The 57671-nt window shown below is 63.2% G+C and carries 49 protein-coding genes and 1 tRNA gene (2 of these 50 only partly in view); 20 read left to right on the top strand and 30 right to left on the bottom strand.

What is annotated here, in order from left to right; all coding sequences use genetic code 11:
• Together lolD and ACYU03_RS08950 are read right to left on the bottom strand one after the other, a co-directional pair.
• Positions 1–462, bottom strand: partial view of a lipoprotein-releasing ABC transporter ATP-binding protein LolD gene (lolD, locus tag ACYU03_RS08955; protein WP_461889872.1) — the 5' portion only. It extends 222 nt beyond the left edge of the window; only the first 462 of its 684 coding nucleotides appear in the window; its start codon is at positions 460–462; the stop codon falls past the left edge of the window.
• Positions 463–469: 7 nt separating this feature from the next.
• On the bottom strand, positions 470–1720 hold the full coding sequence (locus tag ACYU03_RS08950; RefSeq protein ID WP_461889870.1) for a lipoprotein-releasing ABC transporter permease subunit: 1251 nt from the start codon (positions 1718–1720) through the stop codon (positions 470–472).
• Positions 1721–1813: 93 nt separating this feature from the next.
• On the opposite strand from ACYU03_RS08950, the gene ACYU03_RS08945 reads away from it, so the two are divergent.
• Positions 1814–2398, top strand: coding sequence for a PilZ domain-containing protein (locus ACYU03_RS08945; RefSeq protein ID WP_461889868.1), 585 nt, complete (start codon positions 1814–1816; stop codon positions 2396–2398).
• Between the two features lie 30 nt (positions 2399–2428).
• Complete coding sequence (locus ACYU03_RS08940; protein WP_461889866.1) at positions 2429–3151, top strand: glycerophosphodiester phosphodiesterase; 723 nt, start codon at positions 2429–2431, stop codon at positions 3149–3151.
• Positions 3152–3193: 42 nt separating this feature from the next.
• Here ACYU03_RS08940 and sthA read toward each other — a convergent pair whose 3' ends face one another.
• The 3 genes from sthA to ACYU03_RS08925 form a co-directional block, all read right to left on the bottom strand.
• A complete protein-coding gene (gene sthA / locus ACYU03_RS08935) occupies positions 3194–4588 on the bottom strand; it encodes a Si-specific NAD(P)(+) transhydrogenase (RefSeq protein ID WP_461889864.1) in 1395 nt (464 codons plus the stop codon).
• 204 nt (positions 4589–4792) lie between these two features.
• Complete coding sequence (locus ACYU03_RS08930) at positions 4793–5767, bottom strand: FAD:protein FMN transferase (RefSeq protein WP_461891428.1); 975 nt, start codon at positions 5765–5767, stop codon at positions 4793–4795.
• A gap of 105 nt (positions 5768–5872) precedes the next feature.
• A complete protein-coding gene (locus tag ACYU03_RS08925; RefSeq protein ID WP_461889862.1) occupies positions 5873–7336 on the bottom strand; it encodes a glyceraldehyde-3-phosphate dehydrogenase in 1464 nt (487 codons plus the stop codon).
• 169 nt (positions 7337–7505) lie between these two features.
• Here ACYU03_RS08925 and mfd point away from each other — a divergent pair, with 169 nt between their 5' ends.
• Genes mfd through ACYU03_RS08910 form a run of 3 tightly spaced genes read left to right on the top strand, consistent with a single transcriptional unit; the run spans position 7506 to position 14878 of the window.
• Positions 7506–10955, top strand: a complete 3450-nt coding sequence (gene mfd, locus ACYU03_RS08920; protein WP_461889860.1) for a transcription-repair coupling factor — start codon at positions 7506–7508, stop codon at positions 10953–10955.
• A gap of 10 nt (positions 10956–10965) precedes the next feature.
• The gene (locus ACYU03_RS08915; RefSeq protein ID WP_461889859.1) at positions 10966–11538 is read left to right on the top strand and encodes a peptidoglycan binding protein CsiV; all 573 of its coding nucleotides are present in this window, start codon (positions 10966–10968) and stop codon (positions 11536–11538) included.
• A gap of 4 nt (positions 11539–11542) precedes the next feature.
• Entirely contained in the window at positions 11543–14878 is a 3336-nt protein-coding gene (locus ACYU03_RS08910; RefSeq protein WP_461891427.1) for a DEAD/DEAH box helicase, read from the top strand.
• Between the two features lie 129 nt (positions 14879–15007).
• Here the strand turns inward: ACYU03_RS08910 and nagZ are convergent, their stop codons facing one another.
• Genes nagZ through ACYU03_RS08895 form a run of 3 tightly spaced genes read right to left on the bottom strand, consistent with a single transcriptional unit; the run spans position 15008 to position 17307 of the window.
• Entirely contained in the window at positions 15008–16006 is a 999-nt protein-coding gene (nagZ, locus tag ACYU03_RS08905; RefSeq protein ID WP_461891426.1) for a beta-N-acetylhexosaminidase, read from the bottom strand.
• 22 nt (positions 16007–16028) lie between these two features.
• Complete coding sequence (locus ACYU03_RS08900; protein WP_461889857.1) at positions 16029–16553, bottom strand: L,D-transpeptidase family protein; 525 nt, start codon at positions 16551–16553, stop codon at positions 16029–16031.
• 40 nt (positions 16554–16593) lie between these two features.
• Positions 16594–17307: a TetR/AcrR family transcriptional regulator gene (locus ACYU03_RS08895; RefSeq protein ID WP_461889855.1), complete on the bottom strand. Its 714-nt coding sequence runs from the start codon at positions 17305–17307 to the stop codon at positions 16594–16596.
• A gap of 278 nt (positions 17308–17585) precedes the next feature.
• Between ACYU03_RS08895 and lexA the strand changes: the two genes are divergently transcribed.
• Together lexA and sulA are read left to right on the top strand one after the other, a co-directional pair.
• Entirely contained in the window at positions 17586–18194 is a 609-nt protein-coding gene (lexA, locus tag ACYU03_RS08890; RefSeq protein ID WP_461889853.1) for a transcriptional repressor LexA, read from the top strand.
• Positions 18195–18206: 12 nt separating this feature from the next.
• A complete protein-coding gene (gene sulA / locus ACYU03_RS08885) occupies positions 18207–18680 on the top strand; it encodes an SOS-induced cell division inhibitor SulA (RefSeq protein WP_461889851.1) in 474 nt (157 codons plus the stop codon).
• Positions 18681–18739: 59 nt separating this feature from the next.
• On the opposite strand, the gene ACYU03_RS08880 is transcribed toward sulA, so the two are convergent.
• The 8 genes from ACYU03_RS08880 to ACYU03_RS08845 all read right to left on the bottom strand — a co-directional run bounded on the left by ACYU03_RS08880 (position 18740) and on the right by ACYU03_RS08845 (position 27023).
• Positions 18740–18973 carry a hypothetical protein gene (locus ACYU03_RS08880; RefSeq protein ID WP_054883489.1) on the bottom strand — a complete coding sequence of 78 codons (234 nt, stop codon included), beginning with the start codon at positions 18971–18973 and terminating at the stop codon, positions 18740–18742.
• A 50-nt stretch (positions 18974–19023) separates the two neighbouring features.
• On the bottom strand, positions 19024–19545 hold the full coding sequence (locus ACYU03_RS08875; RefSeq protein WP_461889849.1) for a DUF6586 family protein: 522 nt from the start codon (positions 19543–19545) through the stop codon (positions 19024–19026).
• A gap of 118 nt (positions 19546–19663) precedes the next feature.
• Complete coding sequence (topA, locus tag ACYU03_RS08870; protein WP_461889847.1) at positions 19664–22273, bottom strand: type I DNA topoisomerase; 2610 nt, start codon at positions 22271–22273, stop codon at positions 19664–19666.
• A gap of 100 nt (positions 22274–22373) precedes the next feature.
• Positions 22374–22625, bottom strand: coding sequence for a DUF1653 domain-containing protein (locus ACYU03_RS08865; RefSeq protein WP_461889845.1), 252 nt, complete (start codon positions 22623–22625; stop codon positions 22374–22376).
• A gap of 82 nt (positions 22626–22707) precedes the next feature.
• Positions 22708–23883 carry an acetyl-CoA C-acyltransferase FadA gene (fadA, locus tag ACYU03_RS08860; protein ID WP_461889843.1) on the bottom strand — a complete coding sequence of 392 codons (1176 nt, stop codon included), beginning with the start codon at positions 23881–23883 and terminating at the stop codon, positions 22708–22710.
• Positions 23884–23914: 31 nt separating this feature from the next.
• Complete coding sequence (gene fadB, locus ACYU03_RS08855) at positions 23915–26062, bottom strand: fatty acid oxidation complex subunit alpha FadB (RefSeq protein ID WP_461889841.1); 2148 nt, start codon at positions 26060–26062, stop codon at positions 23915–23917.
• Positions 26062–26361 (bottom strand): hypothetical protein, encoded by a 300-nt coding sequence (locus ACYU03_RS08850; protein WP_461889839.1) that lies wholly within the window; start codon positions 26359–26361, stop codon positions 26062–26064. The genes fadB and ACYU03_RS08850 overlap by 1 nt, the downstream gene beginning before the upstream one ends.
• A 224-nt stretch (positions 26362–26585) precedes the next feature.
• Positions 26586–27023 carry a hypothetical protein gene (locus ACYU03_RS08845; protein WP_461889837.1) on the bottom strand — a complete coding sequence of 146 codons (438 nt, stop codon included), beginning with the start codon at positions 27021–27023 and terminating at the stop codon, positions 26586–26588.
• Positions 27024–27132: 109 nt separating this feature from the next.
• Between ACYU03_RS08845 and ACYU03_RS08840 the strand changes: the two genes are divergently transcribed.
• Complete coding sequence (locus tag ACYU03_RS08840) at positions 27133–27573, top strand: universal stress protein (protein WP_461889835.1); 441 nt, start codon at positions 27133–27135, stop codon at positions 27571–27573.
• A gap of 42 nt (positions 27574–27615) precedes the next feature.
• On the opposite strand, the gene ACYU03_RS08835 is transcribed toward ACYU03_RS08840, so the two are convergent.
• Positions 27616–29538, bottom strand: coding sequence for an ATP-binding cassette domain-containing protein (locus tag ACYU03_RS08835; RefSeq protein WP_461889833.1), 1923 nt, complete (start codon positions 29536–29538; stop codon positions 27616–27618).
• Between the two features lie 269 nt (positions 29539–29807).
• On the opposite strand from ACYU03_RS08835, the gene ACYU03_RS08830 reads away from it, so the two are divergent.
• The gene (locus ACYU03_RS08830; protein WP_461889831.1) at positions 29808–31733 is read left to right on the top strand and encodes a transglycosylase SLT domain-containing protein; all 1926 of its coding nucleotides are present in this window, start codon (positions 29808–29810) and stop codon (positions 31731–31733) included.
• 61 nt (positions 31734–31794) lie between these two features.
• Here ACYU03_RS08830 and ACYU03_RS08825 read toward each other — a convergent pair whose 3' ends face one another.
• Both ACYU03_RS08825 and ACYU03_RS08820 read right to left on the bottom strand, forming a co-directional pair.
• Positions 31795–32598: an MOSC domain-containing protein gene (locus ACYU03_RS08825; RefSeq protein ID WP_461889828.1), complete on the bottom strand. Its 804-nt coding sequence runs from the start codon at positions 32596–32598 to the stop codon at positions 31795–31797.
• A gap of 119 nt (positions 32599–32717) precedes the next feature.
• Complete coding sequence (locus tag ACYU03_RS08820) at positions 32718–33653, bottom strand: chemotaxis protein (protein WP_461889826.1); 936 nt, start codon at positions 33651–33653, stop codon at positions 32718–32720.
• Positions 33654–34006: 353 nt separating this feature from the next.
• Between ACYU03_RS08820 and ACYU03_RS08815 the strand changes: the two genes are divergently transcribed.
• The 3 genes from ACYU03_RS08815 (at position 34007) to ACYU03_RS08805 (ending at position 36510) form a co-directional block, all read left to right on the top strand.
• Positions 34007–34534 carry a histidine kinase gene (locus tag ACYU03_RS08815; RefSeq protein WP_461891425.1) on the top strand — a complete coding sequence of 176 codons (528 nt, stop codon included), beginning with the start codon at positions 34007–34009 and terminating at the stop codon, positions 34532–34534.
• Between the two features lie 433 nt (positions 34535–34967).
• Positions 34968–35864, top strand: coding sequence for a sensor histidine kinase (locus tag ACYU03_RS08810; protein ID WP_461889824.1), 897 nt, complete (start codon positions 34968–34970; stop codon positions 35862–35864).
• Positions 35854–36510, top strand: coding sequence for a response regulator (locus ACYU03_RS08805; RefSeq protein ID WP_461889822.1), 657 nt, complete (start codon positions 35854–35856; stop codon positions 36508–36510). Before ACYU03_RS08810 ends, ACYU03_RS08805 begins: the two co-directional genes overlap by 11 nt.
• On the opposite strand, the gene yegS is transcribed toward ACYU03_RS08805, so the two are convergent.
• The gene (gene yegS, locus ACYU03_RS08800; protein ID WP_461889820.1) at positions 36494–37381 is read right to left on the bottom strand and encodes a lipid kinase YegS; all 888 of its coding nucleotides are present in this window, start codon (positions 37379–37381) and stop codon (positions 36494–36496) included. The two genes, ACYU03_RS08805 and yegS, sit on opposite strands and share 17 nt — an antisense overlap.
• Positions 37382–37616: 235 nt before the next feature.
• On the opposite strand from yegS, the gene ACYU03_RS08795 reads away from it, so the two are divergent.
• Both ACYU03_RS08795 and ACYU03_RS08790 read left to right on the top strand, forming a co-directional pair.
• Entirely contained in the window at positions 37617–39071 is a 1455-nt protein-coding gene (locus ACYU03_RS08795) for a mannose-1-phosphate guanylyltransferase/mannose-6-phosphate isomerase (RefSeq protein WP_461889818.1), read from the top strand.
• Between the two features lie 63 nt (positions 39072–39134).
• A complete protein-coding gene (locus ACYU03_RS08790) occupies positions 39135–40388 on the top strand; it encodes a glycosyltransferase family 4 protein (protein ID WP_461889816.1) in 1254 nt (417 codons plus the stop codon).
• Here the strand turns inward: ACYU03_RS08790 and ACYU03_RS08785 are convergent.
• Positions 40377–41564, bottom strand: coding sequence for a molybdopterin molybdotransferase MoeA (locus tag ACYU03_RS08785; protein WP_461891424.1), 1188 nt, complete (start codon positions 41562–41564; stop codon positions 40377–40379). The two genes, ACYU03_RS08790 and ACYU03_RS08785, sit on opposite strands and share 12 nt — an antisense overlap.
• 22 nt (positions 41565–41586) lie before the next feature.
• A complete protein-coding gene (gene moaB / locus ACYU03_RS08780) occupies positions 41587–42126 on the bottom strand; it encodes a molybdenum cofactor biosynthesis protein B (RefSeq protein ID WP_461889814.1) in 540 nt (179 codons plus the stop codon).
• Positions 42127–42323: 197 nt separating this feature from the next.
• On the opposite strand from moaB, the gene ACYU03_RS08775 reads away from it, so the two are divergent.
• Entirely contained in the window at positions 42324–42545 is a 222-nt protein-coding gene (locus ACYU03_RS08775; protein ID WP_461889812.1) for a YgdI/YgdR family lipoprotein, read from the top strand.
• A gap of 68 nt (positions 42546–42613) precedes the next feature.
• Positions 42614–42690, top strand: a tRNA-Pro gene (locus ACYU03_RS08770).
• Between the two features lie 233 nt (positions 42691–42923).
• On the opposite strand, the gene mqo is transcribed toward ACYU03_RS08770, so the two are convergent.
• Positions 42924–44516 (bottom strand): malate dehydrogenase (quinone), encoded by a 1593-nt coding sequence (gene mqo / locus ACYU03_RS08765; RefSeq protein WP_461889810.1) that lies wholly within the window; start codon positions 44514–44516, stop codon positions 42924–42926.
• Positions 44517–44879: 363 nt separating this feature from the next.
• The gene (locus ACYU03_RS08760) at positions 44880–46652 is read right to left on the bottom strand and encodes an ABC transporter transmembrane domain-containing protein (protein ID WP_461889808.1); all 1773 of its coding nucleotides are present in this window, start codon (positions 46650–46652) and stop codon (positions 44880–44882) included.
• A 287-nt stretch (positions 46653–46939) separates the two neighbouring features.
• Here ACYU03_RS08760 and ACYU03_RS08755 point away from each other — a divergent pair, with 287 nt between their 5' ends.
• Positions 46940–47113 carry a PA1571 family protein gene (locus ACYU03_RS08755; RefSeq protein WP_461889806.1) on the top strand — a complete coding sequence of 58 codons (174 nt, stop codon included), beginning with the start codon at positions 46940–46942 and terminating at the stop codon, positions 47111–47113.
• Positions 47114–47207: 94 nt separating this feature from the next.
• Here the strand turns inward: ACYU03_RS08755 and pdxB are convergent, their stop codons facing one another.
• The 3 genes from pdxB to pvdP all read right to left on the bottom strand — a co-directional run bounded on the left by pdxB (position 47208) and on the right by pvdP (position 50436).
• Positions 47208–48350: a 4-phosphoerythronate dehydrogenase PdxB gene (gene pdxB / locus ACYU03_RS08750; protein ID WP_461889804.1), complete on the bottom strand. Its 1143-nt coding sequence runs from the start codon at positions 48348–48350 to the stop codon at positions 47208–47210.
• Between the two features lie 134 nt (positions 48351–48484).
• A complete protein-coding gene (gene tusA, locus ACYU03_RS08745) occupies positions 48485–48727 on the bottom strand; it encodes a sulfurtransferase TusA (protein WP_461889802.1) in 243 nt (80 codons plus the stop codon).
• 86 nt (positions 48728–48813) lie between these two features.
• On the bottom strand, positions 48814–50436 hold the full coding sequence (pvdP, locus tag ACYU03_RS08740; protein ID WP_461889800.1) for a pyoverdine maturation tyrosinase PvdP: 1623 nt from the start codon (positions 50434–50436) through the stop codon (positions 48814–48816).
• Between the two features lie 151 nt (positions 50437–50587).
• On the opposite strand from pvdP, the gene ACYU03_RS08735 reads away from it, so the two are divergent.
• Positions 50588–51520: a siderophore-interacting protein gene (locus ACYU03_RS08735; RefSeq protein WP_461889798.1), complete on the top strand. Its 933-nt coding sequence runs from the start codon at positions 50588–50590 to the stop codon at positions 51518–51520.
• Positions 51521–51580: 60 nt separating this feature from the next.
• On the opposite strand, the gene ACYU03_RS08730 is transcribed toward ACYU03_RS08735, so the two are convergent.
• From ACYU03_RS08730 to ACYU03_RS08720, 3 genes are all read right to left on the bottom strand, one after another.
• Positions 51581–52981, bottom strand: a complete 1401-nt coding sequence (locus ACYU03_RS08730) for a diaminobutyrate--2-oxoglutarate transaminase (RefSeq protein WP_461889796.1) — start codon at positions 52979–52981, stop codon at positions 51581–51583.
• A 202-nt stretch (positions 52982–53183) separates the two neighbouring features.
• Positions 53184–54512, bottom strand: coding sequence for an ATP-binding protein (locus ACYU03_RS08725; RefSeq protein WP_461889794.1), 1329 nt, complete (start codon positions 54510–54512; stop codon positions 53184–53186).
• On the bottom strand, positions 54509–55192 hold the full coding sequence (locus tag ACYU03_RS08720) for a response regulator (RefSeq protein WP_461889792.1): 684 nt from the start codon (positions 55190–55192) through the stop codon (positions 54509–54511). The genes ACYU03_RS08725 and ACYU03_RS08720 overlap by 4 nt, the downstream gene beginning before the upstream one ends.
• Before the next feature lie 175 nt (positions 55193–55367).
• On the opposite strand from ACYU03_RS08720, the gene dsbD reads away from it, so the two are divergent.
• On the top strand, positions 55368–57089 hold the full coding sequence (dsbD, locus tag ACYU03_RS08715; protein WP_461889790.1) for a protein-disulfide reductase DsbD: 1722 nt from the start codon (positions 55368–55370) through the stop codon (positions 57087–57089).
• Positions 57089–57671, top strand: partial view of a TlpA family protein disulfide reductase gene (locus ACYU03_RS08710; RefSeq protein WP_461889788.1) — the 5' portion only. The gene runs 254 nt beyond the window's last position; 583 of the gene's 837 nt are visible here — the first part of the coding sequence; it begins with the start codon at positions 57089–57091; the stop codon falls past the right edge of the window. Before dsbD ends, ACYU03_RS08710 begins: the two co-directional genes overlap by 1 nt.

The following is a 57671-nucleotide window of genomic DNA, read 5'->3' as shown; positions in this document are numbered from 1 at the left end:
GCGCTGGCGTTCGCCCCCGGACAGTTCGGCGGGTTTGTGGCTGAGACGGTGGCCCAGGCCCACGCGCTTGAGCAGCGCCTCGGCGCGCTCGCGGGCCTCGGGGATACCGGTGCGGCCGATCAGCAGCGGCATGCACACGTTCTCCAGGGCGGTGAACTCCGGCAACAGGTGGTGAAACTGGTAGACGAAACCCAGGGCGCGGTTGCGCAGCAGGCCACGGGCCCGCTCGCCAAGCGCCGACAACTCCTCGCCCGCCAGCCAGACACTGCCGTGGGTCGGGGTGTCGAGGCCGCCGAGCAGGTTGAGCAAGGTGCTCTTGCCAGAGCCGGAGCTGCCCACGATGGCCACCCGCTCGCCGGCATGCAACTCCAACTGCAGGCCCGACAGCACCTGCACCGACTCCGGGCCTTCCTCGTAGGACTTGCCCAGGTTGCGGCAACTCAGTACGGCTTTATCACTCATGCGCGACTCACTCATAACGTAGCGCCTCTGCAGGCTGGGTGCGGGCCGCACGCCAGGCCGGATACAGGGTGGCGAAAAAACTCAGGACCAGCGCCGCACCGCAGACCATCCACACGTCTTCGGCCATGATCTGCGACGGCAGGTAATCGATGAAATACACATCGGCATTGAGGAACTTGTGGCCGATCAGCTTCTCGATGCCGGCGATCACCGCACTGACATTGAGCGCGGCGAAGATACCTACGACAGCGCCGATCAAGGTACCGACCACACCGATCACCGTGCCCTGGACCATGAAGATGGCCATGATCTGCCCGGGAGTCGAACCCAGGGTGCGGAGGATGGCGATATCGCCCTTCTTGTCGTTGACCACCATCACCAGCGTGGAAATGATGTTGAACGCCGCCACTGCGACGATCAGCAGCAACAGCAGGCCGATCATGGCCTTCTCCATGCGGATCGCCTGGTACAGGTTGCCGTGGGTGCGAGTCCAGTCGCGGGCATAGAACTCCTGCTCGCCCAGGTGCTGGGCGATCTCCCAGGCCGCACGCGGGGCCTGGAACAGGTCGTCGAACTTCAGGCGCAGGCCCTGGACCTGGTCGGCCTTCCAGCGGTGCAGGCGGGACAGGTCGGACAGGTTGGTCAGGCCCAAGTAGCCGTCGATCTCGCCAGCACCGACGTGGAAGGTGCCGACCACGGTGAAGCGCTTCATGCGTGGGAACATACCGGCCGGGGTGACACTCACCTCGGGGGCGACGAAAGTCACCTTGTCGCCGATACCCACGCCCAGCTTCGCCGCGGCCTTGTCGCCGATCATGATGCCCCACTCGCCTGGGGCCAACTGGTCGAGCTGGCCTTCGCGGATGAAGTTGTCGATGATCGACACCTTGCGCTCCTGGGCCGGGTCGATGCCATTGAGCAAGACCTTGGAGACCTTGCCGTCATGGGTCAGCAGGCCCTGCATCTGGGTGAACGGGGCCACCGCCTCCACACGCGGATTCTGCTTTACTTGCTGGGCAAGGGCCGACCAGTTGTCGATGGCCTGGCCGGTTTCCAGCGTGGCATGCGGGATCATGCCCAGCACCCGGGTACGCATCTCATGATCGAAGCCGTTCATGACCGACAGTACGACGATCATCACCACCACGCCCAGGGCGAGGCCGATCATCGAGGTCAGGGAAATGAACGAGACGAAATGGTTGCGACGCTTGGCACGGGTGTAGCGCGTACCGATGAATACGAAAAGAGGTCTGAACATGTCGGGGCTTGTTCGGATGAAAGGGAACGTCCTTGTGGCGGGGCTTGAATAGCAGCTTTACACTCAGACCACCGCCGCTACCATGGGTTCGCCATGACGACATTAGATGATGAAGATCGCCGCGAATACTACCGTATCGAGGATAGGATCGCACTGGAAATTAGCCCCTTGGACACGGCCGAAGCACTTGAGGCAGACGTGTTGCAAGATGCTTCCCCGCTCTTCAACCTGCTCAGCGAACTGCACCTGAGCGAGTTCGAATCGCAGCACCTGCTGCGCCAACTCAACGAAAAGGACCGTACCCTGGCAGCCTTCCTCAAGGCCCAGAACAAGCGCATCGACTTGCTCAGCGCCGTGGTGGCCCACACCCTGCTCGGGCAGATCGGCGCGCCCCAGCGGGTGATCCTCTCCGAAGGCGGCATCGAGTTCGCCCAGGCCCAGGCCATCGCCCCTGGAACCCGTGTCGCGCTGAAGATGGTGCTCATGCCCCAGGCCCTGGGCTTGCTGCTGCGCGGCCAGGTCACCCATTGCGACCTTCGCCCCGATGGCGAATACGAGGTCGGCACAGAATTCATCGACATGAGCGATGCCCAACGGCAATTGCTGGCCCGCCACATCCTGCAGCGCCAGCAACAGCAACGACGCCAGGCGCTGGAACAGAACACCCCTGCCTCCTGAACCTCATTCTCCATTCTTGAAGGAACGAACGTGACCCTGATCTACGGCCATCGTGGCGCCAAGGGCGAAGCCCCTGAAAATACCCTGACCAGCTTCCGCCAGTGCCTGCAGCACGGTGTGAATCGTTGCGAGCTGGACCTGCACCTGTCGGCTGACAACGAGCTGATGGTGATCCACGACCCGACTCTCAAACGCACCACCGGCCGACGTGGCAAGGTGGTCGAACACACCGCCGCGGATCTGGTGACCTACGACGCGCGCAAGGGTGGCCCGGGTTGGGTACAGCCCTGCCCCATCCCGCGCCTGGAAGAGTTGTTCGAGAAATGCGATTTCGAGCATTGGCAACTGGAAGTCAAGAGCGCGTCGCGCACCCGCGCGGCAAGCACAGTCCTGGCGATTCGTGAAATGGCCCAGCGCTTTGGCCTGCTGGACAAGGTCACCATCACGTCCAGCTCACGGGAGGTGCTCGGCGCCGCCCTGGAACTGACCCCAGACCTCTCCCGCGGCCTGGTCGCCGAATATGCCTGGCTCGACCCGCTGAAGGTCGCGCAGAACTATGGCTGTGACTTGCTGGCGCTGAACTGGACCCTGTGCACGCCCGAGCGCCTGATCAAGGCGCAGCGCCAGGGCTTGCACGTGTCGGTCTGGACGGTCAACGAACCGGCGCTGATGCGCCGGCTCGCCGACTTCGGCGTAGACAGCCTGATTACAGACTTTCCCGGTTTGGCCAGTACCACCCTCGGGAAGGGCTGAAATCGGTCTCCCCGGCCGGCTCAGGCCACCGGCCGGAGCCGCTCAAAAAAGCCGGTTGAGACCGTCGTAGGCAGCTACCCGATAGGCTTCGGCCATGGTCGGGTAGTTGAAGGTGGTGTTGACGAAGTACTTGAGGGTGTTGCGCTCACCCGGCTGATCCATGATCGCCTGGCCGATGTGGACGATCTCCGAAGCCTGGTAGCCGAAGCAGTGCACGCCCAGGATCTCCAGGGTTTCGCGGTGGAACAGGATCTTCAGCATGCCTTGCGGCTCGCCGGCGATCTGTGCGCGGGCCATGCTCTTGAAGAAGGCCTTGCCCACTTCATAGGGCACCTTGGCCTGGGTCAGTTCCTGCTCGTTCTTGCCGATCGAGCTGATCTCCGGAATGGTGTAGATGCCCGTCGGCACGTCGTTGACGAAGCGCCAGCTGCCATTGTCGACGATACTGCCGGCCGCCGAACGACCCTGGTCGTGGGCGGCACTGGCCAGGCTCGGCCAGCCGATCACGTCACCGGCGCCATAGATGTTCGGCACCACGGTACGGTAGGCCTCGTCGACCTCGATCTGGCCACGGCTATTGACCTTGATGCCAATGTTCTCCAGACCCAGCTTGTCGGTGTTGCCGGTCCGGCCGTTGCACCACAGCAAGGCGTCGGCCTTGATCTTCTTGCCCGACTTCAGGTGCAGGATCACCCCATTGTCCAGGCCTTCGACCCGCTCGTACTCCTCGTTGTGGCGCACGGTGATGTTGTTGTTGCTGAAGTGGTAGCTCAGCGCCTGGGAAATTTCCGAATCCAGGAAGCTCAGCAGTTGGCTGCGGTTGTCCACCAGTTCTACCAGCACACCCAGGCCGCTGAAGATCGAGGCGTATTCGCAACCGATGACCCCGGCACCGTAGACAATCAGCTTGCGCGGCGTGTGGCCCAGGCTGAGGATGGTGTCGCTGTCGTAGATACGCGGATGATGGAAGTCGATGTCGGCCGGGCGGTACGGACGCGAACCCGTGGCAATGATGATGTGCTTGGCGACGAGTTTCTCGACCACACCATTGGCGCAGACCACTTCGACGGTCTGCTCATCGGCGAAGCTGCCGGTGCCGATGAACACGTCGACGCGGTTGCGGGCGTAGTAGCCGGTACGCGAAGCGACCTGTTTGGAGATCACCTTCTCGGCGCTCTTGAGCACGTCCGGGAAGGAGAACCAGCGCGGCTCGCCGATGGCGCGGAACATCGGATTGGTGTTGAACTGCATGATCTGCCGCACCGAGTGACGCAGGGCCTTGGACGGGATGGTGCCCAGGTGGGTGCAGTTGCCGCCGACCTGACGACGGCTGTCGACCATCGCGACCTTGCGTCCTGCTTTGGCGGCATTCATTGCCGCACCTTCTCCGGCCGGGCCGGAACCCAGCACCACTACGTCGTAGTTGTAGACAGCCATGCGTACTCCTTCAGAACTGGCCCGCGGGCCACATTGGCCCGCGGGGCTCGATCATGCCGCCGGAGCGCCATGAAAAAATTCGGGTGCAGTCTAATCAAGCCTGAACGCCGCGCACATTAACCCTTGGTCGCGTCGTAGGCTATTTTTGCCTGCGCTACATGTCTTTTACCCACTCCCTGGAAACGCACCGCTCCTTGCCCACCTTCACTCGTCCGGCGCCAGGCGCTGAAATTCTGGGGTAGTCCGGGAGACGAAGCCCCCCTTGGTCCGAGTCACCAATACCGCGGCAATCCCGTGGCGGATGGCAAAGTCCCAGCCCTGCTCCGGCCCGAGGATCAGCAACAGGGTCGAATAACCGTCAGCCACCAATGCAGAAGGATCGAGCACCGTCACAGCAGCCAGGTCATGCTCGACCGGCCTCCCTTGACGGGCATCGAAGGTGTGCGAATAACGCCGGCCATTGTCCTCGAAATAATGACGATAGTCACCCGAGGTGGACACACCCAGGCCATCCACGCTGATCACCTGGCGGGCAATCTGCCGATCCTCGCTCGGCAACTCCAGGGCAATACGCCAGGGACTGCCATCGGGCTTGCGGCCCACCGCCTTGAGTTCGCCAGTGGCTTCGGCCAAGTAACTATGGATACCCATGGCCTGCAGACGCTGAGCGATCAGGTCGACGGCATGACCGGCAGCGATGCTGTTGAAGTCCAACTGCACCTCCGCGTCCTTGCACAACTGACCGCCTTCGATACGCAGATGCCGGTAGCCCACGCGCTGGCGAACCTGGGCCAGGGCCTGGGTATCGGGCACCTGCTCCTGACGCGCCTGGGGGCCGAACCCCCAGAGGTCGAGCAGCGGCTCCACGGTCAGGTCGAAGGCACCATCGCTCTGCCGGGCCAACCGCTGGCCCAGGCGGACCAGCGCCAGCATATCCTCAGGCACGTCCTGGCAACTGTAGGCCGGCAAGCGGTTGAAGCGGCTGGTGGTGGAGTCGCCACGGTAAGTGGAGTAGTGCCGGTCGATGTCATCCAGGATCGACTCGACAGCCTCCTTCACCTGCTCCGGCGCCGGGCCGGCGGGTTCGCGGACGTATTGGACGGTGTAACTGCTGCCCATAGTCGGGCCGCTGATGCGTTCGAGCGTGGCGCCCTGGTTGCAGGCGCTCAGGCTGATCATGATGAAGGCCAGAATGGCAGGTTTTATCACTCGCTCTTCCCTGATTGAGTCCGAACCAAAAAAAACGGGAACCCGAAGGTCCCCGTTTTTCAGCGCATCACAAGCTTAGCGCGGGAAAGCCGGTGGGTTCACACCCGCCATGTCTTCCATCACACGCACGACCTGGCAGCTGTAACCGAACTCGTTGTCGTACCAGACGTACAGGACAACGCGGTTGTCGTTGCAGATGGTCGCTTCGGCGTCGACCACACCCGCGTGGCGGGAACCCACGAAGTCGCTGGAAACCACTTCCTGGGAGCTCACGTAGTCGATCTGCTTGTGCAGAACCGAGTGCATGGCCATCTGGCGCAGGTACTCGTTGATCTCTTCGCGAGTAGTGGCCTTTTCCAGGTTCAGGTTGAGGATCGCCATGGAGACGTTCGGCGTCGGCACGCGGATGGCGTTGCCGGTCAACTTGCCCTTGAGCACCGGCAGGGCCTTGGCGGCTGCGGTGGCGGCACCGGTTTCGGTGATGACCATGTTCAGCGGAGCGCTGCGACCACGGCGACTGCCCTTGTGGAAGTTGTCGATCAGGTTCTGGTCGTTGGTGTACGAGTGAACGGTCTCGACGTGGCCATTGACGATGCCATACTGGTCATTGACAGCCTTGAGCACCGGCACGATGGCGTTGGTGGTGCAGGAAGCGGCCGAGATGATTTTGTCGTCCGCGCTGATGTCGCCATGGTTGATGCCATGGACGATGTTCTTCAGGGCGCCCTTGCCTGGTGCGGTCAGGATCACGCGGGCAGCGCCCGGGCAGGCCAGGTGCTGGCCCAGGCCCTCGGCATCGCGCCAGACGCCGGTGTTGTCGACTACCAGGGCATTCTCGATGCCGTACTGGGTGTAGTCCACTTCGCTCGGGTTCTTGGCGTAGATCACCTGGATCAGGTTGCCGTTGGCGGTGATGGTGCTGTTTTCTTCATCGACGGTGATGGTGCCGTCGAACGGACCGTGCACCGAGTCGCGACGCAGCAGGCTGGCGCGCTTGATCAGGTCGTTGCTGGCACCCTTGCGCACGACGATCGCACGCAGGCGCAGGCCGTCGCCGCCACCGGTCTTCTCGATCAGGATACGCGCCAGCAGGCGGCCGATGCGGCCAAAGCCATACAGCACGACGTCGGTGCCCTTGCGCGCCGAAGCGTTCTGCTGGCCAACGACTTCAGCCAGTTCCTCGCGTACGAACTGCTCGACGCTGCGGCCGTTGCCTTCCAGCTTGAATTTGTTCGCCAGCTTGCCCAGGTCGACCGAAGCGGCGCCCAGTTTCAGCTCGCTCATGGCCTTGAGCAGGGGGAATGTCTCGTGGACGGACAGTTCGGTCTCGTCGGTTTGACGGTGACGGGCAAAGCGATGGGCTTTGAGGATCGAGATCACCGAACGGTTGATCAGGCTGCGGCCATAGATCGAGCTCACCACATTGTTATTGCGGTAGAGCTGACCGATAAGCGGGATCATCGCTTCAGCAAGCGCTTCACGATCGATCCACTCACCAAGACACTGGTCGGGCTTCTGAGTCACGGGAACCTTCCACATGTAGGGACAGAAAAAAGGGGCTACATTATGACGCCCTGCGACGCATCGGGCAATGAGTGCCTGTCGCCAAGCCGACGCGGGCGCTGTAAAGCCCCGCACGAACCTGACAGCACACCCCCGCCCCGGTACAATTGACCTCTTTGCCGCAACGCTTGGAGTTCGACCTCCCGTGTCTGTTCTGCGCCTACCGAACCTGCCGGCCACTGCCGGCAAACAAACCTGGGGCAACCTGCCTGGCGCCGCCCTGAGCCTGGCCATTGCCGAAGCCGCCAACAGCGCCAAGCGCTTCACTCTGCTGCTGACCGCCGACAGCCAGAGCGCCGACCGCCTCGAGCAGGAGCTGCGCTTCTTTGCCCCCGAGCTTCCGGTGCTGCCCTTCCCCGACTGGGAAACCCTGCCTTACGACCTGTTCTCGCCGCACCAGGACATCATCTCCCAGCGCATCGCCAGCCTGTACCGGCTACCGGAGCTGGACCACGGCATCCTCGTAGTGCCGATCACCACCGCCCTGCACCGCCTGGCGCCGACGCGCTTCCTACTGGGCAGCAGCCTGGTGCTGGACATCGGCCAGAAGATCGACGTCGAACAGATGCGCACGCGCCTGGAAGCCAGCGGCTACCGCTGCGTCGACACGGTATACGAACATGGCGAGTTCGCCGTGCGCGGGGCGTTGATCGACCTGTTCCCCATGGGTAGCAAACTGCCCTACCGTATCGACCTGTTCGACGATGAGATCGAGACCCTGCGCACCTTCGACCCGGAGAACCAGCGTTCGATCGACAAGGTCGACTCGGTACGCCTGCTGCCGGCCCGCGAGTTCCCTCTGCAGAAGGACGCGGTGACCCGCTTCAAGGCACGCTTTCGCGAGCGCTTCGACGTCGACTTCCGCCGTAGCGCGATCTTCCAGGACCTGGCCAGCGGCATCATCCCGGCCGGGATCGAGTATTACCTGCCGCTGTTCTTCGAAGAAACCTCGACCCTGTTCGACTATTTGCCCCACGACACCCAGGTGTTCTCCCTGCCTGGCGTGGAACAGGCCGCCGAACACTTCTGGAACGACGTGCGTGGCCGCTATGAAGAGCGTCGCGTCGACCCGACCCGCCCCTTGCTGCCGCCAGCCGAATTGTTCCTGCCGGTGGAAGACTGCTTCGCCCAGCTCAAACAGTGGCCGCGGGTGGTGGTCAGCGCGGACGAGGTGGACGCCGGCGCTGGCCGCCAGCGCTTTGCGGCCCGCCGCCTGCCCAACCTGGCCATCGAGGCCAAGGCCAACCAGCCGCTGGCAGCGCTGGCCGGCTTCCTTGACCAGTTCCCCGGCCGCGTGCTGTTCACCGCCGAGTCGGCGGGCCGCCGCGAAGTCCTGCTGGAGCTGCTCGAACGCCTGAAGCTGCGTCCACAGACCGTGGATGGCTGGGCCGACTTCATCACGGGCAAAGAGCGCCTGGCGATCACCATCGCCCCGCTCGACGACGGCCTGCTGCTGGACGACCCGGCCCTGGCCCTGATCGCCGAAAGCCCGCTGTTCGGCCAACGCGTGATGCAGCGCCGGCGCCGCGAGAAACGCGGCGACGCCAGCAACGACGCGGTAATCAAGAACCTCACCGAGCTGCGTGAAGGCGCTCCGGTAGTGCACATCGACCACGGTGTCGGCCGCTACCTGGGCCTGGCGACGCTGGAGATTGACAACCAGGCCGCCGAATTCCTCACCCTGGAATACGCCGAGGGCGCCAAGCTCTACGTACCAGTGGCCAACCTGCACCTGATCGCCCGCTACACCGGCAGCGACGATGCCCTGGCCCCACTGCACAGGCTTGGCTCCGAAGCCTGGCAGAAGGCCAAGCGCAAGGCCGCCGAGCAAGTCCGCGACGTCGCCGCCGAACTGCTCGACATCTATGCCCGACGCGCCGCCCGCAAGGGCTACGCCTTCGCCGACCCGGCGGTCGACTACGCCACCTTCAGCGCCGGATTCCCCTTCGAGGAAACGCCGGACCAGCAAAGCGCCATCGAGGCCGTGCGCGAGGACATGCTCGCCGGCAAGCCGATGGACCGCCTGGTCTGCGGCGATGTCGGCTTCGGCAAGACCGAGGTGGCCATGCGCGCGGCTTTCATCGCCGTGCACAGCGGCCGCCAGGTAGCGGTGCTAGTGCCCACCACCCTGCTCGCCCAGCAGCACTACAACAGCTTCCGCGACCGTTTCGCCGACTGGCCGGTGACCGTCGAGGTGATGAGCCGCTTCAAGTCGACCAAGGAGGTCAACGCAGCAGTGGCGGACCTCGCCGACGGCAAGATCGACATCCTCATCGGCACCCACAAGCTGCTGCAGAACGACGTGCGCTTCAAGGACCTGGGCCTGGTCATCATCGACGAGGAACACCGTTTCGGCGTACGCCAGAAGGAACAGCTCAAGGCCCTGCGCAGCGAAGTGGACATCCTCACCCTGACCGCCACGCCAATCCCGCGGACCCTGAACATGGCCGTCGCGGGCATGCGCGACCTGTCGATCATCGCCACCCCGCCGGCACGCCGGCTGTCGGTGCGCACCTTCGTCATGGAGCAGAACAAGAGCACGGTCAAGGAGGCGCTGCTGCGCGAGCTGCTGCGCGGCGGCCAGGTCTACTACCTGCACAATGACGTGAAGAGCATCGAGAAGTGCGCCGCCGACCTCGCCGAGCTGGTCCCCGAGGCCCGTATCGGCATCGGCCACGGGCAGATGCGCGAGCGCGAGCTGGAACAGGTGATGAGCGACTTCTACCACAAGCGCTTCAACGTGCTGATCGCTTCGACCATCATCGAGACCGGCATCGACGTGCCCAGCGCCAACACCATCATCATCGAGCGTGCCGACAAATTCGGCCTGGCCCAACTGCACCAGTTGCGCGGCCGCGTCGGGCGCAGCCACCACCAGGCCTATGCCTACCTGTTGACACCGCCTCGCCAGCAGGTCACCGCCGATGCGGAAAAGCGCCTGGAAGCCATCGCCAATACCCAGGACCTGGGCGCAGGCTTCGTCCTGGCCACCAACGACCTGGAGATCCGCGGCGCGGGCGAGTTGCTCGGCGAAGGCCAGAGCGGCCAAATCCAGGCCGTGGGCTTCACCCTCTACATGGAAATGCTCGAGCGCGCGGTCAAGGCCATTCGCAAGGGCACCCAACCGAATCTCGACCAGCCCCTGGGTGGCGGCCCAGAGATCAACCTGCGCCTGCCAGCACTGATCCCCGAGGACTACCTGCCGGATGTCCACGCCCGCCTGATCCTCTACAAACGCATCGCCTCGGCTGTGGACGAGGAAGGCCTGAAGGACCTGCAAGTAGAGATGATCGACCGCTTCGGCCTGCTGCCCGAGCCAACCAAGAACCTGGTGCGCCTGACGCAACTCAAGCTGCAGGCGGAGAAGCTCGGTATCAAGAAGGTCGATGCAGGTCCCAATGGCGGCAAGATCGAATTCGAGGCAGAGACCCCGGTCGACCCGCTGACCCTGATCAAGCTGATCCAGGGCCAGCCCAAGCGCTACAAGTTCGAAGGCGCTACCCAGTTCCGTTTCATGGTACCGATGGAGCGGCCAGACGAACGTTTCAACACCCTTGAGGCGCTGCTCGAGCGCCTGACCCCACAGCCTGCCTGAAGGAAGATCCATGCGTGCCATCCGTTGCCTGACCTTGTTGCTGACGCTGTTTGCGCCAGCGGCCTTCGCCGAAGGCCTGTATCAGGTGGAGTTGATCCTGGTGCGGCAGAACGCCGTGCCAGCGGTGACCAGTCCGTTCGCCCCCGAAGACTGGAGTGCCGGCGCGCCGCGCTTGACTGAAGACGCCACGCGTCCGACCACGCTGAACGACGAGGTCACCCGCCTGCAGGCCACGCCGAGCTACACCGTACTGCTGCACAAGGCCTGGCAGCAGAACGTGGGCAGCGAACCTCGCCGCATCGCCCTGGGCGAAGGCGAAGAGCAGTTCGGCCACTTCCCCATCGAGGGCAACCTAAGCCTGGTCCAGGGGCGCTTCATCGGCGCCGAAGCCACCTTCTGGGTCAACCAGCTCGATGGCAACGGCAGCGTGCTGCAGAGCGAGCAGTTCAAGCAAAGCAACAGCAACGTCAAGAGCGGCCAGTTGACCTTCCTCGACGGAGGGCACCTGGCAGTGCTGCTGAAGGTGGCACCGCTGGGTGCGCGCACGTTGCCGACGTTTAATCCCGAGATGATGGAGCAGTGATGTGATCGAGAGCGATGCGCAAATGTATGTGCGTCTGCTGGACAACTGGACGTTCTGCTTCGACGGCCAGACCCTCAAGCGCGGCCTGGATTACGCAATCGATGGCCGAGTGGAGATCAGGGCAATCGATGGCTTGGTGATCCAGGCCGTCTGCTCGGGCTCATCGGATCAGCTCTACCGCCAGCGAATCACCCTCGACTTGACCGAAGACGGCCTGGATGCCGAAGGAAGCTGCTCCTGCCCGGTCAGGAAAAACTGCAAGCATTGCGCAGCCGTGCTGTATGAGTTGCAACGGGGCCAGGATTACGCCGAAGGTCCCCAGTCCAAAGATCAGGGTCCCGAAGCACTGCCGCGCAAGTTGCACGACTGGATCACCCAGCTGGAGAAGCCTGTCGAGCCGCCCGCCCACAACGAACCCGAGACCAAGGGACGGGCCCTCTACTACATCGTCGGGATGGATGAGGAGCTTTGCTACCTGAAGGTGAGCAAAGGCACCCGTCAAGCGAATAGCCTCGTTCAATTGAGCAGAATCGGTTCACTCAATGAACTGATCTACTCACCGGCCCGCTACGTTACAGATAGAGATACACGGCTGCTCAGGCAGATGGAGAGCCATCGCCAGGGCATCGGCCTGCCCGACAGGGTCTATCTCCGCGGAGCCGAAAGCGCCGAGCTGCTCGAAGCGGCGCTCGACTCAGGCCGGTTGTTGTTCAATGACATCCAGATTGAGCTGCAAGCCGGCCCGGAGCGCCTCGCCGAGTTCCGCTGGGTGCGCTTGAAGGATGGCAACTATCGCGGCGCCTGGTATGCCGGGGACCAAGCCCTGCCTGTCGTACTGCCCCTGGAACCGCTCTATTACATTGATCTTGAGCATGGGCTCGTCGGCAAGGTACAGCATGCCATGGACCCCTTCATTGCCAAGCAACTGACGCTTGCCCCCACCGTCCCGGAACGCCTGGTGGTTCCCTTGAGCCACCGCCTGAATGCCTTGAATCGCCAAGTCCCCACGCCTGCCAAGGTAGAGGCCGAACAGCTCGATCACGTCCAGCCCAAACCGCACCTGGCCCTGGGCAGCCTCGAATTCAGCGCCTACATGCCCAAGACCGGACGCATGCAGCGCCAACTGCAGCACCGCGCCGCCCTGGCCTTCGACTACGACGGCCTGCGCGCCAGCGGCAATGACGACAAGCCACTGACAAGGCTGCTCGACGCCACCAGCCAGCGCATCGGCCGCCAACCGAAAGCCGAACAGGCCTTGCGCAAGACCCTCCACGACCTGGGTTTCAAACCGGCTACCCGGCAGAGCAAGGCCCTGCCCGACAGCGCCGGCGAGATGCTCCAATTGCCCGACGACGAAGCCTGGCTGCGCTTTGCTCGCCAGGACCTGCCGCGCTTGCGCGAAGCGGGCTGGGAGATCGATATCCAGCGCGACTTCGCCTTCAACCTGCACGAGGTGGACGACTGGTACGCCACCGTAGAGGAAGCGCCGGGCCATGAATGGTTCGACCTGGAGCTGGGCATCGTGGTCAATGGCCAGCGTCACAGCCTGCTACCGATCGTCCTGCACCTGCTGCGCAGCAGCCCCGAGTTGCTGCGTCCCGCCGAACTGGCCAAGCGCAGCGACGACGAACACCTGGTGATCGACCTCAACCGTGCCCGCCATGACAGCACTGCACTGCGTGTGGCGCTGCCCTATGGGCGCATCAAGGCAGTGATGAAGACCCTTGGCGAGCTTTACCTGGGTGAAGACAGCAGCGGCCCTTCCCTGCGCCTGGCCGCGGCCGATGCGCCCAGGCTGAACGACATCGAGCACCTGCCTCTGCAGTGGGAAGGCGGCGCCCAGGTGCGCGACCTTGCCCGCCGCCTGCGCGATGCGCGGGAGCTGCAGGTCAGCCCGCCCCAGGGGCTCAACGCCACCCTGCGCCCCTATCAGCAGCAAGGCTTGAACTGGCTGCAGTCCCTGCGCGAGCTGGGTGTCGGCGGCATACTTGGCGATGACATGGGACTCGGCAAGACGCTGCAGACCCTGGCCCACCTGCTCTTGGAGAAGCAGGCCGGGCGCTTGCAACAGCCAGCCCTGGTGGTGATGCCCACCAGCCTAGTGCCCAACTGGCTCGATGAGGCCGAGCGCTTCGCGCCGCAACTGCGCGTACGGGCCCTGCAGGGCGCCGGGCGCAACAAGCACTTCGCATCGCTGCAGGACTACGACCTGATCCTCACCACCTACGCCCTGCTGCCCCGGGACCTTGTGCATTTCACTGCGCAACCCTGGCACCTGCTGGTCCTCGACGAAGCGCAGAACATCAAGAACGCCAACAGCAAAGCCGCCCTGGCCGTCCGCGAGCTGACAGCCAACCAGCGCCTGTGCCTGACCGGCACACCCATGGAGAACAACCTGGGCGAGCTGTGGTCGATCTTCCACTTCCTGATGCCCGGCTGGCTGGGCGACAGCAAGCGCTTCACCCAGGACTACCGCACCCCGATCGAGCGCCATGGCGACAGCGAGCGCATGAGCCATCTGGCCAGCCGCATCCGCCCCTTCTTGCTGCGCCGCACCAAGGAGCAGGTCGCCCACGAACTGCCACCGAAAACCGAGATGGTGCACTGGGTAGAGCTCAGCGACGCCCAGCGCGACACCTATGAAACCGTACGGGTGGCGATGGACAAGAAGGTCCGCGACGAGATCGCCCGCAACGGCGCGGCGCGCAGTCAGATCGTCATTCTCGATGCCCTCCTGAAACTGCGCCAAGTCTGCTGCGACCTGCGCCTGGTCAAGGGTGTCGAAGTCAAGGCCTCCCAGACCGACAAGGGCAAGCTCGGCAGCCTGCTGGAAATGCTCGAGGAACTGCTCAGCGAAGGACGGCGCGTGCTGCTGTTCTCCCAGTTCACCTCGATGCTGGCCCTGATTGAGCAAGAGCTGCAAAAGCGCCAGGTCCGCTACAGCCTGCTGACCGGCGAGACCCGTGATCGACGCGCCCCCGTGCAAGCGTTCCAGAATGGCGAGAGCAGCGTGTTCCTGATCAGCCTCAAGGCCGGTGGCACCGGCCTGAACCTGACCGCCGCCGACACGGTGATCCACTATGACCCCTGGTGGAACCCCGCCAGCGAGAACCAGGCCACCGACCGCGCCTACCGCATCGGCCAGGACAAGCCGGTGTTCGTCTACAAGCTGATCACCCGCGGAACGGTGGAAGAGAAGATCCAGAAACTGCAGCAGGAGAAGGCGGCACTGGCGGCCGGCTTGCTCGATGGCGGGCAGGCTGGGCAGTGGCGGCTGGCGGACGACGAGATCGAAGCATTATTTGCGCCGCTGCCAGGCAAGCGCTCGACGGCGAAGTAACACCCACTGACACTTGCGGTTAACACCGCCCCTGTAGGAGCAGGCTTGCCCGCGATGCATAGGTCGTCGCAGCACTGTTGCTTGATGGGTAACCCGCTCCTACAGGGGCTGTAAGACAGCCCCGGACACTCAATCAACCAACTGCGCACCCTTGAGCGCACCCAACGCCTCCAGCCAGCGCGGCTGTTGACGGTAATCGGTGCGCGCAAAGCCCTGCCCGCGCATCCTTGCGATACGTGGCGACGGCCGCACCTTCAAGCGCTGCGCCGCACTGAGCGCCAGCTCTGCCGCCGCCCGGTCATTGCACACCAGCCCCATGTCGCACCCGGCGCTCAGCGCGGCCTCGATCCGGCTGGCAGCATCGCCGACCACGTGCGCACCGGCCATGGACAGGTCGTCGCTGAAGATCACACCCTGGAAACCCAGTTCGCCACGCAGGATGTCCTGCAGCCAGCGCCGGGAAAAGCCGGCCGGCTGATTGTCGATCTGCGGGTAGATCACATGGGCCGGCATCACCGCAGCCAACTGTCCGCCCAGGCGCGTGAAGGGCAGCAGGTCGGCCTGGCGCAACTGCTCCAAACTGCGCTCGTCGGTGGGAATGGCCACGTGGGAGTCGGCCTCGGCCCAGCCATGGCCGGGGAAATGCTTGCCGCACGCAGCCATGCCAGCGGCACTCATGCCGCGGATGAACGCCCCGGCCAGCCGGGTGGCGCGCTCGGGGTCACCCTCGAAAGCGCGGCTGCCGACCACTGCGCTGCGCTGGTGGTCCAGGTCCAGCACCGGCGCGAAACTCAGGTCCAGGCCGACAGCCAGCACCTCGGTGGCCATCAGCCAACCGCATTGCTCGGCCAGGTACTCGGCATTGTCATTGTCGGCAATCGCGCGCATGGCCGGCAGGCGAACGAAGCCTTGACGCAAGCGCTGTACGCGCCCTCCCTCTTGGTCGACCGCAAGAATCAGGTCCGGGCGGATGGCACGGATCGAGGCACAGAGCTCACGCACCTGACGCGGGCTTTGGATGTTGCGGGCGAAGATGATCAAGCCGGCCACTTCGGGCTGGCGCAGGAGCTGGCGGTCCTCGGCAGTCAGCCAGGTACCGGCGATATCCACCATCAGGGAGCCTTGCAGGCGGGCAGTCATAAGTGATCCTTCAATTGAGGCTGAGAGAGGCCCACTGGGGGCAGGCGCCTTCGTCGATCTGCACCGGGCAGTGCAGCGGCACGCGATCGTACAACGCCAGCAGGTCGCTGTTGCGCAAGCGTACACAGCCATGGGACAGGGGCACCCCCATGGGTTCGCTGTCGGGGGTGCCGTGCAAATAAATGTAGCGCCGGAAGGTGTCGACCTGGCCCAAGCGGTTGATACCGGGCTGACAACCGCTGAGCCAAAGGATACGGGTCAGGATCCAGTCTCGTCCGGGGAATTGGGCATGCAGGCTCGGCGACCAGACCTCGCCGGTCCAGCGCCGCCCACGCAACACGGCGCCCAAGGGCAAGTCGGCACCGATCTTCGCCCTTACCTGGTGGCGCCCACGGGGCGTGCATCCGGAGCCATTCAGCTCGCCAGCGCCGTTGCGCGCGGTGGACACCGCCAGGCGCAGGCACAACTGCCCACGGGCGAAGCCGTAAAGGCATTGATCGGCAAGGGAAATGTGCAGGAAATCGAGGTCGGGCATGGGCGCTAGCTTAGCCGAAGCGGCCAGCCACGCCCAGCCTTCAGGCCTTGGCCGCGACCGGCGCGCCGCCGGACTTGCTGCGTGGCCGCAGTTGCGCGGCAGCCATGGCCTCGTCGGTGACGCCACTGTCGGCGCGCATGCCGGCCGCCAGGAAAGGCACCATTAGGCGCATGACCTGTTCGATCGAGGTATTGATACCGAAATCGGTCTCGGAGATGGCCCGCAGGGCCTTGATACCGGACATGCTGAACGCCGCGGCGCCGAGCATGAAATGCACGCGCCAGAACAGCTCCAGCGGTGGAATGCGTGGCGCAGCCTCATTGACCAGCAGCATGTAGCGGCGGAACACCTTGCCGTACATGTCTTCCAGGTAACGCCGCAAATGCCCCTGGCTCTGGCTGAAGGCCAGGCCCAGCAGGCGCATGAAGATCGACAGGTCGTTGCCGCTGCGCGGCTGCACCGCCAGGGCCTGCTCGACCAGCATCTCGAGCAGCTCCTCCAGGGTCGGCTTGCGCTCTGGGTGCGCCTGGCGGCGATCCAGCTCGCGCTCGAGGCTGGCGCAGAACGGCCCGAGGAAGCGTGAGAAGACGGCCTGGATCAGGGCTTTCTTGGAGCCGAAATGGTAGTTCACCGCCGCCAGGTTGACCCCGGCCTTGCTGGTGATCAGCCGCAATGAGGTTTCCGCAAAACCTTTTTCCGCGAAGAGCTGCTCGGCAGCATCGAGAATGCGTTCAACGGTTTCGGATTGGGCCATGACTACTCCGCCTGACAAACAGTTGTTTGAAACATACGTTTCAAGGTGGCGATTTGTCAAGGCTTCGTGACTGTGCGGTCGCCATTAAAACACAGCACGAAGCACCAAGCTGCAGGCTACGGCCCACGCCTACCGAGCACACTCGAAACGAACCCGGGACGGTACGCGATCCAGCCATTTTTTGCGGCCAGCCGGACTTTTCTTACCGCAGGATGCTTGCAGCTTGCCTTCTACTGTATATAATCCCAGTCACTGTATAAAAAAACAGAGCGCCCGCCATGCTGAAACTGACGCCACGCCAAGCCGAAATCCTGGCCTTCATCAAACGCTGCCTGGAAGACAACGGCTTCCCGCCAACCCGGGCGGAGATTGCTCAGGAGCTGGGCTTCAAATCACCGAACGCCGCCGAGGAACACCTCAAGGCGCTGGCCCGCAAGGGGGCGATCGAGATGACGCCAGGCGCCTCGCGCGGCATCCGCATCCCCGGGCTCGAGACCAAGAGCGAAGACAGCGGCCTGCCGATCATCGGCCGGGTTGCCGCCGGTGCGCCGATCCTTGCCCAGCAGCACATCGAGGAATCCTGCAACATCAACCCGGCTTTCTTCCATCCCCGCGCCGACTACCTGTTGCGCGTGCACGGCATGAGCATGAAGGACGTCGGTATCATCGACGGCGACCTGCTGGCGGTACACACCTGCCGCGAAGCTCGCAATGGCCAGATCGTGGTCGCCCGCCTGGACGACGAAGTCACTGTCAAGCGCTTCAAGCGTGAAGGCAGCAAGGTCTGGCTGATCGCCGAGAACCCAGAATTCGCCCCTATCGAAGTCAACCTGAAAGAACAGGAACTGGTGATCGAGGGCTTGAGTGTCGGCGTCATTCGCCGGTAATTAGGAGGCGTCATGCAGTTCACCCATGCACCCCAGCAAACCCAGCTCCCCCTCTTCGAAGCCTTCCTTGCCCAGCCTGTACTGCCCGGCCTGAAGGTAAGTGAGCCCGCCCGCCAGGACAACCAGCAAGAGGTATTCAGCGAGCTGTCATTGCGCGGCGCACCGGGTCACTGCCAGAGCCTGCTGGCCCCCGTCCTGCGCGAGCTGAGCGAAGAACAGGACGCTCGCTGGCTGACCCTCATCGCTCCTCCCGCCAGCCTGACTCAGGCCTGGCTGCGTGATGCCGGACTGAACCGCGAACGCATCCTGCTGCTGCACCCCCGGGGCAACCAGAGCTCCCTGCAACTAGCCTGCGAAGCCCTGCGCCTGGGGCGCAGCCACACGGTGGTTAGTTGGCTTGGCAACGTCAACGCCAGCGCACGTCAACAACTGGTCCGCGCTGCCGGCACCGGAAACGCACAAAGCCTGAACATCCGCCTCGGCTGATGATCAGGCTTTGTATGTAAATAGCCTGATTTCCCGTTCGAGGGAATCAGGCTCGGCACTCAATGCAGAACGCGCGGCCCTTCGTCGCGTTCGAGCTCGCCTTCCACCAGGCGGCCAGCCATCTGAACACCGACGCTAAGCATGGCCTTGGCCACCTCTACATGTTGGCCTTGTAGGAACGCCTTGGCGTCCTCTGAGAAATCCAGGGTTACCAGGGATCCCTCGTCCTCGGCACGGCGCAGCTCGATCCGGCCATCAGGCAACTCGACAATTTCCAGAAAGGACGTAGACATATAAGGCTGTTCTCCACGAAAGGCGAGCATTGTACCAGCGACAGCGGCTGTCAGCACTCACTCAACGCGTCACGGAAACGCCGCACCAAGCCCTTGAGGTTCTGCCGCCAGCTTTCCAGCTCTTCCCGCGAAAGCGGCTGCGCCTCAGGTTCGTCGAGGCTGACCGCCTGGATCAATGGCTGGGTAACGTCGGTTTTGGCCGTTTTTTTCACGACCGGCGGTCGGAACAAATCGGCATAAGCAGCGAGCAGTCGCGCCAACCAAGTTTCCGGTTGACGTGCCAGTTCTACCATCTCGGCCATTTCAGGGATGGCGACACTCTGCAGCACTTCATCGCTCAATAGCAGCTCGGCGCGCGGCGCCCCTGCCTGAGGCAACCGATAGAAACCTGCAATCTCATGGCACAGGCCCAGCAACGCGCCATAGAGGTGAAACAGCGCAGCTTCCCGCTCCGCCTGGATCAGGCCTTGGGCATTCATCGCCTGGCTGTCCTGGGCCTTGCCCAAGGCATCGAGGGCGAGGCCGGCGAAGAAGAGTTTCTGGTTGGTGCGGGTATAGAGTTCCTGGGCCATCTCAGGTGCCCTCCAAAAGGCTGCAAGGCGACCTGCAGAAACGGGCCTGCCCCCCGATGGCGTCATCGTGGACAAGCCCGCCTCTACAGCGTTCATGCTGCAATTAGAACATTGCTTCTCAGCGCTTGTCTTCGACCTTCCAGGCCTTGCCGTCGTAAAACGCCTTCCAGCCGGTTGGCTTGCCATCGACCTCGGACTGCACGTACTGCTCCTTGGTTTTGCGGCTGTAGCGGATCACGGATGGACGACCTTCCGGATCCTTCTGTGGAGCTTCGCAGAGGAAGTGGTACTTCGGATCGATCTCGTCCTTGTGCGGGATGATCTCCATCACCAGCGGCGCGCGGGTTTCACGGTTTTTCGGGAACTGGCTGGCAGCCAGGAACAGACCCGAGGCACCATCACGCAGCACGTAGGTATCGTCGACCTTCTCGCACTTGAGCTCCGGCATCTTCACCGCGTCCATCTTCGGTGGCGCCGCCTCGCCGCTCTTGAGCAGCTTGCGGGTGTTCTTGCACGCCGGGTTGGTGCAACCGAAGAACTTGCCGAACCGGCCGGTCTTGAGCTGCATCTCGCTGCCGCACTTATCACACTCCAGGCTCGGCCCTTCGTAGCCCTTGATGCGGTAGTTGCCCTCTTCGATCTCATAGCCCGCGCAGTCCGGGTTGTTGCCGCAAATATGCAACTTGCGCTTCTCGTCGAGCAAGTAGGCATCCATCGCCGTCGAGCAGATCGGGCAGCGGTGCTTGCTGCGCAGCACGCGCGATTCGGACTCACCCTCGTCATCGGCGGCGATCTCGTCGCCCGGCACGAGGTTGACAGTCGCCTTGCAGCGCTCCTTCGGCGGCAGGTTGTAGCCCGAGCAACCGAGGAACACACCGGTGGAGGCCGTACGGATCATCATCGACCGGCCGCATTCCTTGCACGCAATGTTGGTCAAGGTCGGCTGGTTGGCACGCATGCCATTCTCGGCGGACTCGGCATTCTGCAGCTTCTTGCTGAAATCGCCGTAGAACTCATCTAGCACGTTCTTCCAGTCACGCTCGCCCTGGGCCACGTCATCGAGGTTCTCTTCCATGCCGGCGGTGAAACCGTAATCCATCAGGTTGGAGAAGCTCTCGGAGAGGCGCTCGGTGACGATGTCGCCCATCTTCTCGGAGTAGAAGCGGCGGTTGTGCAAGGTCACATAGCCGCGGTCTTGGATAGTGGAAATGATCGCCGCGTAGGTCGATGGGCGGCCGATGCCGCGCTTTTCCATTTCCTTGACCAAGCTGGCCTCGGAGTAGCGTGCCGGGGGCTTGGTGAAGTGCTGGCTCGGGTCGAGCTGGATCAGCTTGAGCACCTCGCCCTGGGCCATCTCCGGCAGCACATCGTCTTCGCCCGGCTTGCTCTGCTGAGGCAGCACACGGGTGTAGCCGTCGAACTTGAGGATACGCCCCTTGGCGCGCAGCTCGAAATCGCCAGCGGCGACGGTAACGCTGGTAGACAGGTACTGCGCCGGCGGCATCTGGCAGGCCAGGAACTGACGCCAGATCAGTTCGTACAGGCGCTCGGCGTCGCGCTCCATGCCACTGAGCTTGCTTGGATGGGTATTGACGTCGGAGGGGCGGATCGCCTCGTGAGCCTCCTGGGCCCCCTCCTTGCTGCCGTACACCACAGGCGCTTCCGGCAGGTACTGCTTGCCGAACTCGCCTTCAATGTAGGTCCGCGCCATCTCCAAGGCATCGACCGAGAGGTTGGTGGAGTCGGTACGCATGTAGGTGATGTAGCCCGCCTCGTACAGACGCTGGGCCATCATCATGGTCTTCTTCACGCCGAAACCCAGGCGGTTGCTCGCGGCCTGCTGCAGGGTCGACGTGATGAAGGGCGCGGACGGTTTGCTGCTGGTCGGCCGGTCCTCGCGCTTGGCCACGCTGTAGCTGGAGGCCTTGAGCTTCTCGAGGGCCGCCATGGCTTGGGCTTCGTTGAGCGGCTTGAACGCCTCGCCCTTCTCTCGCGCCACTTCGAAGCGCACCTTGGCGTTCTTGGCGGTGCCCAGATCGGCGTGGACCTCCCAGTACTCTTCCGGGATGAAGGCACGGATCTCACGCTCGCGCTCGACCACCAACTTCACCGCTACCGACTGCACGCGGCCGGCGGACAGGCCACGGGCGATCTTCGCCCACAGCAATGGCGAAACCATGTAGCCCACCACGCGGTCGAGGAAACGCCGTGCCTGTTGTGCATTGACCCGATCGATGTCCAGTTCGCCCGGCTGGGAGAAGGCCTCCTGGATGGCCTTCTTGGTAATTTCGTTGAACACCACACGCTTGTAGCGGCTGTCGTCACCGCCAATGGCTTCGCGCAGGTGCCAGGCAATGGCTTCCCCTTCGCGGTCCAAGTCGGTTGCGAGATAGATGGTGTCGGCGTCCTTGGCCAGCCGGCGCAGTTCCTCGATGACCTTTTCCTTACCCGGCAGGATCTCGTACTTGGCTTTCCAGCCATGGTCGGGATCGACGCCCATGCGCGCCACTAGCTGGCGGCGGGCCTTCTCCTTCGGCGACAGGGCCGGTGCCTCGCCAGCAGCCTTGCCGCGCTTGGCCGCAGGCTCCTTGGCAGCACTGGCCGAACCGCTGGTGGGGAGGTCTCGGATATGGCCGATACTCGACTTCACCACGTACTGGGTGCCCAGGTACTTGTTGATGGTCTTGGCCTTAGCCGGGGATTCCACAATGACCAGCGATTTGCCCATGGATCGGAGTATTCCTGAATCTGAAAATAAAAAACACGGCAGGTGCCTGACGCGGCACCGCTATATATAGTGGCAACAGGGTGAGGTCAAGCGCGACCGTTTAGCCGCCCTCGGCATCCGGTCGCTCGAACAACCCGTTTTCCGCCTTGACCAAAGCAAAGCGCGGCACCTGTTCGCCGTCAACCTCGACCGACTCGAGAAACATCGACAACGGCCGCACCCAGAGCCCGTACTCACCGTACAACGCCTGGTAGAACACGACCCACTCTTCGCTCTCCGAGTGCTGTGCGACGCCAAACACACGATACTCAGGCCCCTTGTAATGCCGGTACACGCCTGGCTGTATCTGCATGTCGCTCACCCTCTTGAATAAATAAATATCCTGCAAAAACAAAAACCGGGGCACATGGCCCCGGCTGCTGTCCGCGACGCGATCAGACGCGTTCGAAGACAGTCGTAATGCCCTGACCCAGGCCGATGCACATGGTAGACACGCCGAAAGTCCCGCCGTTCTGCTTCATGACGTTGAGCAGAGTGCCGGAAATCCGCGCCCCAGAGCAACCGAAAGGATGCCCCAAGGCGATGGCGCCGCCGTGCAGGTTAACCTTCTCATCCATCTTGTCGAGCACTTTCAGATCCTTGAGCACTGGCAGAGCCTGTGCCGCAAAGGCTTCGTTGAGCTCGATGAAGTCGATATCGGCGATGCTCAGGCCAGCGCGCTTGAGCGCCTTCTGGGTCGCCGGCACCGGGCCATAACCCATGATCGCCGGGTCGACGCCGGCAACGGCCATGGAGCGGATCACCGCCATCGGCTGGATACCCAGGTCCTTGGCGCGCTGGGCCGACATGACGATCATGCACGAGGCACCATCAGTGATCTGCGACGAAGTACCGGCAGTCACCGTGCCGCCCTTGGGATTGAAGGCCGGCCTGAGCGCCGCGAGGCTTTCCAGGGTGGTGTCCGGGCGAATGGTTTCATCGTAGTCGAAGACCTTGAGGAAGCCGTTCTCGTCGTAGCCCTGCATCGGGATAAGTTCGTCCTTGAACTTGCCTTCGAGCGTCGCCTTGTGGGCGAGCTGGTGCGAACGCAGGCCAAAGAGGTCTTGCTGCTCACGGCTGATGCCGTGCATCTTGCCAAGCATCTCGGCAGTCAGACCCATCATGCCCGAGGCCTTGGCGGCGTACAAGGACATGTGCGGGTTCGGGTCGACGCCATGCATCATGCTGACGTGGCCCATATGCTCCACGCCACCGATCACGAACACATCACCGTTGCCGGTCATGATCGCTTGGGCGGCGGTGTGCAGCGCGCTCATGGACGAACCACACAGGCGGCTGACAGTCTGGCCGGCGGCGGTGTGCGGGATCTGGGTCATCAGCGAGGCCATGCGGGCGATGTTCCAGCCCTGCTCCAGGGTCTGGTTGACGCAGCCCCAGATCACGTCTTCGACTTCACTCGGGTCGATCTTGGTGTTGCGCTCGAGCAGCTTGCTGATCAGGTGCGCCGACATGTCTTCGGCGCGAGTGTTACGGTGCATGCCACCCTTGGAGCGGCCCATCGGCGTGCGACCGAAGTCGACAATCACCACGTCTCTTGGATTCAGGCTCATATCTGTTCTCTCGCTCTATATCGTTGGGCGCTTAACCGAAGAAGCGTTGGCCGTTCTTGGCCATCTCGCGCAGCTTCGCGGTGGGGTGGTACAGCGGCCCCAGATCGGCGTACTGGTCGGCCAGGGCAACGAACTCGGCGACCCCGATCGAATCGATGTAACGCAGCGCACCGCCACGGAAGGGAGGGAAACCGATGCCGTAGACCAAGCCCATGTCGGCTTCGGCGGCGGTTTCGACAATGCCATCTTCCAGGCAACGAACGGTTTCCAGGCACAGCGGGATCATCATCCAGTTGATGATGTCCTCGTCACTCACTTCACGTTGTTCGAAGACAATCGGCTTGAGCACTTCGAGCACGGATGAGTCGGCAACCTTCTTCGGCTTGCCGCGCTTGTCGGTTTCGTAGGCGTAGAAGCCCTTGCCGTTCTTCTGGCCCAGGCGGTTGGCCTCGTAGAGCGCGTCCACGGCGGAACGGCGGTCATCCTTCATGCGGTCCGGGAAGCCCTCGGCCATCACGTCACGGCCGTGGTGTCCGGTATCGATGCCGACCACGTCCATCAGGTAGGCCGGGCCCATGGGCCAGCCGAACTTCTCCATGACCTTGTCGATGCGCACGAAGTCGACACCGGCGCTGACCAGCTTGGCGAAACCGCCGAAATACGGGAACAGCACGCGGTTGACCAGAAAGCCCGGGCAGTCGTTGACCACGATCGGGTTCTTGCCCATCTTCTTGGCGTAGGCCACGGTGGTTGCAACGGCCACGTCGCTGGACTTCTCGCCACGGATGACTTCCACCAGCGGCATCATGTGCACTGGGTTGAAGAAGTGCATGCCGACGAAGTTTTCCGGACGCTTGAGGGCCTTGGCCAGCAGGTTGATGGAGATGGTCGAGGTGTTGGACGCCAGGATCGCGTCGTCCTTCACCTGCCCTTCCACTTCAGCCAGCACAGCTTGCTTGACCTTCGGGTTCTCGACCACGGCCTCGACGACGATGTCGACGTTGGCGAAATCGCCATAGGACAGGGCCGGACGGATCGCATTGAGCGCGTCAGCCATCTTGGCCGGGGTCAGGCGGCCTTTTTCAACGCGTTTGCCGAGCAGCTTGGAGGCCTCGTTCAGGCCCAACTGGATGGCTTCTTCGCGAATGTCCTTCATCAGGATCGGCGTGCCCTTGACCGCCGACTGGTAGGCGATACCGCCACCCATGATGCCGGCGCCGAGCACGGCGGCCTGTTTGACATCGTGGGCGATCTGGTCGTGGACCTTGGCCTTGCGCTTGAGCTCCTGGTCATTGAGGAACAGCCCGATCAGGCTTTCGGCAACCGAGGTCTTGGCCAGCTTGGCGAAGCCAGCGGCCTCGACGTCCAGGGCCTTGTCGCGAGCGAAGTTGGCGGCTTTCTGGATGGTCTTGATGGCTTCGACCGGGGCCGGGTAGTTCGGACCAGCCTGGCCGGCGACGAAGCCCTTGGCAGTCTCGAAGGCCATCATCTGTTCGATGGCATTGAGCTTGAGCTTTTCCAGCTTCGGCTGGCGCTTGGCCTTGTAGTCGAATTCGCCGCTGATGGCGCGCTTGAGCAGGTCAAGGGCGGCGGCCTGCAACTGCTCCGGCGCGACCACGGCATCGACGGCGCCGACTTTCAGCGCGTCCTCGGCACGGTTTTCCTTGCCGGCGGCGATCCACTCGATGGCGTTGTCGGCACCGATCAGGCGCGGCAGACGCACAGTACCGCCGAAACCTGGGTAGATGCCCAGCTTGACTTCAGGCAGGCCGATCTTGGCCGTGGTAGCCATGACGCGGTAGTCGGCTGCCAGGCACATCTCCAGGCCGCCACCCAGGGCAATGCCGTTGATGGCGACGACTGTCGGCACCTCGAGGTCTTCGAAGTCGCTGAAAATGCGGTTGGCTTCCAGGTTGCCGGCGACCAGTTCGGCCTCGGGCAGCTTGAAGTTGTCGACAAACTCGGTGATGTCCGCGCCGACGATGAACACGTCCTTGCCACTGCTGACAATCACGCCCTTGATCGAGGCGTCGGCCTTGATGGTGTCCACGGCCTGGCGCAGCTCGCCCAGGGTAAGACGGTTGAACTTGTTGACGGACTCACCCTTGAGGTCGAAATTCAATTCGACGATGCCGCTTTCAAGAGCCTTAACCGTGATGGCTTTACCTTCGTAAATCATCAACTGATCTCCACGATATGGAAGCTGAACTGTACACGCCGATCGCTGGTTGAAAGGCCGGCTGGCTGCTTGGCCAGTGTTTGCCGAACCCTTGCGCCAGGCACACCCGTCAGCGCGATAGTCGGGATTCTGTAAGAGCGATCTGACATACAAACGCTCAATTCATACGCCCGTTTGATTTGGGTATGCACACATTCACCGAAAAGATCGGCGTTGTCAAATCCTCGAAAGGACAGGCAAAACGCGACTTTCCGGTCATTTTGTACCCTTGGCGACCAAAGCATGATGACAGTGATCACCAAGCATTCATGTCAGCGATGGACCCTGCCGACGCAAAAAAATCGCAAAGGTTTAAACACAAACCTGGCGAGCGGCTACACTGCTCTTCGAATGAAAAGTTTCCGGCCTGCCTGGCCTTTTTGCTGTAGCTGAAAGCATCGCGGGGCAAGCCCGCCCCCACAGTGGCACTGGACTCAGCGCGCTGTGGGGGCGGGCTTGCCCCGCGATGCTTTAAAGGAAAGGGTCACGCCAAGGCGTCAAGCACCTGGGCAATATCCTGCAATACAGATTTCTCACCCCTCTCGCCCCAATAGAGGGCGATCATCTGGGTGCTCGCCTCAACCTTGTAGACACTCTCCGGCAGACGCGCGAAGTGCTCCTGCAAGCGGGCATCCTCGCAAGGCTCACGCCATTGGTTGACCCAGACGCCAGGCGTGACCTGCCAGTAAGTCCAGCTGTCGCTCCGACCCTTGCGGCGCCCGCGGTGGTACTGTGGGCAAGGACTCGGTGGTTCTTTGGCCAGCCAGTGCGGCCACTGCTGAGGCGCCAACTGCATGGCCAACCCCATGCGCCGCCCCTCCATGCGCAGGTTCATCTGCGCGCTCTGGTTGCGCGAAGGACGCAGCCAGGCGAGCGGGCTGAGAATCAGCGCAAGGATTGACACCACCAGCCATACCGTCATATCTGTAAGTCCCATAAAGCGTTGCGAATGAGCTGGTTAGCCGTGATACAAAGCGATCAGCCTGAAACCGACCATACTTTAACTATCGCGATTGTCAGGAGAGCTGCTCATGTCCTACCAACATCTACTGGTTGCCGTCGACCTGACCGAAGAATGCGACCCGGTGATCAAGCGCGCCATGACGCTCGCCGAGCCTACAGGCGCCAAGGTTTCCCTCGTGCACATCGTAGAGCCCATGGCCATGGCCTTTGGCGGTGATGTGCCCATGGACCTCTCGCAGCTGCAACAGCAGCAGTTCGACCAGGCCAAGGAGCGCATGGAACGCCTGTACAACAAGTACCCGACCATCAACCGCGGTGACTCTCACCTGACCTATGGCCAACCACGCCAGGAAATCCACCAACTGGCCAAGGAGCAGAACTGCGACCTGATCGTGGTCGGCAGCCACGGCCGCCATGGCCTGGCCCTGCTGCTTGGCTCCACGGCCAATGACGTGCTGCACGGCGCACCTTGCGACGTGCTGGCTGTCCGCCTGCAGAAAAAAGAGTGATCACAAGCGGCCCGGCGCCTCAGGCTCCGGGCCGCGCTGCAATCAGCCGTCGAGCTCTGCCCAGCGCTCGACAAGCGCATCCAGCTCTGCCTGCATCGTTTCCAGACGCTGCAGCACAGCCGATGTTTCACCGATCGGACGCTGATAGAAGCCGGGCGCGTTGATCTCCTCCTGCACCGCCGCCATCTTCTGCTCCAGCTCGTCGATCTGCCCCGGCAAGGCTTCCAGCTCACGCTGCAGCTTGTAGCTAAGCTTCTTCTTCGCCGGCTCCGCGCTCGCGACAGGCGCAGGTTCCACCGCTGCCGGTGCCTGGACCACAGCGCTGTTGAGTTCGGACTTGCCCGACTTGCTCTCGGCGACACCAAGCAGTTTCGGCGAGCCGCCCTGGCGGATCCAGTCCTGGTAGCCACCAACGTACTCGCGCACCTTGCCCTCGCCTTCGAACACCAGGGTGCTGGTGACCACGTTGTCGAGGAATGCCCGGTCGTGGCTGACCATCAGCACGGTGCCCTTGAAGGCCGACAGGACTTCTTCGAGCAGCTCGAGGGTTTCCACGTCCAAGTCGTTGGTCGGTTCGTCCAGGACCAGCAGGTTGGCCGGCTTGCTGAACAGTTTGGCCAGCAGCAGGCGCGCGCGCTCACCACCGGACAGCGCCTTCACCGGCGTGCGCGCCCGTTGCGGGCTGAACAGGAAGTCGCCCAGGTAGCTCAGCACATGACGGTTCTGGCCATCGATCTCGATGAAATCGCGACCTTCGGCAAGGTTGTCGATGACTGTCTTTTCCAGGTCCAGCTGGTGACGCAACTGGTCGAAGTAGGCGACTTCCAGGCGGGTACCAGACTCGACCTTGCCACTGGTTGGCTGCAGATCACCCAGCATCAGCTTGAGCAAGGTGGTCTTGCCGGTACCATTGGCACCCAACAGGCCGATGCGGTCTTCGCGTTGCAGGACCATGGAGAAGTCCTTGACCAGTTGCGGGCCGCCTGGATGGCTGAAGCTGACATTCTCCAGCACCATCACCTGTTTGCCGGATTTTTCCGCGACATCAAGCTGGATATTGGCCTTGCCCTGGCGCTCACGACGCTCGCTGCGTTCTACACGCAAGGCCTTCAGGGCGCGCACACGGCCTTCGTTACGGGTACGCCGGGCCTTGATGCCCTGGCGAATCCATACCTCTTCCTGGGCCAGTTTCTTGTCGAACAAGGCGTTGGCGGTTTCCTCGGCGGCCAGCATGGCCTCCTTGTGCACCAGGAAGCTGGCGTAGTCGCCATTCCAGTCGATCAGCCCGCCACGGTCCAGTTCGAGGATGCGCGTGGCCAGGTTCTGCAGGAAGGAACGGTCGTGGGTGATGAACAGCACGGCACCGTTGAAGCCATTCAGTGCTTCTTCGAGCCAGGCGATGGCGCCGATGTCCAGGTGGTTGGTCGGCTCGTCGAGCAACAGCAGGTCAGGCTCGGAGACCAGCGCCTGGGCCAACAGCACGCGGCGGCGCCAACCACCGGACAGCTCGGCCAGGGTCTTGTCGGCAGGTAACTGCAGGCGGCTCAGGGTGCTTTCCACCAGTTGCTGCAGACGCCAGCCATCACGTGCTTCCAGCTCGTGCTGGACGTGCATGAGCTTGTTCAGGTCATCGTCGTTGTGAATGTTCTGGCTCAGGTGGTGGTACTCGGCCAGCAACTCGCCGACGCCATCGAGGCCCGCGGCCACCACGTCGAACACACTGCGCTCGTCGGCCACCGGCAACTCCTGCGGCAGTTCACCGATCTTCAGGCCTGGAACGCGCCAGATCTCGCCGTCATCGGGCTTCTGCTCGCCCTTGACCAAGCGCAGCATGCTCGACTTGCCTGTACCATTACGGCCGATGATGCACACCCGCTCGCCACGGGCGATCTGCCAGGACACTTTGTCCAGCAGCGGCATGGCGCCGAATGCGAGGGACACATCGCTGAATTTGAGCAGGGTCATGATCTTCTCCAAAAACCGGGCGCGCATTCTACCTGACTTGACCCTTCAAGACATTAAGGTCTGTTGTCGCTGCGGCGCCGTCGAGAAGGGAACACCAACAGATCCTGACCACTCCACCGGAGCTTTCCTACAAACGGTAGGAACATTACAACTAGATACAAGCGCAACGCTTTCTTCCCCCTGCGGCAAACAGCTAAGCTAAGGCAGTGCAACCCCAACAGTGCTGGCTTCGCCGTCACTTTCTCATGGTTCAACTGCCCGGACGTATCATGCGTAGCCGCCTGTTCCAAATTGTTTCCTGCCTGCTGCTCACTGCCGTCGCCGGCGTGACCCAGGCCACCGACATCACCCTGCAACGCAAATACTACGATGAGGCCAAACGCGCCCTGGCCAAGGGTGATAAAGGCCCATACCTGCGCTATGCCCAGGCGCTGCGCGATTATCCGCTGACACCCTACCTGGCCTACGACGAACTGACCGCGCGCCTTAAGAGCGCAAGCAACGAGGAAGTCGAAGGCTTCCTCGCCGCCCACGGCGACCTGCCCCAGGCCAACTGGATGAAACTGCGCTGGTTGCGCTTGCTGGCAGAACGGGGCGACTGGAAGACCTTCGTCAAGTACTACGACCCGAAACTCAACTTCACCGAGCTGGACTGCCTCAATGGCCGCTACCAGCTCAGCCACGGCCTGCGCGCCGAGGGTTTCGCCACGGCGGAAAAACTCTGGAACGTCGGCAAGTCGCAACCAACCGCTTGCGACGCCTTGTTCGGCATGTGGGCCGCCGAAGGCCAACTGACCGAGGCCAAGCGCTGGCAGCGTGTCAAGCTGGCGGCACAGGAACGCAACTATGGCCTGGCCAACAGCCTGGCCAAAGGCCTGACCACCCTCGGTCCGCAGGGCCGCCTGTTGATCGACGTGGCGCAGAAGCCGGAGTTGCTCAACCAGCCGTCGCGCTTCGCCCCGGTCAACGAAGCCATGTCCGATGTGGTGAGCCTCGGCCTGCGCCGCCTCGCGCGCCAGGACCCGGAACGGGCCATGGCGCTGCTCGACGGCTATGCCCAGCGCATGCACTTCTCCCGCGACGAGAAGGTCGCCATCGCCCGCGAGATCGGCCTGACCCTGGCCCGCCGCTATGACCCGCGGGCCCTCGATTTGATGACCCGCTACGACCCGGAGCTGCGCGACAACACGGTCAGCGAGTGGCGCATGCGCCTGTTGTTGCGCCTCGGCCGCTGGGAAGACGCCTACGAGCTGAGCAAGCGCCTGCCCCAGGACCTGGCCAGCAGCAACCGCTGGCGCTATTGGCAGGCCCGCAGCCTGCAGTTGGCGCAACCGAACAATCCGCAGATCCCACTGCTGTACAAGACAGTGGCCGGCGAACGTGATTTCTATGGCTTCCTGGCTGCCGACCGCACGCAGACGCCCTACCAGCTCAACAACCGGCCACTGGTGCTGAGCCAGCAGGTCATCAACAAGGTCCGCAATACGCCGGGCATCCGCCGCGCCCTGGAGTTCCATGCCCGCGGCCAGATCGTCGATGGCCGTCGCGAGTGGTACCACGTCAGCCGTCACTTCAACCGTGACGAGATGGTGGCCCAGGCGCGCCTGGCCTACGAAATGCGCTGGTACTTCCCCGCCATCCGCACCATCAGCCAGGCCCAGTACTGGGATGACCTGGACATCCGCTTCCCGATGGCCCACCGCGACACCCTGGTGCGCGAAGCCAAGGTGCGCGGCCTGCATTCGAGCTGGGTGTTCGCCATTACCCGCCAGGAAAGCGCTTTCATGGAAGACGCTCGCTCCAGCGTCGGCGCCAGCGGCCTGATGCAACTGATGCCGGCCACTGCCAAGGAGACCGCGCGCAAGTTCAACATTCCGCTGGCTTCACACGCCCAGGTGTTCAACCCGGACAAGAACATCCAGCTCGGCGCCGCCTACCTGAGCCAGGTGCACAGCCAGTTCAACGGCAACCGGGTGCTCGCTTCGGCTGCCTACAACGCAGGCCCAGGCCGCGTGCGCCAGTGGCTGCGAGGCGCCAACCACCTGAGCTTCGATGTCTGGGTCGAGTCGATCCCGTTCGACGAAACCCGCCAATACGTGCAGAACGTCCTGTCGTATTCGGTGATCTACGGCCAAAAGCTCAACTCGCCACAACCGCTGGTGGACTGGCATGAGCGGTACTTCGACGGCCAGTGATTCCAAGCCCGGGTCGAAACGCTGAGGGTGCGGTTTGCAGGATCGATGCAGGGCAGTCGCCCTACTCCAGGACTTCGACCTGCATCCCCACCTCCAGTACCCCGCTGCCATCGACCGCCAGGTTCTGCCCGAACAGCACATCCCCTTCCTTTTCGCGATAGGTCCGCAGAGTCGCCAGGGGCTCGCGATCAGGGCTGCGCTCGCCGGTCTGCGGGTCGAGGGTGGTGAAGATGCAGCGCACGCTGGGCTTGAGCACGCGGAATTCAAGCGAACCGATACGGATGCGCCTCCAGCCATCCTCGGCGAAGGCGGTGCTGCCTTCGACTACCAAGTTAGGACGGAAACGCAGCATCTCCATCGGCCGTCCCACTCGCTGGCACAGGTCATCCAACGAGGCTTGGCCAATCAGTAACAAGGGGAAGCCATCGGGGAACGCCGCCCGGTCACTGTTCAAGCCATAGCCATTGGGCAAATAGCGAGCACGTTGCTCGGGGCAATACACCAGTCGCACGGGCTTGCCGACCAAGCGGCTGAGCCAGGCCGCCGACGCCTCGCCAGCATCGGGCACCCGCAGGCTGTCCCGCCAGAGGGTGACACCTCGCAGCCCCTCATCGGCAGCTGGTATCGCCACCTCCAGCGGCTCCTGCCCCGGCGCCTGCAAGAACAACTGCCCCGCCTCGCCATAGTGCGCCGAGAGTTGGCTCAGCTGCGGGTAGGCCCGCTGGGTCAGGAAGCGCCCATTTTCTTCCTCGACGACCATCCAGCGCCGGTCGCCACGCAGACCCAGCAGGTCAACTGGTGATTGCTGCAAGGCCAGGGCTCGTCCCGACTTCACCGGATAGTGATACAACGCACTCAGATACATCCCTGCCGCTCCACACGAGTTTCGAACCCCAAGCTTATACCTGGCACGAAACAAAACGCAGGCCCCGCAAGCCTGTCCGTGGCAAGGCCGCGCCCTGCGTCGCTAACGGATGCGGACTCCTAGACTGCCACCTCATCGAGCATCAAGCGCTGGCGCACCACATCGACCAGCCTGTCCGGCTGAAACTTGGAGAGGAAATCGTCGCAACCGACCTTCTTCACCAAGGACTCGTTGAAACTGCCAGACAGTGAGGTATGGAGCACCACATACAGGCCGCGCAACCGTGGATCATTACGGATCTCCGTGGTCAGGCGGTAACCGTCCATCTCGGGCATTTCCGCATCGGTGAAGACCATCAGCAGCTTCTCGCAGATATCCTCCCCGGCATCAGCCCAGCCCTTGAGCATGCGCAAAGCCTTGAGACCGTCACTGGCCACATGCATCTTCACATCCAGTTGGGACAGCGTATCGCGCAGTTGCGCCAGCGCCACGCTGGAGTCGTCCACCAGCAACACTTCACGGCCCCGTGCGCGGGACAACACCGGGTCCTCCAACTTGTCACGGGAAACCTTGGCGCTGTACGGCACGATTTCCGCTAAGACCTTTTCCACATCGATGATCTCCACCAATCGCTCGTCGACCTTGGTGATCGCAGTCAGGTAATGCTGGCGCCCGGCGCTGGACGGCGGCGGCATGATGGCTTCCCAGTTCATGTTGACGATGCGGTCGACCCCGCCCACCAAGAACGCCTGCACCGATCGGTTGTACTCGGTGACAATGATGGTGCTGTCGGGTCCGGGTTGCAGCGCACGCATGCCGATGGCCTGGGACAGGTCGATCACCGGCAGGGTCTGGCCACGCAGATTGACCACCCCGCAAACGAAGGGATGACGCTGCGGCATCAGGGTCAGCTTGGGTAACTGAAGCACCTCCTGAACCTTGAACACGTTGATCGCGAACAATTGCCGTCCCGCCAGCCGGAACATGAGTATTTCCAGGCGGTTCTCCCCCACCAGCTGCGTTCGTTGGTCTACCGCGTCAAGAATGCCAGCCATTGGACAACCCCCAGACTTTGTGACAAAAAAGTGAATCCATCTGGCCATGTATCGGCCTGCTCTGGCACAGCTTGACCCTTTACAGGAAATGCTGAACACCTCGTTGATATCATTTTAACATCATGGTTTACTTCAGCCCCAGCCGGCTTGGCTCGACCCGTGGAAAAGACTAAAACCTCCCAATTCGCCCTAAGGGAATCCCCTAGTGGCAATCGGGTGGAACCTGATGTTCGCGATATCCAATAGCCATTAATGTGACGCCATTCTCATTGCATGAATGGAGTCAGGCTTTTGTCAGTGATCGCCTCATTGTCGTCGGCCCGTGCTCCAGCCCTGTGTGCTGGAGCTGAATGATGACGAAAAGTGCCCCCCTGAACAGCAGCGTCCTGCAGGATTTCCTGGTCGATGCACAGGTCTTGTTGACCCAGTCCCAAGAATGCCTTCAGCATCTGGAACTGATCGGCAACGACCCGGACGCCTGTCATTGCCTGAACGCTACCCTGGGCACCCTGGCCCAGCGCGCAAGCACCCTGGGGCTGATCGAGGTGGCCGACTACGCCGGCGGATTGCAGGCGTTGCTCAACCCAGCCGGCCTACAACAGCAACTGCACGCAGATGCCTTGCCTGCACTCGAAGCCTGCCTGACCCTTCTGGCTTGGCAGTTGGAGCTGATCGACCCATTGACCGGGCGCCTGAGCCTGGATACCGAGGAGCAGACCCTCCTGCTCACCGACCTGGCCAACGCGCTGGGCCTGCCCTCCCCACTGACCTGCGCATCGTGCCATGCGAACGGCAGCAACTGCGTCCACCCGCCCACATCACAACCTCCAACCAAGCATGCCGCCGACAGCATCCTTGTCCGGCCAAACCACGAGAACTAACGGGTCACAAAACCGATAAATAATGTCCCGCTCAGATTGAACCAAGGACCAACTTGGGAACTTTGTCACCGCTGTTCCGACCTTTGCGCCCTTCAATATGGTGAGTTGCGGTTAGACATTTGAAACCACCAAAAGCTGATAGTACTTTGCCGATCCCGCCTCCGGACGGAATACCCGCATCCCCAGTAAAACCGGAGGTTCCAGCCCCTAACTGGAGTCGCGACCAAACGAAATCGAAGTGATACCATGCGCGCAACTGGACCTTTGCCTGACCACACATCCCACTGACCACGGTGATTGTGATGCTTGCGCAATACTCATCAGCCAGTCCGACTCCGACAATATAGGGTTGTTGGTAGGCAAACGACGGCAAAGCCTCTGGCTTGACATGCGCAAGGCTCCCAACAGCGATAATTCAGTGGCTTTTTTATCTATGCTTTCTCGCTTCAAGACATTCTGGCGCTGCTGTACACGCGCAGCCCTGCTACGTTGGGCAACAGCCTTGCTCTGCCTGGCTTCGCTGGTCGCCAACCTGATAGCCTGCCTTGACGGCTCCCCCATGCCTGCCAGCCTCCTGTGGCTGCAACTGGCGGCCATGCTGGGGGTCTGCTGGCACCTGCCTCATTGGACCCGCTCGATCACATTGCGCCCGACCGAGCTGGCCGACCGCCTGCTCAAGGTCCAGGAAAACGAACGCCAGCGCCTGAGCCGGGAACTGCATGACGATATCGGCCAGTTGCTCACCGCAGCCAAGCTGCAGGTCGACTGGCTTCAGCGGCGCGCGCCCAGCGAACTGCAGCCCCAGTGCAATACCCTGAGAAGTACCCTGAGCGATACCCTGGCCAAGGTGCGTGACGTTTCCGCCACCCTCAATCCCCGGCAACTGGCCAGCCTGGGACTGGAGGCCAGCCTGCGCGCCCACCTGCTGCGGACCCTGGAAAACACCGACGTGCACTGGAGCCTGGAATGCTACCAGCGCCTGGGCGGTATCTCGGACGACATGGCCATCGCCGCCTTCCGCATCACCCAGGAAGCCGTCACCAATATGCTGCGCCACGCCCGAGCGAGCAATCTGGTCGTCCGCCTGCAGCGCACAACGGCTGGTCTCGCCCTCTCGATCCATGATGATGGCTGCGGCTTTCGCCCCGCAAGCAACCCAGCCGATGCAGGACAACGGGGCATGGCCGGCATGCAGGAGCGCGCCGCCCTGCTCAATGGCACACTGACCGTTACCAGCCAGCCCGGCCTGGGCACCCGGATCGACGCCCTGTTCCCTTGGGCACCGCGCACCCTTGAACGCGCCAGGACCGATAGAGCCCATGACCTGTAAGTTATTGCTGGTGGATGACCACTCCCTGATCCGCGCAGGGGTCCGGGCCCTGGTGTCCGATATTCCCGGCTACACGGTGATCGGCGAAGCCGACGACGGCAGCCAATTGCTGGAGCTGGTGCAACGCCTGGTGCCGGATATCATCCTGCTGGATATCTCCATGCGCTCCACCAGCGGCCTGGACGCCCTCGAGCAATTGCGCGCAACCGGCTGTCGCTGCAAGGTGCTGATCCTGTCCATGCACACCGACCCGGAACTGATCATGCGCGCCCTGGAGAGCGGCGCCCACGGCTACTTGCTCAAGGATACGACGGCCACTGAGCTGGAACAGGCCTTGAGTGCCTTGCGCAGCGGTGAACGCTACCTGAGTCCGGCCATTGCCCACACGGTGATCAACCAGGCACTGATGCGCGCCCAAAGCGGCAAGGAAACAGTCGACCGGCATAACCTGACGGCCCGACAACTGGAGATCCTGCGCCTGATCGTGCGCGGTAAATCGACCAGGGAGATCGCCAACGGCCTGGGCCTGAGCATCAAGACCGTGGAAACCCATCGCTCACAAATCATGAAGCGCCTGCAGATCTACGATGTCGCGGGCCTGGTGTTGTTCGCCGTACGCGAACAGATCATCAGCCTGGACGACTGAGCAACGGCGAAGCCGCCGGCAGGTGCAGTCGCAAGGCCGCCGGCACGGCTTCGAAGCGCAGGCTGTCGCCTTGCAAGGGCTCCCCATCGAGGTTGATATCCAGCCCCTGGGAACTCTTGATTTCGACCCAGGGCAACCTGGCCCGGACGAACAACTCCTCGCCGGCCAGCAAATCACGCAAGGCACCGACCATTTCCTGCGGTGCCGGCAGGATGCCGATATCCAGCAAGCCATCGTCGACCTGCGCCTCCGGGCACAACACATGCCCGCCACCGGCCTGCCGACCGTTGCCGATCCCCAACGCCAAGAGGTCACCCTGCCAGTGGAAGTCCGGCCCTTGCAACACGACCGAGGCCGCCTGCAGCTCGCTGAATCGTGACAGGCCGGTGAACAGGTAGGCCGCCGCGCCCAGCACCTTCTTCAAGTCTTCGGAGGTATTGGCCGTCACCTGGCTGCCGAATCCACCTGTCGCCATGTTCAGGAACAACTGGCCACCCACCCTGCCCAAGTCGATAGCCTGAGCAGGCTGCTCCAGCAGCGCCAAGGCCGCTGCCGGCTCCAGGGGCACGCCAGCGGCGCGGGCAAAATCATTGGCGGTGCCCAGCGGCAACAGCGCCAGGCTGGCCTGGGTATCTGCCAAGGCCATGGCTTCGGCCACATCACGCAGGGTGCCATCGCCCCCACCGGCCACCACGCACCCATAGCCTGCGGCCAACGCTTCATCGACCAGGCGCTGGGCATCACCGCCTTCCCACGTCAGCCGCACATCCAACTGCCAGCCACGCTCGCGCAGAGCGCCTACGGCGGCACGCACCTCGTCATTCGTGGCCTGTTTACCATGCAGGATCAGCATTGCCTTGCGTTCGTGCATCACATGTCTCCGGAAAGTCCACCGAACTCTCGACCATTGCTGGGAAAGATTTACTGCAAGGTATCGATGATTACGTCAGAAAAATACACGATTCACCGAATGGATATTGAAAGGCCAGTCTTGGGCGTGCATCATTCGACAAATATTTGGCCATAACAAAATAATTCAGCAAAAAAAGTCATTTTATTGACTTTTCAAGCAAGCACCTGAGGGATCTGCGATCCGAGGCCGTGAAATGAGTGTTCTGATTCCCTGCATCATCGCCGGTGGCGCCGGCACCCGGCTCTGGCCCGTTTCCCGCGAAGCCATGCCCAAGCCGTTCATGCGCCTGCCCGATGGCCAGAGCCTGCTGCAGAAGACCTTTAACCGCGCCAGTGCCTTGCCTGGCGTCGAACGCGTGCTTACGGTGACCACCCGCGAGGTGTTCTTCCAGACCCAGGACGAGTACCGCCAGGCCAACAAGACCCAGGTTGCCCTCGATTTCCTGCTCGAGCCTTTCGGCCGCAACACCGCACCCGCCATCGCCGCAGCCGCCTTGCATTGTGCCGGCCTGTATGGCGAGGACGCGGTACTGCTAGTCCTGCCGGCCGACCACCTGATCCAAGACCAGGATGCCTTCGAGCAGGCGGTCAGGCAGGCGCACCAACTGGCCAATCAAGGCTGGCTGACCACCTTCGGCCTACGGCCAACCCGCGCGGAAACCGGGTTCGGCTATATCGAAAAGGGTCAGCGGCTACACCCGCACGGTTTTCAGGTCGCACGCTTCGTGGAAAAGCCCGACGCCGCCACTGCCCAATCCTATCTCGACGGCGGCCAGCACCTGTGGAACGCCGGCATGTTCTGCCTGCGAGCAGATGCCGTCCTGCGTGAACTGCAAGCCCACGCGCCGCAGGTGCTGGAACGCGTCGCGCCGTGCCTGGAACATGGCCTGAGCAAGCACGGCAAGCGCGACCTGCAGGTTGAGCTGGACCCCGTCGGTTTCGAGCAAGTGCCAAACATTTCCATCGACTATGCGCTGATGGAAGCATCCACTCAGGTCGCGGTATTGCCCTGCGAGCTGGGCTGGAGCGATATCGGTTGCTGGGAGGCCGTGCGCGGACTCAAGCCAACTGATCGCCATGGCAACCAGTGCAACGGCGAGACCGTGCTGCATGACGTGCGCAACTGTTATATCGACTCTCCACGGCGCCTGGTGGGCGGGGTCGGCCTGGACAACCTGATCGTGATCGATACTCCCGACGCCCTGCTGATCGCCGACGCCGCGCGCAGCCAGGAGGTCAAGGTGATCGCCCAGCAACTCAAGCGCCAGGGCCATGACGCCTATCGCCTGCACCGCACAGCCACCCGCCCCTGGGGAACCTACACGGTGCTCGAAGAAGGCCCGGGCTTCAAGATCAAGCGCATCATGGTCCGGCCCCAGGCGTCGCTATCGCTGCAGATGCACCATCACCGTAGCGAGCACTGGATCGTGGTCAGTGGCATGGCCCGCGTGACCAATGGTGAGGACGAGTTCCTACTCGAGACCAACGAATCGACCTTCATCAAGCCCGGGCGCGCGCACCGCCTGAGCAACCCCGGCGTGATCGACTTGGTGATGATCGAAGTACAAAGCGGCGAATACCTGGGCGAAGACGACATCGTGCGCTTTACTGATATGTATGGACGCGTCCCGGCAGCAGCTGTCAGTTGATTGCCTTGGGGCGCGTTCTTGCAATCAGATGCCGTTACCCGCCTGGCAGCGAGGAATTGGGTCATGCGCGTACTCTGGACACTGCCCTACCTGCCCTGGCCCACCACCAGCGGCAGCAAGACCCGGCAATACAACCTGCTGCGAGCCCTGGCGCAACGCGGCCACCGCATCACACTGCTGGTGCAATCGAAGGTGCCACTTGGCGATGCCGCCCGGCAGGCGCTCGAGCCCTGGCTCGAACGCCTGATCGTGCTGCCCAGGCGGCCGCTGCACAGCCCCCTGAACCTGCTGGCAGCGCTGATCATCGACTACCCTATGCGCGTCAGCATCAATGGCCTGGCGCCGCACCTACGGCACAGCTTCGAGCAGTTGCTAGATGAACCCTGGGATGTGATCCAGGTCGAGCACAGCTACAGTTTCCAGCCATTCGAGAAAGCCCTGCAGGCACGCGGCCTGCCCTACATGCTCAGCGAACACAACCTCGAATCCGTGACGGGCGCTGCCTGCCATGACCGCTTACCGTTGTGGCTGCGCCCGCTCAACGCCTTCGACCGCTGGCGCTACCGGCGCTGGGAACAGCGCGTGCTGCGCCAACCCAGCGAAGTGGTGGCGGTCAGCCCTTATGACGCCGAGCTGATCAGCCAGGTCAGTGGTCGCTCGGTCAGCGTGGTGATCAATGGTGTCGACTGCGATTACTACCAGAATGTGCTCCCGGCACTGCACAGTCAGCGCCTGCTGTTCGTCGGCAACTTCGAGTACGGCGCCAACCTCGAAGCCATCGAGTGGGCCCTGGAAGAGATCCTGCCCCAAGTATGGATGAGCAATCCTGCCGTGCGCCTGGCCATCGCGGGACATGCCTTGCCCGCCAGTTGGAAACGGCACTGGAACGACCCTCGCATCGAATGGATCGGCTACCGCCCGGACCTGCGCGAATTACAACGCTGCTCTGCAGTATTCTTCGCCCCGCTGCGCTACGCGGGCGGCTCCAAGGTGAAAATCCTCGAGGCCATGGCCGCCGGCCTGCCGGTCATCACCACCGGCAAGGGCGTCTCTGGGCTGCAAGTCAACAATGGCGAGCACTACCTGGGCAGCGACGATGGCGACCAGTTGGCACTGCAGATCACCCAACTGCTCAACCAGCCCTGGCGCATGCGCCAACTGTCCGACGCCGGCCGCCAATTCGCCTGGCAGCGCCATGACTGGAACATCGCCGCCCAGCAATTGGAAACTGTACACATGCGCCTGAACCAGTTGCAGCGGGCTCAAGCCGATACCGCCCCGCTGGACGGCATCCTGCTCGGCCGCTCAGCCAAGTAGCTCGCTGAAGGGAATGAACTGCACGCTGTCGCCACGTTGCGGGGTCGTGCCTTCGCGAACCTCGACCAAGCCCTCGGCCCAAGCCGCACTGCGCAATACGCCAGAACTCTGGTTCTTGTAGATCAGCGCCTGGCCCTGCTCGATGCGGCCACGCAGATACTCGCGACGTACTCCGGCCCTGGGCCAATCGAAGCCCGCTGGCACGCTGAACTGCAGCGGCTCGACCTGCTGAACGCCCTGCCGACGCAGCAGGTAGGGGCGGGTCAACAGACCGAAAGTGACCAAGGTCGAAGCCGGATTGCCTGGCAAGCCGATCACCGGCACGCCGCGGTAGTGGCCAAAGGTCAGCGGCTTACCCGGCTTGATCGCCAGCTTCCACAGGGCCAGCTCCCCCGCCTCGCGCAAGGCGATGCCCAAATAGTCCGCCTCACCCACCGACACCCCGCCGGTGGAGAGGATCAAGTCGACATCCGCCAGCCCTCCCAGGCACTCCCGGGTCTTCTCCAGGTCATCGGCGAGAATGCCGACATCCACGACCTCACAGCCAAGGCGTTGCAGCCAACTGGCCAACAGACGCCGGTTGCTGTTGTAGATCTGCCCTGGCCCCAGGGGCAGGCCGGGCTCGACCAGCTCATCGCCGGTCGAAAGCACTGCCACACGCACCCGCCGCACCACCTCGAGCGCAGCGCAACCCAAGGATGCGGCCAGCCCCAGCTCGATCGGCCCCAGCCGGGTCCCCGTGGCCAGCACTGGTTCGCCGGCACGGGTTTCCTGGCCTTGCGGCCTGATGTTCTGATCGACCTGTAGAGGTTCGAGAAAGCGTACGCGCTGGTCGCCCAGCACTTCGGCGTTCTCCTGCATTTCCACGCAGTCGGCGCCCTCGGGCAGAGGCGCTCCGGTGAAGATGCGCGCACAGGTGCCCGGCTGCAACGGCGCCGGCGCATGGCCGGCGAAGATCCGCTGGCTGACCGGCATCGGCTCGCCCTGCCAGTCCGCCAGGCGCAAGGCATAGCCGTCCATGGCGCTGTTCGGCCAGGGCGGCAGGTCAAGGCTGGCGACCAGCTCGGTCGCCAGCACCCGGCCTTCGCCAGCGGCCAACGAGACCCGCTCGGTCCCCATGATCGGCGCGGCCTCGGCCAGCGCCAACAAACGCTCCAGAGCGTCTTCCACCGGCATCAGCGGCCGGCTCGGCACCGGCTCAGCCACGGCTTTCACAGGGCGCCGCCTGCTTCAGGTGAGCCACGAAGTTACACGGCCGGTGGCGAGCATCGAGCTGCTCGGCAAGGATGCCATCCCAGCCGGTGCGCACCGCGTTGGTCGAGCCGGGCAGGCAACAAACCAAGGTGCCATTGGCAAGACCGGCCAAGGCGCGGGATTGCACGGTGGAGGTGCCGATATCGGCCACGGAAATCTGCCGGAACAGCTCGCCGAAACCATCGACCTGCTTGTCCAGCAGGCAGGCCACGGCTTCCGGAGTACTATCGCGCCCCGTGAAGCCGGTGCCCCCGGTAATCAGCACGACCTGCACCTGTTCATCGGCGATCCAGGTGGCGACCTGGGCACGGATCTTGTACAGGTCATCCTTGAGCAGCACCCGCTCCACCAGCCCATGGCCCGCCTCGCGGAGGCGGTCGACGAAGAGCTGGCCGGAGGTATCGGTATCCAGCGTGCGGGTGTCGCTGACCGTCAGCACGGCAATGTTCAGCGGCACGAAAGGTACATCTGCCTTGGCTTTCATGGGGAGGCATTGAATCCGTTACAGGTAAAGGAATGGCTGTTGTTATATCACAGGCCGGGTTGTTCCGCGCCCGGAGGGGCCTGGTGTTGTTCTCGGTCAATGACAGCGATATGTCGCTATGCTGCACTGTGCAAGGAACTTGCGCTGACACCATGCGTCTTACATGACATCTAGCACCATCGCACTGGAGAAACACGATGACTCAACGGACCCTTCCCGCCTTCCTGCTTGCCCTGGGCCTGGGCACCCTCGCCGGCTGCGCGTCGCCGACCGTCATTACCCTCAACGACGGTCGTGAGATCCAGGCGGTGGACACCCCATCCTATGATGAAGACTCGGGCTTCTACGAATTCGAACAACTCGACGGTAAGCGTACCCGCATCAACAAGGACCAGATCCGCACCGTCAAGGAGCTGTGATCCAGAGCTTGTCCCTACCACCGAGGGGCTTGCCGATCAAAAAAAGAATCGAGTAAGATTTCGGTCATCGGAGTGTAGCGCAGCCAGGTAGCGCGTCTCGTTCGGGACGAGAAGGCCGCAGGTTCGAATCCTGTCTCTCCGACCAAATTTCTCGATTGCATGAAGCCCGCCTTGAGCGGGCTTTTTGTTGCCTGCAAAGTCCTGCCAGCCCCTCGAAAAAACACCCCCTGAAAGGTTAATACTGTTCACTTAAGCTGGAGTGCCTTCAGGTGGGGCTGCTACGCAGCCCATCGCGACACAAGGCCGCCCACAGGGACTTGCAAGCCACGGCAAGCCTCTTGTGAGAGCGGCCTTGTGTGTGCAGCACAAAGCCAATGCTTACAGCGCAGCAGCGGGCTCAGTCATCTCTTCCGGCTGTACCGGAACATACAGCAGTTGCAGGCGCGAGCTGCTCCACTCGCGCGTCTTGTTGGTCAGCTCGAGGTCGTTGTTCAGCTTCTGGCCATAGGTCGGCACGATCTCCTTGAGCTTGCCCTGCCACTCAGGCGTCTTGATGCGGTCCTTGAAGGTCTTTTCCAGCACAGTCAGCATGATCGGCGCAGCGGTCGAGGCGCCTGGCGAGGCCCCCAGCAGTGCGGCGATGGTGCCATCCTGGGAAGCCACGACTTCGGTACCGAACTGCAGGATGCCGCCATGCTCAGGGTCTTTCTTGATCACCTGGACACGCTGGCCAGCCTGCAGCAGTTTCCAGTCTTCGTTCTTCGCGTTCGGGAAGTACTCGCGCAAGGCGTCCATGCGGTCATCGAAGCTGAGCATCAACTGCCCCATCAGGTAGGTGCTCAGGTCGAGGTTGTCGATGCCCGCGTGAGCCATCGGCATGAAGTTATGGGCAGTCAGCGCAGCGAACATGTCCAGCAGCGAGCCGTTCTTCAGGAACTTGGTCGAGAAGGTCGCGAACGGGCCGAACAGCAGCACTTCCTTGCCGTCGATGACACGGGTGTCCAGGTGCGGAACCGACATCGGTGGAGCACCGACCGAAGCCTTGCCGTACAGCTTGGCCTTGTGGCGGGCAACGATATCCTGGTTGTCGGTCATCAGGAACTGGCCACCGACCGGGAAGCCGGCATAGCCTTCGGCTTCGGGGATGCCGGACTTCTGCAGCAGCTTGAGGGCGCCGCCACCGGCACCGATGAAGACGAACTTGGCCTTGACGCTGGTTTCCTTGTCGCCGTTGGCAAGGTCGGCCACCACGACGTTCCAGGAGCCGTCATCGTTGTGAACGATGTCGCGTACCTCGTGGCGCAGGTGCACCTTGACGTTCGGGTTGCGGGTCATGGACGCGAACAGTTGGCGGGTGATCTCGCCGAAATTGACGTCGGTGCCGATCGGCATGCGGGTCGCGGCGATTTTCTGGTCGGCGGCGCGGCCTTCCATCACGATCGGAACCCACTGTTTGATCTGCTTGTGGTCCTCGGAATACTCCATGCCACGGAACAGCGAGCTGTGCTGCAGGGCTTCATGGCGCTTCTTGAGGAAGGCGACGTTGTTGTCGCCCCATACGAAGCTCATGTGCGGCACGTTATTGATGAACGACTTCGGATTGCTCAGCACACTCTGCTCGACCTGGTAGGCCCAGAACTGCTTGGAAATCTCGAACTGCTCGTTGACGCCGACCGCCTTGCTGATGTCGATCTTGCCGTCCGGGCCTTCGCTGGTGTAGTTCAGCTCGCAGAAAGCGGAGTGACCGGTACCGGCGTTGTTCCAGGCGTTGGAGCTTTCTTCGGCGACCTGGTCCATGCGCTCGTAGACGTCGATCGACCAGTTCGGTTCCAGTTCGGTGAGGTAGGTCCCCAGGCTCGCGCTCATGATGCCGCCGCCGATCAGCAGTACATCGACGGTCTTTTCCGGCTCGCCGGGCTTGGAGCAGCCGATGACGCTCAGGCACAGGAGCGTCAGCAGGATTTTTTTCATAGCTCAATCCAATTGAAGTGAAGTGATTGGCAAATACCGCCGCCCCCGTTGCGCACGCCCGTTTTTTTGTTCTGGCCCGCACGACCACGGCGTCAAGCGCCGCCAGGGCTTCAGGCAAGCGGCCTGCAAGACCCGGCAATGATCGGCGATTGGGGGTTGTTCGGTGAATCGGGGCTCGGTCGCCAAAGGCCTTGGCCTGGCCGCGCTAAAGCACAAAGCAGGCCAACTCATCCAAGACCAACGGCTAATAGCTAGGGCGAGTCGTCGCACCCCACTCCTAGCGGTTTTCCTGGCGACAATCCGCCACACCACAGGGCCAAATGACCGGTATATGGCGGATTTCCCGCAGGGAGCGTCAGGCGCTCAAGCCTCGTAGCTATTGTTGAACTGCAAAGCTGCCAAACGCGCGTACAAGGGGCTTTCCTCGATCAACTGCCGGTGGGTGCCGGCCGCTACCAAGCGCCCCTGGTCGATCACCGCGATACGGTCGGCATGCTGCACCGTGGCCAACCGATGGGCGATCACCAGCGTGGTACGTCCGGACATGAGTCTGGGCAGGGCTTGCTGGATCAGGTGCTCGCTCTGGGCATCCAGTGCACTGGTGGCTTCGTCGAGCAACAGGATCGGCGCATCCACCAACAAGGCCCGGGCAATCGCCAGACGCTGCCGCTGCCCCCCGGACAGGCCGATGCCGCCCTCCCCCAATGGCGTCTGGTAGCCCTGGGGCAGTTGCTGGATGAATTCATGGGCATGGGCACTGCGCGCCGCTGCCTCGACCTGCGCCATGCTCGCCTCGGGCCGGCCGTAGCGGATGTTGTCTTCCACCGTACCGCGAAACAGCGCCGGGTTCTGCGCCACCAAGGCAAAGTGGCGACGCAGGTCAGCCGGGTCGAGCTCGGTCAGCGCCTGTCCATCGAGCAGAATGCGGCCCTGCTGCGGGTCATAGAAACGCAGCAGCAGATCGAACAGGGTCGACTTGCCGGCGCCTGACGGCCCGACCAGAGCCAGTGTCTGCCCAGGCTCGACGCTCAGGCTCAGGCCATCGATCGCCGCAGTAGCCGGACGCGATGGGTAGGCAAAGCGCAGCGCCTGCAGTTCAATGCGGCCGCTGACCCGCGCCGGAGTGGCCTCGACGCCTTTGGCCGGAGCCAGGATCTCGCTACGCGCGGCCAGCAGTTCAGCGATGCGCTCCGCCGCACCGGCAGCCCGCTGCAATTCGCCAAGCACCTCGCTGAGCGTACCGAACGCGCCGCCGACAATCAGGCTGTAGAACACGAAGGCCGCCAGTTCGCCAGCGGAAATCCGCCCTGCGATCACATCCATACCGCCGACCCAGAGCATCACCCCGACAGCCCCCAGCACCAGCACGATCACTAGGGTGATCAACCAGGCGCGCTGGGCGATGCGCTGCCGGGCCACGCTGAAGGCCGCCTCCACGGTGTCGGCGAACAACTGGCGGTCACGCCCCTGGTGGTTGTAGGCCTGCACGGTCTTGATCTGTCCGAGGGTTTCGGCCACGTAGCTGCCGACATCGGCAACCCGGTCCTGGCTTTGCCGCGACAGGCTGCGCACGCGCCGGCCGAACAGAAGAATCGGCGCCAGCACCAGCGGCAAGGCCAGCACCACGATGCTGGTGAGCTTGGGATTGGTGACGAACAGCAGGATGACGCCCCCCACCACCATCAAGGCATTGCGCAGGAACAGCGACAGCGATGAGCCGATCACCGACTGCAACAACGTGGTGTCGGCAGTCAGACGTGATTGGATCTCCGAGCTGCGGTTGTCCTCGAAGAAGCCTGGATGCAGGTCGAGCAGGTGGTCGAACACCTCGCGGCGGATGTCGGCCACACAACGCTCGCCAATCCAGGACACCAGGTAGAAACGGCTGAAGGTCCCCACGGCCAGGGCCAGGACCAACAGCAGGAACAGGCCAATGGATTGGTTGAGCAGGTGCGGCGAACGGGTCATGAAGCCCTGGTCGACCAGCAGGCGGATGCCTTGGCCCATGGACAGGGTAACCGCCGCCGTGACCACCAGCGCCAGCAGGGCCAGAAGTGCCTGCTTACGGTAGGGGCGGATGAATCGCCAGCCCAGCCTCAGGGCGTGGCGCTGTCGCGAGGAAACAGGATCGAGCATGTAGGGAAAACACCATTGATCAGCCAAGTGCAGCAGACTACACCCGACCGTTTGTCGTACGCCAATGAACCCTTGCGGGCTTCTCCGCGTCGGAAAGCAGAACAGGCTTCAGGCATGGCCGGCCTGCGCGTGGCATTAACTAGATCGTTTCGTTCTAAAGTGCCACTGGAGGTTTGCCGCACTTTCTGTTGGACTGTGAATGCCGTGGCACCCGGCCGATGGAGCTGTCATAGAGCAGTCACGGCACGAGGGTACCCTGAGCTTGCAACCTGATGAGGAGACAGGAAATGAGCTTGCAGCATAGCAGCCAGACGCAAAAGACCACGCCCCAGCCACAACCTCAGGTGTGTGGTTCGATTATCGACGCCCAGGGCCGCGAAATCCCGATCACTGAACAGATGATCCAGGATGCCTGCAAGGAACTGGAAAAAAGCCGGGGCGAAAAATCCCGCAAGGCGTAAGCCGCGAATTTCTTCAGCCCGGCGCTTGCGCCGGGTTTTTATTTGCCTTGCACCGCGACCGACCGAACCGCGCGCTGCGGCCCGGCAATACGACTCAGACCAGCACCCCACCCAAGGCACTGACCACCTGCGCCAGTTGCGGCGCCTCGCCGCGCACACGCACCGCCAACCCTTCGATTTCGCGCCGCTCCGGATAGTGCTTGCGCAGATGGTCGAAAGCCGCCCGTTGCTCGGCCGGATCGTTGCTCAGGCTACGGCGAAAATCAGCGTCGTCGCGGCGGGGGTCATAGACCGCCCGGCACAGGGTCGACAAGGCCCAGGCAGGCTCGGTACGGGCATCCAGGTCGACCTGCGCCAAGCTTGGCGGTGGCAGCAGGTCTGCCAGGCGCACCTGTTCCGGCTCGCCGCACCAACGGCAGAACGCCTGGTAGATCTGCGCCGTGCCGCGCTGCTTGCCATCGAGGCTGTAACCCGCGATATGCGGGGTCGCCAGGGTGCACAGGTCGGCCAGTTCCAGATCTACCTGTGGCTCACCCTCCCAGACATCCAGCACCGCCTGGAGATCCTCACGAGCCAGCAAGCGTTCGCGCAGGGCCTGGTTGTCTACCACCGGGCCACGGCTGGCATTGATCAGCCAGGTACCCGGGCGCAGGCTCGCCAACTGCTCACGGCCAAGCAAGTGCCAGGTCGGATGAGGGCCATCGCGCAGCAGTGGCGTGTGCAGGCTGATCACATCGCACTGCTCCAGCACCTGCTCCAGGCTGACGAAATCCCCCTCTTCACGGGCCTGGCGCGGCGGGTCGCAAACCAGCACCTTCCAGCCCAGGCCATGCAGCACCCGCACCAGGCGCTCACCGACCTCGCCTGCGCCCACCACACCGTAGACACGGTCGGCCAGGGCTACGCCATCCAGCTCGGCCAGGGTCAACAGGCTACCCAGCACGTAATCGACCACCCCGCGTGCGTTGCAGCCCGGCGCGCTGCTCCAGTGGATGCCGGCTTCGGCAAAGTAGTCGAGATCCAGGTGATCGGTGCCGATGGTGCAAGTACCGACGAAGCGCACCCGGCTGCCTTCGAGCAGTTGCCGGTCGACTCGGGTCACCGAGCGCACCAGCAGGACATCGGCATCCTTGACGCAGCTCGCGTCGATGGCCCGTCCGGGATAACGACGAATCTCGCCGAAACCGGCAAAGAAGGCATCGAGCAACGGAATATTCTCGTCGGCAACAATCAGCATGGCGCTCTCCTTTAGGGGGAGCGCAGTGTAGGCCCATCAGGGTGGCCTGATCCAGTTGTCGATCTATTTCCGGACCAAGGCTCAGCACCGGCCGGACTAGCGGCCTTGCCATTCGTCAACAGGAGTGGACGCGCTCAGTCGGCCTTCTTGCGGATCCAGTAAAGGTAGGTGCCGGCCTGCTCCTGCTGCTGGACAAGCTCATGGCCGAGGAACACGCAGAATTTAGGGATATCGCGACGGGTCGAGGGGTCCGTGGCGATGACCTTGAGCAGGCCGCCGGCGGCCAGGTCACGAACATGTTGGTGCAGCATCATCACCGGTTCCGGACAGTTCAGGCCGGTGGCGTCAAGGATGGCGTCAGGGGTGAAATCGGTCATGGGGTACTCCGCGAATGAGCGGTTATTGTCGCTCATGCGCGGGTTGGCGGCTATCCCATCTCAGGCACGCGGAAGTCGCATGGCCATCAGGAGACAATCCCGCGCAACGACAGGTGCCGCGCATACCAGGGTCGCTGCGGCACTCGCCGTACCAGGCCATCGAGCTTGTCGTCCGTACCAAAGGTGATGCGCAACGCCAGTTTCATCGTTTCTACGTCCATTTCCACCGACTTGCCCGGGAACATCCCCGGTGTGGTGCTGCAACCATGGGTATCCGGGCCGAGCCAGGGATCATCGACCTCCACCCAACGCCCTGGGGCGAACCAGCGCACGCCGTTGACTTGCAGGCGCCGGACCTGGCCTGGATGGTAACGCTCATGGGCCTGGTACCAATCCTCGATACGGTCGTCAATCCAGCCATGGAAGCCCCAGAACACCGGATTGCAATGGGATGAAAAGGGGTCGCCGAGGAAATCGTTCTCCGGCCCGAACCATCGTTGTGCGAAGTCCGCCTGGTCACGTGCGAAAGGCACCACCGCGCCATTGCTCGGGTCCCGTGGCACCGTGGCCCAGCACATGTGCAGCCAGTCGTGCAGGTTCACCTCCAGCTCCGAGCCGAACGCACCCAGGGATAGCTTCGAGAGGTAGAGCGGATCCTGGTACTGCGACTCCCAGACCTGGAAGTTGCTGCAGAAGGTCTCACTGGCCTTGATGGCCGAGACCCACTGGCCATATTCATCATCGCCCGGCGCCTGCCAGCTGGGCGGCACACAGCAACCGTCATGGTTATCGTGGAAGCGGGCAAAGCCCTGGCGGTCGAAATCGACGCTCGGCTGCGGCAGTGGAAAGTGCGACCAGGAGGGCAGGTCCTGCAGGCTGCGGGCAGTGCCGAGCATGTGCCGGTGCATGAAGAGGAAATCGATGCCCGATCCATTGCGATGCTTGCGCGGCCCCCGGGCGTCACGCTCCCGGTCGCGTGGGCCAGGCTGCCAGCCCAGCCCACGCAACGCGCCCTGCTTTTCCTTGGAGAGTTTGTGCCACTGGTCACGGGTGGCATGCCAGAGTTGATGGAACAGCCGGTGCTCCGGGCTGATCACCCAAGCGTGCATCTCGGGGGTGTAGGGAATGCGCTCACGCGCTTCAGGAAAGAGGCGCTTGACCGCAACGAAACGACTGTCGACAAGTGGCAGGGTCAACGGACGGTCCAGGCGCTGCAGGCGTCCGCTAAGGGTGCCGCTACCCGCATTGGCAAAATCGCCCCAGACCTCGTCCAGGCTGGCCGTGCATTCATAGCTGGGCCCGCCTTGCTGGTTCATCAGGCGCCAGCGCACCTGGCCGGAAGTCGCGTCGACCAGGTCGCCGAGCACCCGGTAGGCGACAGGTCCATCGCCGCGCAGACGCTCGCCAGTATCGACGAAACCGCGCAGGCCCCGGCCCTTGGTCGCTACGTCGAGGAATACTTCGACGCCCTGCAGCGGCAAGCCGTCAAGGCCGGCATCAGCGCCGTCGAAACGAATATCCCAGACACCCCGTAATTTGTCCGCCAGGACCTGCCCGGCATAGTCGGCCAGTTCGACACTGGCTTCGCCGGGCGTGACGATGTCATCTTCAGGGTCGTGGGTCAGTTCCCGGTGCGCGTAATAGCCCGCTGTGCCAGCGGCGCCTGCCACCGCCAGACCCGCGATGAACCCTCGTCGAGAAATTGTCATTGCGCCCCTATCCGTTCCAGCCACGATGCAGCTTCTATCCAAGCTAGAACGTAAGCTGGCCGAGGAAATTTAAAGCCGGAAGGGGCTGGCTTAATTCAAGGACGGGCGTACTCGTTCCTTCAGTACCTTATCTGCCAGAGGTACTGCCCCCATGACCTCCTTGCTGTCACGCCTCACGCGCCCGACCACGGCCACGGCCTACCGGATCTTCGATATCCAGCTCAAGGCCATCAAGCGCCTGAGCCCGTCCCTGTGTCGCTTCGTCTTCACCGGCGAGGATGTCCGGCTGATGGACACTCTGGCCCCGGACCAGCGCATCAAGCTGTTCTTCCCTTCGCCCTCCGGCCAGCCGCCTAGCCTGCCCAAGGACGGCCAGTGGCAAAAAGCACGCCGCGACCTGCCCAGCGAGCAGCTCCCCCCCATGCGCACCTATACCATCCGCGCCCTGCGCCGCGAGGCGCTCGAGGTGGATGTGGACTTCGTCTTGCATGGCGTCAACGGCCCCGCCTCGACATGGGCCACCTATGCCCAGGTCGGTGACCGGCTGCAGATAGTCGCGCCCAACCAGGCCTACCAGGGCGACCCTGGGGGTTATGAATGGAAACCGCCGAGCGCCGTGCGCAAGGTGCTGCTGGTCGGTGACGAGACCGCATTGCCGGCCATCGCCGGCATTCTCGAGACGCTGGCCCGCGAACGCCCCGCCCTGCCAGTGGAAGCCTTCATCGAAGTGCCCCTCGAAGCTGACTGCATCGAGCTGCGGCACAGCCCGGCGACCCGTTTGCATTGGTTGCCCCGCGACCTGCTGCACTGCGGGCAAGGCCAGGGTATGCGCCACGCCGTGCGGGAACTGGCCAGCCTGCCGACAAAACTGGCGTCGGACACAGCCCCCCTGGAAGACGTGGACATCGACCAACAGATCCTCTGGGAACAGGCCAGCGCCGACAGTACTGAATTCTATGCCTGGATTGCCGGAGAATCGGCCACGGTGATGGATATCCGCCGTTACCTGATCAAAGAACGTGGCCTTGATCGCGACACCCTCACCCTCATGGGCTACTGGCGCGCCGGGCGCACATTCGAGTAACGGGTCAACGCCCAGAAAAAAGCCCGGCGCACAGCGCCGGGCTTTCACCGTAAAAGCACCCTAGCCCGCGGCCACAGCAGCCGCCACGGCACGGGAGAAACGTGCGGCAACCTCATCAATCTGCTCAGCGCTGATGATCAACGGTGGCAGGAACCGCACCACCGCGCCATGACGCCCGCCCAGTTCGAGGATCAGGCCGCGCTTGAGGCATTCGCGCTGCACCCGTGGCGCCAGGCTGCGGCAAGCCGGTGGATGGCCCAGGGCATCGGGCTTGCCGTCCGGGTCGACCAGCTCCACCCCAAGCATCAACCCACGACCACGAATATCGCCCAACTGCGGATAGTCCTGCTGCACCTTGCGCAGATGACCGCGCAGGCGTTCGCCCATGGCCTCGGCATGCTCGCAGACACGGTGCTGCACCAGGTAGTTCATCACCGCGGAGCCCGCCGCCATGGCCATCTGATTGCCACGGAAAGTGCCGGCATGGGCGCCTGGCGACCAGGTGTCGAGCCAGTCGCGGTACACCATGACCGCCAGTGGCAGGCTGCCGCCGATGGCCTTGGACAGCACCACCACATCCGGCACGATCCCAGCATGCTCAAAGGCGAACATCCGGCCAGTGCGGGCAAATCCGCTCTGTACCTCATCGACGATCAAGGCCACACCGGCCTGCTCGGTGATACGCCGCACACCGCGCAGCCACTGGAGATCGGCAGGTATCACACCGCCCTCGCCCTGCACCACCTCGACGATGACCGCAGCCGGCAATTGCACGCCGCCTTCCGGGTCGCTGAGCAGGTTCTCCAGGTACTGAAGGTTCGCCCGCACACCCGCCTCACCGCCCAGGCCGAACGGGCAACGGTAGTCATAGGGATACGGCATGAACTGCACACCACTGTTGAGCAGCGCCCCCAGCGGCTGCTTCGGCCCCAGGCTGCCCATCAGACTCAGCGCACCCTGGGACATGCCATGGTAGGCCCCCTGGAAGGCCAGTACCGTACTGCGGCCGGTAGCAGTGCGCACCAGTTTCAGGGCAGCCTCGACCGCGTCGGTGCCCGTCGGCCCGCAGAACTGGATCTTCGCTTCCCGACGCAAGGCCTCTGGCAACAGGCCGAACAGGTCCTGGACGAACTGGTCCTTGACCGGGGTGGTCAAGTCCAGAGTGTGCAACGGCAGTTCATCGGCCAGAACCCGCTGGATAGCCTTGATCACCACCGGATGGTTATGCCCCAAGGCCAAGGTACCGGCGCCGGCCAGGCAATCGATGAACTGACGCCCCTCGACATCCTCGACATAAATGCCACGGGCGCACTTGAGTGCCAGCGGAATACGCCGTGGATAGCTACGGGCGTTGGACTCCTGTTGCTGCTGGCGCAGCAGCAGCGGGGAATCCTCGAATTCGAACAAGGTTTCCGGCTCGGAAACCGGCAATACCTCGGCAAGGCTGGAAGCGGTCGACATCTGAAGTAACCCTCGCAAGCAAGCGAATATGCCCGCCACGCGCCTGTAACCAGATGTGTGTCGGGTGCTTATCGCTTGGGAGACGCTTCAGCGAAGGGAGGATTTAGCGCTTCAGATGTGATTTCTGCCTGGCGGGGCTACATCGCACCTGCCACCCAAGCAATCGGACACTCAGCCAATCCCACAGCCCAAGGACAGCCACCTACACTGAGGCCCCCCGCGCCGGCACCTGCAACCACACCCGCAACCCATCGCTCCGGCTCTCGAACCGCAAACTGCCGGCACATCGCTGGACGATCGCCTGCACAATCGCCAATCCCAACCCACAACCAGCGCTCTGGCTATGGCGCCAAAACCGCTCGGTCAGGTGCTGCAGGTCTTCGGCAGGAATCCCAGGCCCATGGTCGCGCACCAGGAAGCCGACCTGCCCCTCCTCCATCTGCACATCCAGCTCCACCGGCTCATCAGTACCGGTATGACGCAAAGCGTTATCCAGCAGATTGCGCAAGGCCGCCACCGCCAACGGTGCCGGCATGCCCAGGTAAACCTTCGCGGCCTCGGCGGGCAGGTGCAGGACGATGCGCCGGTTGTCCCCTCCGCCAGCATCCTGCACTGCTTGCAAAGCCACCTGTTCGGCGCTGCACTGCACCCCATCGTCGAACGACAAGCTGCCTTCGACCCGCGCCAACATCAGCAACTGCTCCAATGTCCGGTGCAGTCGATCGGCACCCTGCTCGGCATGCTCCAGGGCCTGTTCACGCACGCTGCCATCGGTCATGCGCGCCACTTGCAGGTGGGTTTTGATGGCGGTCAGCGGGCTGCGCAGTTCATGGGCCGCGTCGTCGGTCAGGCGCCGTTCACGCTCGATAGTCTGGGCGATGCGCAGAAACAGCTGGTTCTGGGTCTCGAGCAGAGGCTGCAATTCACTGGGCATACCTGCCACCTTCAGGGGCTCGACACTGTCGGCCCGTCGTCGACGCAAGGCGTCACGCATGCGGTTGAGCGGTTCCAGGCCCTTGCCCAGACCTACCCAGAGCAAGGCCAGGCTACCGAGCAGGGCCATCAACACCGGTGCCGAAGCGGCCAGCAGGATCGAGCGATTTAATGCCTCGCGCTCCATGTGGCGGTCGGCGGTGGTGATGCGCACATCGCCACGGGTGTAGGTGAAAGTACGCCACAAAGCGCCGTCGATGGTCTGGTCCTGGAAGCCACTGCGCTGGTCATCCATGGAGCCATCGTGCTTGTGGTTGCTGGCGAGGATCTCGCCGCGCAGCGAACTGACCTGGCAGGCCATACCATCGGGCACGCTGAGCTGGTCGGCAGAGAAACGCGTATTCTCGCCCTTGGCCACCAGCGGCTGCGGCAACTGGTCGATCAAGCCGGCGACCATGCGCGCCGAAGCCACCAGGCGCTGGTCAAGGGAGAACATCATCTGTTGGCGCAGGTCGCGCAGCATCCAGGCTGCGGCCAGGGCCCAGATGATCACGAAAGCACTGCCAAGAATCAGGCTCAGGCGTACACGCAAGCTCATGACGAGGTCTCCTCCGGGGCCTGCGCCGGCCCCAGGCGATAGCCCAGGCCACGCACGGTCTCGACAATGCTGTTGCCAAGCTTGCGCCGCAGGTGATGGATATGCACGTTGAGGGCATTGCTCTCGACCTCGTCGCTGAAGCCGTACACACAATCCTTGAGCTGCTCGCTGGTCAGCACCCGCCCCGGATTGTGCAGCAAGGCCTGGAGCAACGCTTGTTCGCGCCGCGACAGATCCACCGGCTGCCCGGCCAGGCTGGCTTCGCAACTGCTCGGGTCATAGCGCAGCGGTCCGTGTTCGATGATGTTCACTGCCCGCCCGGCGGCGCGGCGCAGCAAGGTGTGCAGGCGCGCCGCCAGCTCGCGCAGGTCGAAGGGTTTGAGCAGGTAGTCGTCGGCACCGGCCTGCAGGCCCTCGACCCGGTCGGTGATCGCGTCACGGGCCGTCAGCACCAGTACCGGCAGGGTCTCGCCCTGCTGGCGCAGGCGCCGTAGCAGCTTGAGCCCATCTTCATCGGGCAAGCCCAGGTCGAGCACCATCACGTCGAACTTCGCCGCCTGCAGCAATGCCCGTGCCGCCGAGGCGCTGGCCACCCGGTCCACGGTCAGCCCCTGCGCGGTCAAGCCTGCGCTGATGCCGCTGGCGATCAGGTCGTCATCCTCGCAGAGCAGTACGTGCATGGTGGGTGCCTCCAAAGGGAAAGATTGTATTGCACAAGCCGCCGATTAAGGCAGGATTATGCCGCGCCCGGCTGATCGCGTCGCGACTGGACGACCACCGTGTAGGACGGGGTTAACTTTCGGTTAATCGCCCCACGCCAGCATGGGCCGCTCAATGCACTGCCAAGGCGTCGACATGCGCGTTCTACTTCTCTCATTGATGCTTCTGCTCGCTGGCCCGCTCCAAGCCAACCCGTTCTTTGCCCAGCCTGATTTCCTGCCCGTGGACAAGGCCTTCGTCCTGACCCACGACCGCCTGCCATCAGGGGAGATGCGCCTGCACTTCAAGATCGAGGATGGCTACTACCTGTACCAGAAGCGCCTCAAGTTCGATGGCCTGCCCACCGAACAGCATCCAGCCCTGCCACCGGCCCTGAACCACCATGACGAGTTCTTCGGTGACAGCCCTGTATACCGGGGTGAGCTCGAGCTGGTGCTGCCGGCCAGCGCCAGCGGCCAGTTGCGCCTAGGCTGGCAGGGGTGTGCCGACGCCGGCCTCTGCTACCCGCCGCAGACCCGCCAGATTGCATTGGGCGACAGCCCCAACGCTGCCGGGCCGGGCAGCGAACAAGCCAATGACCAGGCCCTGGCCAGCGGCCTGCAGCACAGCAGCCTGGCCTGGAGCCTGCTAGCGTTCTTCGGCCTCGGCCTGTTGCTGGCCTTCACGCCTTGTTCACTGCCGATGCTGCCGATCCTCGCCGGGCTGGTCCTGGGTAATGGCGCCAGCGCCCGACGTGGCTGGATACTGGCCAGTGTGTACGTGCTGAGCATGGCCCTGGTGTACGCCGCGCTGGGCGTGGTCGCCGCCCTGCTCGGCGCCAGCTTGCAGGCCTGGCTGCAACAGCCCTGGCTGCTCGGCAGCCTGGCGGCGCTGTTCATCATGCTGGCCTTGCCCATGTTCGGCGCCTTCGAGCTGCAACTGCCCGCCGGCCTGCGTGACCGCCTGAACCGCGCCGGCCAGGATACCCGCGGCGGCAACCTGTATGGCGCGGCGCTGCTCGGCGCCCTCTCGGGCCTGCTGATGGGCCCTTGCATGACCGCGCCGCTGGCCGGTGCCCTGCTCTACATCGCGCAAAGCGGCGATGTGCTGCAAGGCGGGCTGGTGCTCTTCAGCCTCGGCTTGGGCATGGGAGTACCCTTGCTGTTGCTGGTGACCCTGGGCAATCGCTACCTGCCTCGCCCTGGGGCTTGGATGAACCTGGTCAAGGGGTTCTTCGGTTTCGTCTTCCTCGGCATGGCCCTGTATACCCTGCGCAGCCTGCTGGCGCCCTCGCTGTTCCTGGCCTTGGGCGGCGCCTGGTTGATCGCCCTGGGCTGGGCCGCCTGGCCGGCCCTGCAACGCCTTCCCGCCCTGCGCGCGGTGCCGTTGCTGGGTGCCTTGTGGGGCGCACTGCTGCTGGTCGGCGCTGCTGCCGGTGGCGGCGACCCCTGGCAACCCTTGGCCCCGTTCACAGGCGGCGGCGCTATGTCGCAGGCGGCCCAGGTGGAAGATACTTTCGTGACCGTCAGCCAGCCCGAAGACTTGCAACGCGAGCTGGACAGCGCCAAGGCTCGCGGCCAGTGGGTGATGCTGGACTACTATGCCGACTGGTGCGTGTCGTGCAAGGTCATGGAGAAACAGGTGTTCGCCCGCGATGACGTCCATGCCAGCCTGGCCGGGGTACACCTGCTGCGCCTGGATGTCACCACCGACACACCGGCCAGCCGCGAACTGTTGCAACGCTACCAGGTACCCGGACCGCCCAGCCTGATCTGGATCGGCCCTGAAGGAGAAGAACGCAGGGCCCGACGGATCACTGGCGAAATCGATGCCTCCGGCTTCCTGCAACACTGGACCCAGACACGGAGCCAAGGCTGATGCTGACCTTGACCCTGGGGCCGTTGACCATGGCCCTCAACCACCTGCTGCTGCTCGGCGCACTGGCCATCGCCAGCCTGGTCGGCTGGTGGATTGGACGGCGCGGTGGCGAGAGCCCGGAGTCGGCGCTGTTCAACCTGTTCCTGCTGGGACTGCTCAGTGCGCGCCTGGGCTTTGTCGCCAGCTACTGGCCGATGTACCGCGAGGACCTGCTGCAGATCATCGACCTGCGCGACGGCGGCTTCCTGCCCTGGCCTGGCCTGCTCGCCATCGTGGTCGGCGCCCTGTGGCAAGGCTGGCGCCATTCTGGGCTACGCCGCCCATTGGGCTGGGGCTTGTTCAGCGGGGCACTGTTCTGGCTGCTCGCCAGCCTGGCCAGCCACCTCTACAGCCAGGGCACGCAGTTGCCGGACCTGACCCTGCGCAATGCCAGCGGCCAATCCGTGGCCTTGAACGAGTACCGTGGCCGGCCATTGGTGGTGAACATCTGGGCCACCTGGTGCCCGCCTTGCCGTCGAGAAATGCCCGTGCTGCAGCAGGCCCAGCATGATCACCCGGGTGTGACCTTCCTGTTCGTCAACC

It is taken from the genome of Pseudomonas sp. X10, from assembly GCF_054889225.1.
Note: the sequence above shows the minus strand (reverse complement) of the source record. Positions and strands in the feature narration are given on the sequence as shown.

Coding starts and splice junctions, on each gene's coding strand:
- ACYU03_RS08735 (WP_461889798.1), top strand. CDS start 50,588: ATGACCTCCTTGCTGTCACGCCTCACGCGCCCGACCACGGCCACGGCC.
- ACYU03_RS08830 (WP_461889831.1), top strand. CDS start 29,808: ATGCGTAGCCGCCTGTTCCAAATTGTTTCCTGCCTGCTGCTCACTGCC.
- yegS (WP_461889820.1), bottom strand. CDS start 37,381: ATGCACGAACGCAAGGCAATGCTGATCCTGCATGGTAAACAGGCCACG.
- ACYU03_RS08845 (WP_461889837.1), bottom strand. CDS start 27,023: ATGACGGTATGGCTGGTGGTGTCAATCCTTGCGCTGATTCTCAGCCCG.
- ACYU03_RS08790 (WP_461889816.1), top strand. CDS start 39,135: ATGCGCGTACTCTGGACACTGCCCTACCTGCCCTGGCCCACCACCAGC.
- ACYU03_RS08810 (WP_461889824.1), top strand. CDS start 34,968: ATGCTTTCTCGCTTCAAGACATTCTGGCGCTGCTGTACACGCGCAGCC.
- ACYU03_RS08730 (WP_461889796.1), bottom strand. CDS start 52,981: ATGTCGACCGCTTCCAGCCTTGCCGAGGTATTGCCGGTTTCCGAGCCG.
- tusA (WP_461889802.1), bottom strand. CDS start 48,727: ATGACCGATTTCACCCCTGACGCCATCCTTGACGCCACCGGCCTGAAC.
- dsbD (WP_461889790.1), top strand. CDS start 55,368: ATGCGCGTTCTACTTCTCTCATTGATGCTTCTGCTCGCTGGCCCGCTC.
- pvdP (WP_461889800.1), bottom strand. CDS start 50,436: ATGACAATTTCTCGACGAGGGTTCATCGCGGGTCTGGCGGTGGCAGGC.
- ACYU03_RS08835 (WP_461889833.1), bottom strand. CDS start 29,538: ATGACCCTGCTCAAATTCAGCGATGTGTCCCTCGCATTCGGCGCCATG.
- ACYU03_RS08925 (WP_461889862.1), bottom strand. CDS start 7,336: ATGTGGAAGGTTCCCGTGACTCAGAAGCCCGACCAGTGTCTTGGTGAG.
- ACYU03_RS08760 (WP_461889808.1), bottom strand. CDS start 46,652: ATGCTCGATCCTGTTTCCTCGCGACAGCGCCACGCCCTGAGGCTGGGC.
- ACYU03_RS08795 (WP_461889818.1), top strand. CDS start 37,617: ATGAGTGTTCTGATTCCCTGCATCATCGCCGGTGGCGCCGGCACCCGG.
- ACYU03_RS08755 (WP_461889806.1), top strand. CDS start 46,940: ATGAGCTTGCAGCATAGCAGCCAGACGCAAAAGACCACGCCCCAGCCA.
- mqo (WP_461889810.1), bottom strand. CDS start 44,516: ATGAAAAAAATCCTGCTGACGCTCCTGTGCCTGAGCGTCATCGGCTGC.
- topA (WP_461889847.1), bottom strand. CDS start 22,273: ATGGGCAAATCGCTGGTCATTGTGGAATCCCCGGCTAAGGCCAAGACC.
- ACYU03_RS08865 (WP_461889845.1), bottom strand. CDS start 22,625: ATGCAGATACAGCCAGGCGTGTACCGGCATTACAAGGGGCCTGAGTAT.
- ACYU03_RS08875 (WP_461889849.1), bottom strand. CDS start 19,545: ATGGCCCAGGAACTCTATACCCGCACCAACCAGAAACTCTTCTTCGCC.
- fadA (WP_461889843.1), bottom strand. CDS start 23,883: ATGAGCCTGAATCCAAGAGACGTGGTGATTGTCGACTTCGGTCGCACG.
- ACYU03_RS08895 (WP_461889855.1), bottom strand. CDS start 17,307: ATGGCCCAATCCGAAACCGTTGAACGCATTCTCGATGCTGCCGAGCAG.
- ACYU03_RS08950 (WP_461889870.1), bottom strand. CDS start 1,720: ATGTTCAGACCTCTTTTCGTATTCATCGGTACGCGCTACACCCGTGCC.
- ACYU03_RS08725 (WP_461889794.1), bottom strand. CDS start 54,512: ATGAGCTTGCGTGTACGCCTGAGCCTGATTCTTGGCAGTGCTTTCGTG.
- ACYU03_RS08915 (WP_461889859.1), top strand. CDS start 10,966: ATGCGTGCCATCCGTTGCCTGACCTTGTTGCTGACGCTGTTTGCGCCA.
- pdxB (WP_461889804.1), bottom strand. CDS start 48,350: ATGCTGATTGTTGCCGACGAGAATATTCCGTTGCTCGATGCCTTCTTT.
- ACYU03_RS08880 (WP_054883489.1), bottom strand. CDS start 18,973: ATGTCTACGTCCTTTCTGGAAATTGTCGAGTTGCCTGATGGCCGGATC.
- ACYU03_RS08840 (WP_461889835.1), top strand. CDS start 27,133: ATGTCCTACCAACATCTACTGGTTGCCGTCGACCTGACCGAAGAATGC.
- ACYU03_RS08820 (WP_461889826.1), bottom strand. CDS start 33,653: ATGGCTGGCATTCTTGACGCGGTAGACCAACGAACGCAGCTGGTGGGG.
- lexA (WP_461889853.1), top strand. CDS start 17,586: ATGCTGAAACTGACGCCACGCCAAGCCGAAATCCTGGCCTTCATCAAA.
- ACYU03_RS08775 (WP_461889812.1), top strand. CDS start 42,324: ATGACTCAACGGACCCTTCCCGCCTTCCTGCTTGCCCTGGGCCTGGGC.
- ACYU03_RS08720 (WP_461889792.1), bottom strand. CDS start 55,192: ATGCACGTACTGCTCTGCGAGGATGACGACCTGATCGCCAGCGGCATC.
- sulA (WP_461889851.1), top strand. CDS start 18,207: ATGCAGTTCACCCATGCACCCCAGCAAACCCAGCTCCCCCTCTTCGAA.
- ACYU03_RS08805 (WP_461889822.1), top strand. CDS start 35,854: ATGACCTGTAAGTTATTGCTGGTGGATGACCACTCCCTGATCCGCGCA.
- ACYU03_RS08825 (WP_461889828.1), bottom strand. CDS start 32,598: ATGTATCTGAGTGCGTTGTATCACTATCCGGTGAAGTCGGGACGAGCC.
- ACYU03_RS08785 (WP_461891424.1), bottom strand. CDS start 41,564: ATGCCGGTGGAAGACGCTCTGGAGCGTTTGTTGGCGCTGGCCGAGGCC.
- ACYU03_RS08945 (WP_461889868.1), top strand. CDS start 1,814: ATGACGACATTAGATGATGAAGATCGCCGCGAATACTACCGTATCGAG.
- ACYU03_RS08930 (WP_461891428.1), bottom strand. CDS start 5,767: ATGATCAGCCTGAGCGCCTGCAACCAGGGCGCCACGCTCGAACGCATC.
- ACYU03_RS08815 (WP_461891425.1), top strand. CDS start 34,007: ATGACGAAAAGTGCCCCCCTGAACAGCAGCGTCCTGCAGGATTTCCTG.
- sthA (WP_461889864.1), bottom strand. CDS start 4,588: ATGGCTGTCTACAACTACGACGTAGTGGTGCTGGGTTCCGGCCCGGCC.
- moaB (WP_461889814.1), bottom strand. CDS start 42,126: ATGAAAGCCAAGGCAGATGTACCTTTCGTGCCGCTGAACATTGCCGTG.
- fadB (WP_461889841.1), bottom strand. CDS start 26,062: ATGATTTACGAAGGTAAAGCCATCACGGTTAAGGCTCTTGAAAGCGGC.
- ACYU03_RS08900 (WP_461889857.1), bottom strand. CDS start 16,553: ATGCCCGACCTCGATTTCCTGCACATTTCCCTTGCCGATCAATGCCTT.